This is a genomic window from Aliiruegeria haliotis (assembly GCF_003003255.1).
Lineage (GTDB): Bacteria > Pseudomonadota > Alphaproteobacteria > Rhodobacterales > Rhodobacteraceae > Tropicimonas > Tropicimonas haliotis.
The window spans coordinates 969,823-1,027,493 of the sequence record NZ_PVTD01000001.1 but is presented as its reverse complement, the minus strand read 5'-3'; the positions used below and the strand labels follow the sequence as shown (position 1 = coordinate 1,027,493).

Sequence of the window (57,671 nt, the reverse complement as noted above, 5' to 3'; positions counted from 1 at the left end):
CTGTCGCGCGGTGCCCGCATCGGTTTCCTCGGGGCGATGCCTTGAAATTGGGCGAATTCGAGGCACATCATCTCTCATGCTACGCGGTAGCTGAACAGGGACTGCTCACATCGGCGAGGACCAGCCGATTGGTCCAAAAGGACTGGAAGTCCCAGGTGCACAAGGGTCTGGGAGCTTGTAGCCAGTGCAAACAGGCGGTCCCGTGCGCGACTTCATCGCGCGAGGCGCCACAAAGCTGACGCCAGAGCGCCGCAAAAGAACCCGATTGCGTCAGGCACCCATGTACCCGCGTGCTCATTGTTCAAAGGACCCGTTTCGATGGCGATACTCCACGTCTATGAGAACCTGAGCCAGCCTGGTTGGGCCGATGGCAGCTTCACGTCCATTCAATCGGCGATTGATGCGAGCCAAGGTGGCGACCGGATCGTCGTTCACGCCGGGACCTACTCGGAAAACCTCGTGATCCGGAAGAACGACATCACCCTGGTCGCGGCGGACGGTCCGGCGAACACGGTCCTGAAACCCGCCGACAGGTCGCTCGATACCCTCGAGATCGCCGGTGCGGACAGGGTTTCGGTATCGGGGTTCAGAATCAAGGGCGGCAGCGATGATACGAAACAGGCGGTGCATGTTCACGGGAACGATGGCGGCAGGGACATGGCGACCGAAATCACGCTTGATGGCAATGTCATCGAGCGTGGCGCTGGCGACGGACTCAAACTGTCGAAGGTTGCCGACATCGTCGTGACCTCGAATACGATCCTCGGCGGGACGGGGAAGGAAAGCGGACTGGACATGGTCGGCGGGGTTCGGGTCGTGATTTCCGGCAACACATTCCAGGACATTGGCTATGTCGGTATCTCGCTCAAGGGTGGTTCCCGGGACGTGATCGTGGAGGGTAACATCCTCCAGGACATCGGTCATGTTGCAGTAGAGATCGGCGGTTATACCAACCTTCCCAACTATATACCCGGGTTTCTTGAAGCGGGATACACCTACGAGATCGCCAATGTTCTCGTTGCGGACAACCAGGTGTCGAATGCCGGAAACGCGGCCTTTCGGGTGATCGGCGGGCAGGGCGTGTCGTTTCAAGGGAACAGCGCGACAGGCACCAATGCGACCGTGAAGATCGACGATTCCGGCAAGTTCCACGATCTGTGGTTTTCCGATGACATTGCCTTCGAGGGCAACAGCTTTGCCGCCACACCCTGGCTGATCGACCGTTCCGCCCAGGCCGATGTCGGAGATGGCTCGGTCTATACCTTCCTGCCCTGGACCGATGGCGGCGGCGGCACCCCGCAGCCGGGGCCGGGTGCGATCATCGGGACAGCGGGGGGCGATGACATCCGCGGCACGGATGCGCCCGACCGGGTTTTTGCGGGAGAAGGTGACGACAGAGTGGAGGGCCGCGATGGTGACGATGCGCTGGCGGGCGAGGGCGGCAAGGACGAGATGGACGGCGGCCGGGGCAACGACCTGTTGTTTGGCGGCGATGGCGATGATCGGTTGTTCGGCGGGCAGGGTCACGACACCCTCGATGGTGGCGCCGGCGACGATCGCCTGAGAGGGAACGATGGCGAAGACGCCCTCGACGGAGGGGCCGGAGATGACCGTCTGGAGGGAGATCGCGGGGCGGATCATCTGTCCGGTCAGGACGGGGCGGACGAGTTGAAGGGGGGCGACGGGGCGGACCGGCTGGAAGGTGGCACCGGAGATGACCGCCTCAAGGGTGAAGCTGGCGCCGATGTACTGGTCGGAGGCACGGGCGACGACCAGCTCGAAGGTGGCGATGGCAATGACACATTGGCCGCCGGGTCGGGCGCCGGGACGAGCAAGGGCGGCGACGGTGCCGACACCTTCGTTTTCACCGCCGCGGATGGCAATGCCATGGTCGAACTCAAGGATTTCTCGGCGCGGGAAGGCGACCGGATCGCGATCATTGGATTTGGTCAGGATCTCGATACGTTCCGCGACCTCGATAGCAACCGCGATGGCCAGTTGGGCCGGCACGACACCGGTGTCGAGGTCAATGGTGACCGTATCATCATCGACCTTGCACGGATTGCCGGTGGGGCCGCGCCGGAGATCGAACTGCGCGGGGCGACCCTGACAGAAGAGCAGTTCGTCTTCGATATCTAGCGTGGCGCGGGGCGTCGCCGGTCAACGCCACTCAAGGCCGGCCCCGGTCCAGATAGCCTCGCCAGTGACCGGCTCTCCGTTCAACCGGACGTTCTGGAGCACCAATGTTCCCGGTTCGCCGGCAAGCAGTGCGCCACCTGCACTTGTGTCGATACTACCGCCGATCATGGTCGCGACCCGCGTCTCCGTGTCGTGACCCTTGCCGAACCGGATCGCCGCACTGTCGGGCAATGTGTGCAACACACAGTCGCGCATCGTCACCTGCCCGCCAAGCCAGATACAGGCAGCCGAGTTTTGCGGTCGGGGATGTGGGGCAGAGATATGGCAGAGCAGCAGTTCATTTGCGGGATTGTCCCGCCAGACCCGCACGCCGTATTTGCACCCGGCGACCGAGCATCGTTCGAACCGGATGCCATCGCATTTCATGTCGAACCCGGCATCGCCGAAATCCCGGGCATGACAATCGATGAAGGTGGCGTTGGAAGTCTCTTCCTCCAACACGACGCCATCGCCCTGCACATAGGTCGATCCGCGTTCCTCGACGTCCAACAGGTTCGCCGCGCGCCGCATGTGGACACCGTCAAAGACGAGGTTCTGTCCCTTGCCCACCGCGATCATTTGGCAGACCCGCGTGCCGCCGCCGTCGATACCGGCGGCGTCGAGGTCCAACCGCTCGAACCGTGCGTCCGACAGGTCATGGAAACGGCCAAATCCACGGATCAGGCCATAGCCGGAGCTGTCGCGAATTGTGAGATCGGTGAGGCGCGTACCCGGCTCGGTATCAAGAACGCGCCCGGCCATTCGAGCATGAAGGCCGGTGAAGCCAAGGGAATTGCCATCTCCGCTGAGCCGGAACATGCCTTGCGCGCCGGACCCTTCGTAGACCGGTCCGGAGACGTCGATGTAGGTGGGATCCTTCAGCACCATAAAGGGTTTGCCCGTCGGATCCGGCCGGGTCTGCGTCGGGAAGGGCTGACGGCGGCGGCGCAAAAGGGGGGGATGGCCACGGGGCGCGGGTTCGACGCCGTTGCTGTTTACCCGCTGACCGAACACCAGTTGGAACCGCCGATCTGCTGTTCCCGCGATCAGCGCCTCTGCCTGGGTATCGTCCCAGAACCAGGGCGAATCCCGGTTTGGCGGGAAACCGACAAGAACGCCATCGCTTGCCTGATCGAGTGCGGTTGCCAGTTGCGAAAGCGGTGCGGGATCGTCCCAGCTTGTCCCGCTGCCGCCTCCCTCCGGGCTCAGGTACAGGGTTTGCACCATGCCGGTTCAGGCCCCGCGGCTGGCAAGCTTGAGCCAGTCATCCCGGCTCCCGGTCCCGACGGAGACATAGACAGCCGGTTCGGAGGAATCGACCCATACCGAACCGAGCAGCGGGGGCGCAGCGTCAGGGGCCATATCCGAGACGTGACGGGCGACGAAATCACCGGGCCAGTCCGCCGCGGCAGCGGCCTGTGCATCCCCGTTCTGAGCGGCGATTTGCGCGAGCGCTTCGGACAGGCGGCTGAAATTCTCGTTCACCTTCTCGAACGCGGCGCGCAGGGTGTCACCGGTACCGTCATCCTGCTGCACGCCGACTGCAATACGTTCAAACAACTTTCACGTCCCCCACTTTCGAAATGACTTCTCCACTGTCGGCCCGCAGACGCGCAACAGGGCAGGACCCCATCGCGGATGTGGCCTGCCCTATGGCGGCTGCCGACACCATCGCTGCGCCACCGCTGCGCAGTACCGCGCGGCGTGTCATTCCCGGGGCGTGAAAACACGCGGCTCCGGCAAGGGCGGATGGGCGCCCGGCGATGTCGTCCTGTGCCTGAACCCGCTGCCGTTGTGTCATTGAACCATCAGGATGCTTCGAACCCGAGGCTATCGTAGATCCGACCTGTCTGCGTCGCAATACGCGCCCAGTTGAAGTCCGACAGCACGTCGGCCTCCGGCGTGGAATCCCAGGAATTCCGCAGAATCCGGGCAAGCGCTTCGTGGTCGCCGACCGGGAAGTAGTGCTCGCTCGACAAGCCGAGGTCGAGATTTGGCTGGATGTCGGAGACGAGGATGGGCGTGGACATCGCGGCTGCTTCCAGCGCTGCGATGGGCAAGCCTTCGTGATGCGAAGCCAGAACAAACAGGTTTGCCCGTGACAGTAGCGCGGCAACACCTTCGCGCGGGATGGCTCCGGTCAGGATCACATGGTCCTGCAATCCCTTCTCTGCGATCAGGTTGGCAATCTCTGCATCATGGGCGGAGCCGCTTTGTCCGCCGACAATCACCAGCCGCGCAGCTGGGCGGGCGATGGCATAGGCGCGGATCAGATCGGCAAAACCCTTTTCCGGAACCAGCCGCCCGACCGAAACCATGAACGGCGTACCGGACAGCCCGAACCGCGCCACCCAGTCCTCGGCCGACCGCTTGCTGGATCTAGCCTCGTCGAGAATGTGGTCCGCACCGTTGGGAACATAGTGAATCACACCCGCCTTTTGCGGGTACTCGCGCTTCAGCCGCTCGGCGAGTGATCTGGACACGGCGATGACCTGGTGGGCGGAGCCAATCCCGACCCGTTCTCCGGTCTTCAGAATGCCTTTAACGAAGCCGTTCCACTTTGCGCGGCGATAGTCGTCACCGTGGTGGGTCATCACGACCTTCATGCCAAGCGCCCGCGCCAACGGGGCAAGGAGTGCCGGGCCGACGGCGTGAATGTGAACGATCCGGCTTCCCTGCCGGAAGCGTGCGTCGAGGATCGCGAGGAAGGTGTTGGAGATCGTTTCCATGAACCGGTTGCTCATAGCGGGCAGCGGCAGCACCGAGAGGTTGGGCCGCAGCCTGTGGCGCAGATCGCCCATCGACGGCTTGCGCCCGATGACAAGGAAATCACGCGTCCGGTTCTGGTCGGCGACGCGAGGATAAAGGTACTCGCAATGGGTTTCGATCCCTCCGGACACATCGGGGATCCCGCGCAGGCCGATCACGGTCACGAAGGGCCGTCGGCCACGCCTGGAGTTGATCCCGGCCCTGGCCTTGGACCGTGACGGCGTCGCGACATCGGGTGTTGCCGCGGATGCGCCGGCCATGAAGGTTCCGGAAGCCTTGGCTGTCGGGGCGCTGCCAAAAAGGGCGCGCAGGATAGCATTAACCATTGTACATCTCCTCACGACCGGGGCGCCGCAAGCCGGACATCGATCCGACTGGCTGCGGTCCTGGCGCGTCAAATGCGGTTGCGCCGGAATATGTCATTCTGCAAATCGTCAACTTGCTACTCGGTTTGGTGCCGGCGGCGGACCGTAGGCCTGCGCGCCAGGCGGGGTTTCGTCATGCGTCCGAAGCCAGACGCGGAGTGTTGGGCGGGATCCGAGAGGGCACATCAGAACCTGTCGCCGATCCGATCCTTTCCGTCCGTTTACGCTGCCATTCGACCAATCATGTGACGGCAGCGTGGCATTTCCGTTCCCTGCTTCGGTGAGGCCGTCAGACCCGTGGCGAAGACAGCAGCACCCAGACCAACTTTGCCGAAATGAAATTCGGCCATGTATTCAACTTGAAACGCGCCTTTGTCAGGCATTGCGCCCCAATGGGGCGCGGCCCGTCGGTCTTGCAGGAAAGAGGTTTTTCCAAGGAATCAGTTTGTCCGGGGGCGAGCCTCCTTTCCAAGTCCCGGTTGGCAGAGCGGGAACGTTCCGTCGCGGTTGCGGAGTGTGGTCAGTAACCGTTTCCGCTCAGGAACTCCCGGCGCACGGTCTGCAACAAGATGCGGATATCTCCCGCGATTGTCGCAGTGCGCGCGTATTCAATGTCTTTGTCGATACGGCCCTTGGCGGACGCGTAGGTCAGCGTCTCGCCCCGGAAACCATGCACCTGCGCGAGGCCGGTGATGCCCGGAAGCATGGTGTGGCGATCCATGTAGCGGGGATCGAAATCCTCGTAGCGGACGCCAGCCGCGATCATGTTCGGCACATGGGGCCGCGGCCCGACCAGCGACATGGTGCCCTGAAGCACATTGATGAGCTGCGGCAGTTCGTCGAACGAGGTCTTGCGAAGGACCCGGCCCAGCGGCGTGATGCGCGGGTCGCCCCTGGTGGTTTGTTTGACACCCGAGGTATCGCCCTGATGGACGCGCATGGTCCGAAACTTGTAGATCGAGAACAGCTGTCCGTTGAGGCCATAGCGGTCCTGCCGAAAGAACACCGGTCCCCGGCTGGTTGCCTTGATGGCGATTGCGCAGGTGATCAGGAAGGGCGCCAGAAAAAACAGGCCGGAGATCGCACCGAAAAGGTCAATTGCGCGCTTGCAGAAACGGAACGCAAGCGGCCTGGAAGCCAGCCCGATGGGCTGCCGCACGTCGCTCCGACCGATCTTTCGGGCGCGCAGGGTCTGTTCAACGGCGTCCGGGCCATTCAGCCGAACCCGGTGCCCGACGGGGCGTCCCTGGGTCCGTCGCGACGGCTGGAAGGCCGAAATTGCAGACCGCGACCGCTGCGTGGGCCAGGCCAGCAGCCGGCGCAAAACGCCAGCGCCGGAATATCGCGCCGTTCCGGAATTTTCGACGAAGTATCCCTTCGACAGATCACTCATAATTCCCACTCACTATTCATGGCACACGACATGACGGAAAGATCCTACGCACCAGGGGCGCTCGTCCCGTGGTCCGTGCCGCGCTATTTTAATTCAACAAATCGAGACGCTTGGCTTTGCGTTTCTGCAATCAGGCTTATCTGCCAAGCACGTCAGTCTCCCGCCAGGTGGCTCTCAGTTCCTCCGAATGGTGTCGGCACGCCAGATGTCGACACGTCAATTTCTCGCTGCTCAAAAGCCTCTGGTCTGTAAACTTTATCACACTTGCTAGCGTTAACTACCAACAATCGTCAACGAATGTTAACGCTTCGACTGCAACAGTTCTGTGAACAGTCTGTTTCGTCATGGATTGAGAGGATTTTCGTCACAATTCTGCCGTATGATTATTTCATGGGCGGCCTTGGTCTGCAGCGGATCCGGACATTCATGGTCACAGGTCGCAGGCTTGACCGGAACCCAGCCGATTTGCTCAATTGCTCAAGGTCCCGGCACATGCTGTGGCGAAATCGACGCAAGCGCCACAGGCCGCGGTGCAATCCGTGCCATCAGTTGTAAACTCGACCGCAAGCAGGAATCATGTTGAGAAATGCATGCTCCGGACCGCAGGGGCGTTCATCGGTCGGGACCGCAAAGGCGCCCAAGAGTGAATTTCAGGAGACGAGGATTATGGTTGATTGCTTTTGTCGGACGGGACGCACGATTCCCATGGTGGGGTATGTCCTTGCGGCGATCTCCTTCGCTGTAGGTGCCGACGCGGCCGTCTCTCAGGGATGGACCCAGCCCGACGGTATCGAAGATGGCGTCGTTGCGGTGGAGGCGGTGGCACTGTCCCCGGTCGCGGGCATCTTCGGTGAAAGCGCCTCCGGGACGCTGGAAGTGCGGTGCGAAGACAACCTGACGCGGGTTTCACTGTCGTTCGAGGGCACTTTCCTCAGCGATGTCGGGGATTACAGCCTGGTCACCCTGCGCCTCGACGATACGGCCCCTTACGCCACGCGACTGGAGAAGGGCGACGACCATAGCACGCTGCGCTGGCCGGTCGGGCGGGAATCGATCACCTTTCTCACCAAGGCGATGCCCGCAAACGAACTTGGTGTCACCCTGACCGCATTTACCGATGATCGGCTGGAAACCACGTTTTCGCTGGCCGGGTTGTCGGAGGCGATCGCGCCGGTTCGGGCCGCTTGCCGCTGGTAACGCCTGCCGTGCCCGTGATCTGCTTTCACCTTAAAGGGTGCGATAGCTGTCCGGCGCGTATCCGAATTCCGTGAAATCCGCGCGATAGAAGTCATGGACCAGGTCAGCCGCGGCGTCCGATATGGTCGTGGCCTTTTTCCGGGACGGATTGGCATGGGGAATGTCGCGCGCAGGTGGTATCTTCGTGATCCGCTGCAGATCCTCCATCAAGGCATCGAGTTGATCTTCGAGCCGGAACCAGCGGGTTCCCGGAATCCGAAACGCGACCTGGGGGCGGATGTGGTTGGAGTAGACATACGGGTTACGCCTGTAGGTGCGCAGGGTGGACCGGAGCCAGAGCTCGAAGGAAGGAGCCGGGAACCAGCGGTAGGGGCGGTGCCTGTGCTGCATCCTGTAATTGTACTCGCTGAGGATGCGCGCATAGGGGTTCCGGGTGACGCAGAAGGAATAGTCGAAGAAATCCGCTGCAAACAAATCCTCGATCAGGGCGCCATGGAAATGCTGCGGCACGCAGGGCAGGCCCGCCGTGTTGAGCTTCATCCGAAAGCTCTCGGAGGAATGGGCTGCAAGCGCCTCTTCGATGGATGTGCCGCCAGCCTTGGGAATATGGAGGAAGAGGATGACCTTTCCATTGATGCGGAAGATGGGCATGAATCAGGGTTTCCTGCGATTGGGATGGTCGGTCATCTGCGGCGAAGACGCCCGGCGATTGCATTGAGGGACTTGCGCTCCTCGCCAAGGGCGGCGGGCCAGAGCAGGTTCAGCGCCGCATAGATGCACAGGGCGAGGAGGCATCCGGCGCCAAGCGTCGGCAAGGGCGCCAGCGCCATTTCGTCGGCGATTGAATGGAGAGCATAGAGCGGAACCGCATAGAGAATGCCAAGCGCTGCATGCCGGGCGAGGGCGTGCAGGCCGGTGCTGACAGGAAGATTAAACACGATGTTCAACATAATGATACCATTGGAGAAACACAGAACGACTGCAAGGGTCGTGCCGATCGCGACCCCGGCGAGTCCGAACCGTGCGCCGACGAGTGCCCCGATGGCGACGAGGCCGGCATAGATCCATTGGAGCAGCGCGGCGTGATAGACAGCGCCGGTGGCGCGCAGCACAGTGCCCGTGAACTTGTAGGCGGTGCGGAAATACAGGGCACTCACCATGATCTGGAAGGGCAGGACAGCGGCGCCCCACTGGTCGCCCATAAGGACAAGAATGACTTCCCGTGCATTGATCGACAGCAGGATGGCGGCCGGGATCTGTGTGATTGCGGTAAGGGCGAGGGTCTTGTTGTAGGCCCGGGCCACCCGCGGCCGGTCACTCTGCACAGAGGCGAGAACCGGGAAGAGGACCTTGTCCGCCATGTTCCCGACGATGTTCGCCGGCTGGGACAGCAGAAGGTAGGCGCGGGAGTACTGGCCAAGCGCGGCGGTTCCGAGCAGCCGGCCGACGATCATGTAGTCGACGTTCAGCGCCACGTAATTCCCGATCTGCGTCAACGTGGTGCCGAGGCCAAACCGCAACATGCCGCCGAGGACTTTTACATCAAATCCGGGTCGGATGCGAAAGCCGCCGATGGCGATGAACAGTAGCGATTGCAGGGCCGCCTGCGCCAGTTGACCGGCGACCAGCGCCCAGACGCCATACCCGAGGACGGCCAGAAGGATCGCGACGCCCGCATACCCGGCAAGATAGCTGACAACCGTGATCGCGGCGAGCGCGCGAAACCCCATCTCGCGCTGGATGAGTGCTTCGGAGACGAGCCCTGCTGCGCGCAAGGGGAAGAGCAGGGCAAAGACCTGCACAATCGGCGGCAGGCTTGGCATCGCGTACAGTCGACCCAGCGGTTCGGCGAGCACAAAGACGATGGCACCGACCACAACGCCGGAGAACAGCGTGGCGGTCATCCCGGTGCGGATATGACTTTGGGTCAGCGTCTCGACCTGGACAATCGAGGGCGCGATCCCGATCTTTCCGAAGACCTCGGCGAGGGCGACAATGGTCAGCGCGGCGGCGACCAGCCCGAATTCGGAGGGCGTCAGCAGGCGCGACAGGATCATCAGCACGACGATCTTGAGCACGGCCTGCACGCTGCCACCGCCAAACATCCAAAGGAAATGCCCGAGGGAAGACTGGGTCAACGCCGACGTCCTGGCGCTGTCGGGGGGCTGCGAATCGGTCATAGGGCAATCATCTCCGGCTACGCAGAACTTGTCCGATAGCCGGTCGACTGTGCAAAAACTGGATCAAATACCGGGCTCCTGAAACTTCAACTAGTACACTTTGGCATCACTATTCCGGCGAAAACCCAGAATATGCACAATAGTTTTGACGCAGGCTTGAGCGTGGGGACGACATAGGTAATGCAAGTGCCGTGGTCAAATCGTTGGGAACCCCGTTTCCCGGCAATGCTTGTAATGTCTGGTGTGCCTTCCCGCGCGCCTGTCCTGTGTGACTCGTAGAGGTCGAAAGGAAGTCATGGCCACGACCACATCGCCAGATCTCCTGTTGTATGTTCCCACGCTCGATGGCGGCGGGGCCGAGCGCGTGTTCGTGCGGCTGGCCAACCACTATGCTGCGCAGGGGCGGTCGATCGCGCTTGCTGTAAATCGTCCGGATGGTCCGATCGCCGATCTCGTCGATGACGGCGTGCGGGTGATCCCGGTCGGTGCGGACAATGCGCTTCGGGGGGTGCCCCGGCTTGTCGGACTTCTGAAACGGGAACAGCCGCGCGCCGTGATCTCCGGCCTGACGACGGCGAACCTCGCAATGTCGATGGCGGCTCGATACATGGAGGCCTCGTCGGGGAGCCGACCACGGTTGATGGTCTGCGAGCGCAACGAGTTCACGACGGCCTCCCGCCGGTTGTCGCCGGTAAGGCGGCAGGTGTTCAGGTCGCTCGTGCGCAGGCTCTATCCGCGGGCGGATGTGGTCTCCGGCAATGCCTCTGGCGTGGCGGAGGATCTTGCGCGGGTGACCGGTATGGCCCCGGCGGCGATCAAGGTCATCCCCAACCCCTCGCCGGAGGCCGAGGATATCGCGGCCGCCCGGACCGCCCCGCCTCCGCACCCATGGTTCGCGGAGGATGTGCCGGTTGCCCTCGCGATGGGGCGCCTCGTCGCGCAGAAGGACTACCCGACGATGTTGCGGGCGCTTGCGCGGTGTGAGGTCCCGCTGCGGCTGATCATTCTTGGCGATGGCGGGGACAGGGCGGCGCTGGAGGCCCTTGTGCGCGAGTTGGACCTTGCCGAGCGGGTCTGCTTCGCCGGATTTCAGTTGAACCGCTTCGAATACCTCGCGCATTGCGACCTTTTCGTGATGTCGTCCCTGACCGAGGGATTCCCGAATGCGCTGATCGAGGCAATCAGTTTCGGCGTTCCGAGCGTGAGCACCGATTGTGCCGGTGGTGGCCCGTCGGACATCCTTGCTGAGGAATTGCCGGAGGCGCTGGTGCCCGTTGGCGACGCCGACGCGATGGCGCAGGCGATGGCCCGCCAGGTGTCGTCCGCCGCCGATCCGGCGCGGATCGCAGCAATTGCCGAGCGGTATACACTGGACAGCATTGCCGACCGGTTCATGGAGGAGGCACTGCCATGACACCTCCCCGCAAGGACAACCGCTCGGTGACGCCGCCGCGGTGGAGTTGGCAGACCCATCGGGACCGCCAGGAGATCGCGCCGGCGCTGGGGAAGGGGCCGCGTGATACCTACTGGAGGGTTCCCGGCGCCCGGCGTGTCGACACCGGACAGGCCACGGCGCGGCGATTGTCGATTTGGGACGCGGTTTCGGTCGCCTTTGCCGTGGCCGGCCTGTTCTACTTCTCCGGCTCGCTGGTGGCGCCGCTGACGCCGGAAGGTGCCGCGTCGTCGACCGCGGTTCAACTGCTGGGCCTGGGATTCGGCTTCCTGTCGTTCCTGGGGCTGATCGTCCGTCCCGGTGCGGTCACCCGCGCCTTCACCAAAGCCTGGCCGGTCCTGATCCCCGTGGCCCTCGCGATGCTGTCGATGACATGGTCCATCGACATCGGCGTGTCCCTTCGACGCGTGCTGGCCCTGCTCTTTGCCACGCTCTTCGGCTTGTGGATCGTGGATCGCTTTCCGCTGCACATCGTCCTGCCTCTGATCGCGTGGAGCGCCGTCCTGATCGTCGTTGCCAATGTCGTTACATCGCTCGCATTGCCGTCGATGGGGGTTCACCCGGGGACGACCGTGCAGGGAGAGCCGAATCCACACGCGGGGGCATGGCGCGGCCTCTTCGATCACAAGAACGACTTTGGCCGCATGATGGCCTTGTGCGTTTCCATCCTGTGGGTGGCCACCGGACCCGGGCAAAGGTGGCGACGTGTTCGCTGGGGGGCATTGGCGCTTGGCTACCTCGGTGTGGCGGGCTCCAACTCGGCACAGGCGGCGCTGCTCGCGGTCGCGGTCCCGATATTCGGCCACATCCTGTTTCTCCTGCGCCCGTTGTCCCCGTCGAAACGCGCAATGGTCGTTCTCATGGCCGGTCCGGTGATGGTGACGGGCTGGGTGTTCTATCAATTCGTCTTTGTCTTCGTGCTGTCGCTTCTGGGAAAGGACCCGACGCTGACCGGGCGAACCGAGATCTGGATCGGTGTCCTGCGCGCGCTGCAGGGGAACATGGGCCTTGGCGGCGGCTTCGGCGCGGGTTGGGACCTCGTTGGGGAGCGGCTGTACATCCTCATGGGGATCCGGATTGGACACGCACACAACGGGTTCCTCGACCTGATGACGGATCTCGGCGTGGTGGGGCTTTGCGTCATGCTGACATTCTACGTCTACCTGACCGTCCTTAGCGTGCACACAAGTTTCGGGGATCGGTTTCAGGATCTCGGAAGGCTCGGTTTTGCCGTTGCAACCTTCGCGTTGGTCGGGAATGGGGCGGCGTCGTTTCTCCTGTTGCACAACTCGATCTACTGGGTGCTGCCGGTTGTCTGCGTGGCGGCGATGCGCAGGGACAATCGCCGGCCGACCGCTTCCAGACGGGCGCCACCACCACGACCCGTGAAGAACATTTTTGCTTCATAGTTAAGGATTATGTCGTTCGGGGCAGGGGTTCACCGCCCGAACCGTTCTGTATCGCAAGGAACAAGTATGAGTATGACCCAAGGTCTTGACCCCCTCAGCGTACCGGCTGAACCGTTTGCAGAACGGTCAGCGCGGGCTGATGCCGCGCGGCGGGTGACCTTCCTGATCAACTCCATGGAAGGCGGCGGGGCAGAGCGGGCGATGGCCAACCTGTTGTCGCACCTCAGGCAGCCGCTGTCCGGGTGGGATGTCGAACTGGTGCTGCTCGACGATCTGCCTGTGGTCCAGGACATCCCCGAATGGGTCGATGTCGTGACGCTGGACGGCCGTGGATCGATGTTCCGATCCGCACGCCAGCTCGCCCGGCATCTGCGCCGAAATCCGCCGTCGGTCTGCGTCAGCTACCTTGCCCGGTCAAACTGCCTGAACGTGCTTCTTTCGCCGGTGTCGTCGCACCGGGCCGTGATCTCGGAGCGGGTGCAGACGTCCAGTCATCTCGCGACGTCCCGCGTCGGCGCGCTCTATCGCGGCATCACCCGCCTGGCCTATCCACGGGCGGCGTCGGTCATCGCTGTGAGCGGAGGGGTCGCCGACGACCTTGTCGCCAACTTTGCCGTGCCACGGGACAAGACCGTCGTGATCGGAAATCCTATCGATGCCGCGGCCCTCGAAACGGCTGCGCAGGAGCCGCCGGCCACCGCATTGCCCGATCGCTTCATCCTGGCGGTGGGTCGGATGGTCGTGAACAAGAACTTCGAAATGCTGATCGAAGGCTACGACCGGGTGCGGCCGGAAGAAGACCTGGTCATCCTTGGCGAAGGCCCGGAACGCCCGAAGCTGGAGGCCATGGTGTCGGCGCGCGGGTTGCAGGGCAGGGTGCATATGCCGGGCTTTGTGAAGAACCCCTATCCGGTCATGGCCCGTGCCGCCTATCTCGTATCCTGCTCCAATGCGGAGGGGTTTCCGAACACGATTATCGAGGCGATGACATTGGGCTTGCCCGTGATCGCCACCGATTGCCCCTCCGGTCCCTTCGACGTGCTGCGCGGCGAAGGTGCCCGCGAAGGTGGGAAAAGGGGCAACGCCCGGGACGGACTTTTGATCCCGATGAATGATGTTGATGCTTTGGCGGATGGAATGATGCACTATTCTGTTGCAGTGCAGCGTGCGGATTATGCCGCGCGTGCGAAGGAACGCGCTCGCGATTTTGGTGTCGAGACCGTCGTGGAGGCATATTTGAACGTGATCGAGGCGGACCAGCCTGTGGTTTCACGCCCGGAAAGGGATAGCTCACAATGACTTGCAACCAGTTCTGGCAGAGATCGCTCATGTCCGCCCTCGGGGGGCTGGCCCCGGCGTTTGCCCTGACTGTGGCGTTGCTTGCGTCCGGCGCCACAACGGCGCAGGTGGCGGGTGGTCCCGAGGAAGCGCGCGGCTATCCTCTCGGCGCGGGCGACGTGCTGAGCATCTCGTTTCTCAACAACCCCGAACTCAGCTTCGATGTTCCGGTCGAGTTCACCGGCTACGCGTCCTTTCCTCTTGCCGGGCCGGTTCTGGTCGCAGGGCGCACCATCGATGAACTGCGCGCCGAACTGCCCGTCGTCCTGACCGGGGTGAAGCTGCGCGAGAGTGCGGGGAACGCAACGCATTGGCGTTCGGTCGAGGATGAGGAAATCCTGGTTTCGGTAAAGCACTATCGGCCCATCGTGGTTTCTGGCGATGTGCGTCGACCCGGCGAGGTGCCGTTCACTGTCGGGATGACTGTCCGGGAGGCGGTTTCCAAGTCATTGGGCGTGGGCAGTCTGTCGAGGCCCGATGGGCCGAGCACGATCGTGGACGACTTCAAGAACCGCGCGAATCTGGGCAATGCCATGGTGGAGCGCGCGGTTCAGCGTGCACTTCTTGACGGCCGGGCAGCGATTGCGGCAGAGGACATCGCCGTTCCGACGGGAGCAAACCTCCCGCGCGACCGGTTGGTGCAGCGGGCATCGGCACGGCTGGACGCCGCGATCGACCTTCTGGAGGAGCAGCAAGAACAGCGCGACCGGCAGGTTCTGGCTGCCCGGGAGGCGGTGATGGATGCGCTGGTCCGGGCCGAGGAGCTTGCCAGAGAGCAGGTCGTGGAATCGGAAAACGTCGCGCGGCTTGAGCGGTTGCTGACACGCAGCCTCGCCTATTCGGGATCGCTCGTGCAGGCGAAGCGAAACGACCTGAAGGCCGCCGAAATCGCCCGATCCGCGCGTGACGCTGTGGACGAAGCACGGTTTGCCTGGAGCGCGCTTCAGGGGACCCACCGGATCGAGACGCTTTCCCTCCGGCAGGAGTGGCTGGACCGGCTGGGAGAACTGGACGGCGAGATCGACGTCCTGTCGGCGGCCCTGTCCGAAGGGTCGGTGCAGGCCGCAACGATTACCCTCTACCGCAAGCTGCGGGACCAAACTCGTCAGGGAGCGGTGTCGATGGACGACCACCTCATGCCGGGTGACCTGATCGAAGTGGAGATTTCCCTTGTCGGTCAATAGGGACGAAATTCAACAGGACCATATTTTTAACATGTCATTGCACGACAATTGCGAACTTGAATCTGGAGCGATATGATGGACGTCAATCGAATTACACTTCAAGGCGGTCGCGTCCTGCCGGAAGCGTCAGAGCAAGCTCCGATGTTCGATTTCGGATCCGCGCTTCGCGTTCTGAAGCGCCGGTCCGGTGTCATCGTTTTCGTGACCTCCCTGTTTCTGGGGCTCGGGTTTCTTGCCGCCGCGCTCGGCGTTGACCGCTATACCGCAGGGTCGACCGTCCTTCTGGAGGCGCCGTCGCTCACGCCCTTCGGCGGCGATGATCTCTACAAGGCAACCAAGTTCGACAACGTTACCATCGAAAGCCAGATGCAAGTGATCCGCTCGCCGCTCTTGCTGTCGCAGGTGGTGGAAGACCTCAACCTCAGCGAGCGGGAGATTTTCTGGGAGCCGAGACGAGGGGCCGTGAAGCAGTGGATTCTGGACCGCAAGGACCAGGTGACGTCCTTCGCGGCGGAGACGCTGGGTCCGGAGTTGGCCGGACGGTTGGGTCTGGTCCCCGCCGAGGACCCCCTCTCGGATGCGGAGCTGTTCCAGGCCGCCGTGCGGAAACTGCGTGACGACATTGCGGTGACCCGAAACGGTGTCACCTCGGTGCTTGGGGTCAAGGCAACGGCCAACTCGGCGGAACTGGCCGCGGACATAGCCAACGCCGTGACCCAGACCTACGTTGTTCGGCGCTACGACATGCGGCGCGCGTCCGCCGAAGAAGCTTCGGGGTGGTTCGAGGCGCGGATGCAGGAGCTTGCCCAGCAGGCCGCGCAGGCAGAGGCCGAGTTGAGCGCCGTGGGCACCTCCGAGCCGGCGTCTGGCGGGCCCGCCAATACCGAAGAGGTTCGGCTGCAATTGCGCAATGCGATCACCGGGCGACTGAGTGCCCAGTCCCGCTTCGATCAGATCAACCTTGCCCTGCGCTCCAAGGTGCCGCTTGAAGTCCTGCCGCAGCGTCTTGCAACGGATTCGTTTGCCCCGCTCTACGATGCCTACACGGCCACTAACGACGTTGCCGAGCGGCAAGCGCTCAATGCAGAGGCGATGGGGTTGATGGTTGACCTGAGGGACGACGCCCGCGCCGCGCTCGACACTGCGCAAGCCCAGGAGGCCGATGCCCGTGCTGCGCTGTCCGCCGCCACCGGCATCGAACCGGATCAAAGCGACGGTGGCGAGGTTTCGCTGCTCGAAAGCGAGGCCCGGATCTATCGCCAGATGTATGAGACGTACACCACGACCTACTTGCGCACCAAGGAACTGCAGACATTTCCGACGGTTGATGCCTCCGTCATCGCCATGGCGGAGCCGCCCGAGGGCGCGACCGGCCCGGGTGGCATGAAGCTTCTGCTGGTGTCGGGATTGCTTGGGCTGACACTCGGAAGCGGCATTGCCTTCGCCCGCGAAGCGCGGGACCCGCGGTTGCGGACCCGCTCGGCGCTGTCGCGCTCGGTGGGTGCGCCGGTTCTGGGCCTGCTCCCGCCGCCCGAGAAGAATGTAACGCCGAATCTGGGCCCGGAGGTCTCGGTGGAGGCGCCACAGGTCGGGCGCGTCGAGCGTGCGCAGGGCGCGGTCGAGGGCACGGATGTTCTCTACCTCGTTCCCTCGCATCAGATGGCGGTTGATGCGCTTGAAAGCGAAATGTCGATCACGTTGACCAATCCCCTGTCGATCTATGCCGACACGATCCGTCGCGTGCGCGTCGCCTTCGACAATTACTTCGCCCCGAACATCGGCAAGCGGGGCTCGGTGATCGGGTTCATTTCGGAGGACCACGGCACGTCCCGCCCGACCGCTGCGATTAACTACGCAGAGATGGTGGCCGTCGGGGGACAGCGGACGTTGCTGATTGATTTCGACTGGCTGGAGGCCTATCTCAGCCACTCGATCACGCCGAATGCCAAGTTTGGCGTGCCCGACCTGATGTTCACGGCCGGCGACAATTTCTCGGAAGAACTGGCATTCTGGGTGGATGAACGGACGGGGCTGCATTTCGTTCCCAATCGGGCGATGAGCGATACCGACACCATCGGTCCGGCCGTGTTCGACTCCGGCCGGTTGATCAAGCTTGTCCATGAACTGTCGACGAAGTTCGATCTGATCGTGATCGACTTCCCGGCGCTGGGGAGTTCGGTCAACGCGGCCGCGCTTTCACCGGTTGTCGACGGGTTCGTCTGCACCGCGGATTGGGGCAAGTCGGACAAGAAAGCCTTGGCCAAGGCCATGGCGACATGCGGCGTACCGCAGGAAAAGGTCGTTGGTGCCATCATGAGCGGCGTCACGGAAGACGAGATCGCCCGCTATGAAGCGACCGGTTGATCGGGGGGACCTGTCGATGTTGCCTTCCGTCATCTTCGTTGGCCCGACCAAGTGCGGCACCACCTGGGTCGACAGCTATCTCCGCACGCGTTCGGATGTTGTCCTGCCGACCGACACCAAGGAAACCTTCTTCTTCGACAAGGTGTTCGAACGGGGCAAGGGCTGGTACGAGAAGCAATTCGCGGACCGCCCCGGTATCGCCGTCGAGGTCGCTCCTTCGCTGTTTCACAAGCCCCAGGCACGGTCGAATCTCGCACAGACGCTGCCGCAGGCCCGGATCGTGGTGATCTACCGCGATCCCCTTGATCGTGCCGTGTCACATTACTTCCACTATCGGAAAGAGGGCGCCCGGGCCATGCCGATCCGGGAGATGGCGGAGATCCACCCCGACATCGTCGATGCGGGCATGTTCCACAAGAACGCAATGGCGTGGGAGGAACTCTTCCCCGGCCAGGTCTCCTACTTGCGGTACTCTGATCTGCGGCAGGACGTGCGCGGTTTCTGTACACGCCTGTGCGCGACGATTGGCATTCCCGACACGGTTCCCCCCGATCAGGCGTTGTCGGATCGCAAGGTAAATGCCGCCTCAGTTCCGCGCTCCGCCGGTCTTGCGCGGATCACACGTCGCGGTGCCGAGTTCGCGCGCCGGGTCGGGGCGCATGGGCTCGTCAATCGTCTGCGGAGCACATCTTTGAAAGGTGCCGTTTTTTCGGGCGGTGAAGACGTTGAAGCTGAGCGCGAAGGCATTCGGGCAGAGGTTGGCGCACTGTCGGAGGCGCTGTGTCGTGACCGTATTGCTTTCGAGAAAATGCTCGATGAACATCTGTCCTTGCCTCGGGGGCGGCAGAACGACGGTAGTCAGATCGATGCGGACGTCATCGCCGACTCCCGGGGTGAAAACCCAAAAACGATCTGTTTCAAATGTGATGACAATGTGAGTGGCTAGTCGTGTTTCTGATGAGTAAATCGAATTTTTACATAAATACGTGGGTCTTACCCGCTGTTGTTGCGGCGGCGGGCACGTTGGTGTCTTCCAGTGCGGCGGTCGGTCGGATTTCTATCGCGAATTGGCGAAGTGACCGAAATCGCGTACAAATGTTGTTAAGGATTTTTAAAGGGCGCGATTCTGCGGTCGTGTCCTCTTTGTTTATGTCGGGAGCTCCCTGTGTTTGATCTCAATAGCCCGTTTCGTGGTGACAGCTCTTTGCCTGACCCGGTGATTACCAAGCCACGGGACAGCGATACTCTCTATTCTTATTACGATCCCGCCGGAGCGCTGATGGGCAGCGTGTTGATCCGGGAAGAAGGCGACACCACGATCTACAGGTTCTTTGACGGCAACGGCGTTCGGCTCGGGGCGGTGGAGGAGCGGGTCCAGCCGGGTCTGACCGACCTGAAGGTCTTTGACGCTGCCGGTGACCTGGTGTCGCGCGAGCGGACCACGTCGCGGGACGAGTATACACTCCATGAAACCTGGGATGAGACCGGGTTCACAGGTGCGCGAAAGACGATCCATACGGACACCACCGAGGGTGTCCAGATCTATGATGATGGCTGGAAGCTGATCTCCGCCCATCTGGAAGTCGACAATGGCACGGGCACGACGCAGGAGGCCGATTATGGGCCGGGCTGGTTCGTGGTCTGGCGCAAGACCGTCGAGGTCAAGGGCAACGTCACGACGACCACGATCGAGGAAAACGGCGCCGGCAATATCGTCAGTGGCGAGAAGGTGACAGTGAAGGAATCCTTCACCCTGATCGAGAGTTTCGGCCCGGGCTGGACCCTGACCGGTGCAAGGAAAATGATCCATACGGACACCACCCAGGGTGTTCAGATCTATGATGGTGACTGGATACTGATCTCCGCTCATCTGGAAGTCGACAACGGCGACGGCATGACCCAGGCGGCCGATTACGGGCCGGGCTGGTTCGTGGTCTGGCGCAAGACCGTCGAGGTCAAGGGCAACGTCACGACGACGACCATCGAGAGGAACGGTGCCGGCAATATCGCCAGCGGCAAGAAGGTGACCGAGAAGGCTGCCTTTACCCTGATCGAGACCTTCGGCCCCGGCTGGACCCTGACCGGTGCGGTGAAGAAGATCCACACCCCGACGAAAACCGGCAAGCAGATCTATGACGCGGAGTTCAACCTGCTCTCTGCATCCCTCGTCATTATCGAGGGCAACCGGCACGTGACCGAGGAGTACGGCAAGGACTGGGAACTCATATCGCGCCTGCGCGTGACCACGACGGAAAACAAGGTCTCGACGGAGTATCTCACCGGAAAGAATGCCGAATTGCAGTGGCGCACGCAGTATTACGGCGAAGGCCCCAAGGACGAGAACAAGTTCGTCGTTTTCAAGGGCGATGGTGATTTCGAAGGGACGTCCGTTCGCGATGTCATGCGCGGTGACAAGGGCGATGACATTTTTGTCGGCAAGGCGGGCGATGACGATCTGCGTGGTGGAGATGGCGACGACCGCCTTGAAGGTGGCAGGGGCGACGACCGGGCCGAAGGTGGCAAGGGGTCCGATACCCTGCTTGGCGGACTTGGCGATGATCGTCTTCGCGGTGGAAACGATGCCGACCTGATCCAGGGTGGTGACGGAGACGACAGGATCGAGGGCGGTCGCGGTGATGACACGCTTCTTGGTGGCGCCGGAAAAGATGACATCAAGGGCGGGTCGGGCGATGACACCATCGAAGGTGGTCTCGGTGCAGACAAGCTGTCCGGTGGCAATGGCGACGATACGATCCGTGGCGGCGATGGCAATGACGATATCGGCGGTGGTTCCGGCAGGGACTCGATCCGTGGCGGCGATGGCAATGACGAGATCGGCGGCGGCAACGGGGATGATGCGATCCGCGGCGGCGATGGCGATGACGACATCGACGGCGGTTCCGGCCACGACCTTCTGATCGGCGGCAGCGGGGCCGACAAGGTTCACGGCTCCAACGGCAAGGACCGCCTGATTGCAGGCGGTGACGGTGACACCTTGTCCGGTGGCAGCGGGGCGGACGTCTTTGTGTTCGGTTTCACCAGTGGCGGCTCCGGCGATGTTGTGACCGATTTTTCGAAAGGGTCCGACAAGATCGAATGGCACTCGCCTACGTCGTCCACCACCTTCACGGCGGGCTTCGTGCCGGGCCTCAGCGATCAGTTGTACATCGTCGAAAAGTCCGGCGACAGCATCGTGAAATTCGATGCGGATGGCGACGGTTCACCGGAGTATTCCTTCGTGATCGAAGGCGTGACCGGGCTTGATGCCGGAGACTTCATCTTCTGATCATCTTCCACGCGATGAGCGATCTATTTTCGGGTGCTGGCCGCACACGTCGGCTGGCCCGCGAGGACCTCGTCCGGCTGGCGGTCGCAACCTGTGCCCTGCGCGGAGCGGGCCGGGCAGCTAGCCCTTCCGCCTGCGTCGCCTGCGTGCCCCCGGCCCGGATTCGCCGCCTCCGGTATTGAAGCTGACCTGCGGCAAGGTCACGACCTTGGCGAGTTCGGGAAAGGGATCGGTTGCGTGGGGTAGGGCGTTGGCGGCGATGAAATGCTCCTGGAACCGCGGTTCGATGGCCGTCTCGACCTTGGTGAAGTCCCGAACCAGCCGTTCTATCCGCGCACGTGACGCCCGGTTGAGCAGCGCGATCCGGGCCCCGGTGCCGGCGGCATTGCCGGCGGAACTGACAGCATCAAGCGGCGCGTCGGGGATCATGCCGAGCACCATGGCATGGCGCGCGCTGATATGGGCGCCGAAGGCTCCGGCCAGCACAACCCGATCGACAGTATCGACACCGAACTCGTCCATGAGCAATCGCGCGCCGGCATAGAGCGCGGATTTGGCCAGTTGGATGGCTCGGATATCGCCCTGCGTGACGGTGATCCGGGGGCCGCCGTCGGCACTGCCATCGTGGATCAGGTAGGCATGTGTGCGTCCGTCGGGCTCGCATCGGGATGTGCCGGTCTGATCCGCGGACCCGATGAGGCCGGAGGGGTCCAGCAACCCGGCGCTGCGCATCTCGGCCACGGCCTCGATGATTCCCGATCCGCAGATACCGGTGACGCCGGTCACGGCTGTTGCGAGGTCGAAGCCCTCCTCGTCGGACCAGAGCTCGGACCCGATCACACGGAAGCGCGGTTCCTTGGTCGTGGGGTCGATCTCGATCCGTTCGATGGCGCCGGGGGCCGCCCGCTGGCCGGAACTGATCTGTGCCCCTTCGAACGCCGGTCCCGTGGGGGAGGAGCAGGCCAACACGCGTTCACGATTGCCCAGGAGGATCTCCGCATTGGTGCCGACATCGATGACAAGCGTCAGCGGCTCGGCCTCGTTCGGCGCTTCGGATAGCGCGACGGCGGCGCAATCGGCGCCAACATGACCGGCAATGCACGGCAGAATGTAAACCTGTGCCTGGGGATGCAGCGGCGCGAGGCCAAGGTCGCTTGCGGGCAGGGACAGGCTGTCGGAGGTTGCCAGCGCGAAGGGCGCCTGGCCCAGCTCCACCGGGTCCAGCCCCAGCAGCAGGTGATGCATCACAGGATTGCACACGAACACCGTTTCCACGATCCCCTGTGGGGCGATGCCGGCCTCCGACGCGATCTCTTCCGCCAGGTCGCAAAGCGCCTCCCGCACCGTGCGGGTCATCTCCGCATCGCCGCCGGGGTTCATCATCGCGTAGGACACGCGGCTCATGAGGTCTTCGCCAAAGCGGATCTGCGGGTTCATGATGCCGGAGGAGGCCAGAACCTCGCCCGTCGAGAGATCGCAGAGGTGCCCGGCGATGGTGGTGGAGCCAAGATCGACCGCGAGCCCATAGAGCGGGCCCTCGTGATAGCCGGGCCAGATGTCGATCAGCCGTGCCGGTCCCGTATGGGCCTGGTGAATGGCGACGGTCACCTGCCACTTTCCCTTCCGCAAGGTCGGCTGTAGCCGCGCGAGAACCGGCAAGGGGACGTCCACGGTTTCGATGCCCCAACTCTCGCGCAGCGCGTCCTGCAACCGTTGCAGATCGCCGGAGGGGTCGTGCATGTCCGGTTCGGCCACTTCCACGAGGTAGAGGCGCGTCGCCGGGTCCATCTCGATCGCGCGTTCGGTTGCGGCCTTGCGGACCACCTGGCGGTGCATCTGACTTTCGGGGGGGACGTCGATGACGACATCGGATTGAATCGTCGCCTGGCAGCCAAGCCGCCGCCCCGGCTTCAGCCCGCGCTTGTCGTCATAGCGTTGCTCCACCTTGTTCCAGTCGGAGAGCGCATTTTCCGCGACAGCGACGCCGTGTTTGGGGAATTCGCCGAAAGACGGTGTGATCTGGCACTTGGAGCAGATCCCGCGCCCGCCGCAAACCGAGTCCAGATCCACGCCCAACTGGCGCGCCGCCGTGAGCACCGGCGTTCCGACTGGAAAACGGCCGCGCTTTCCGGAGGGGGTGAAGATCACGAGAGGGTCGGTCATGGAATGTCCTGTTGTCGTCCGGACCCGGGAAGTAGCGAGTTTTCACCCGCTTGGCGAGGCCGAGGCAAGCACCTGCCGGCCCGGGTCGTTCGCGGCGGCGTGGGCGACGTAGCGCACGTCGGAAAAGCACCCGGTCGCGAAGGTGTAGAAGAAGCTCGCCGGTTCGTCCTGCGCGAAGGCGCCATGCACGGCCAGCCCCGGGATGAAGATCGCCGTTCCCGGCAACAGGTCGTAGGCAAGGTCATCCACCATCACCCGCACCCTGCCGAAAAGCCCGAAGTAGACCTCCGCCTGTTCGTGGCGATGCAGGTTCAGGCTGTCTCCGGCATTCAGGTAGGCAACCCCGCATGTCATGTGATCGGTGCAGGTCCGATCGGCCGTGAACAGCGTCCGCCATTTCACACTGCCGAAGGTCGGATCCTGGAACTGTTCGAGCGGAAGCTCGGGCGTGTGGACAACAACCGTGGAGGTTTGCCGAATCCCTGACATGGGCCTGTTCCTGTTCGCGTGGTCCTTCCTGTGCCGGAGAAGATGAGGGCGCGCGGGGCATCTGTACGTCCCCGCAGCGTCACGACGTGGCCTGTTCGCGTCACCCGCGCCTGCGACGGCGCCCCCCACGACCGCCGCCGCCACCGGCTGCCGGCGCCTTGTTGAGGCGGATCCAGTTGCCGCCGGACGGATCGTGATCCAGCAGGAAGTCGGCGGCCCGGATCGAAAGAACCTCGTCCGAGGCGACACCGACCTTCGGCGAAAGACCGAGCAGCGGCGCGAGCTTGGCGACGTCTATCCCCTCGGGCACCATGACGCCCAGATCGGCGAGCCTTGCAAGACGCTCCTTCACAAGGTCCTCGGCAGGCGCCATGCCAAGCAGCGGTGCCAGCGCGCCAAGATCGACGTCCTCGGCCGCGGTCACGCCAAGCGCCTTCAGCGCGTCGAGCCGTTCGCTGACGTTCTTTCTCGTCCGCGGCATGGCAACCGGGTTCATGATCGCAGAGGTCATGCCGGCCGCCGAGGCCATCGCCAGAAAGGCGTTATTGATGCCGTGGCGGTTCGGCAGGCCGAAGGAGATGTTGGAGGCACCGCAGGTCGTGTTTACCCCCAACTCCTCGCGCAGGCGCCGTACGAGGGCGAAGACCTGAAGCCCGGCAGTGCCCATCGCGCCGACCGGCATGACCAGCGGATCAACCACGATGTCGTGGGCGGGGATGCCAAAATCGGCGGCCCGCTCGACGATCTTCTTGGCGACCGCGAAGCGCACGTCGGGGTCTTCGGAGATCCCTGTGTCGTCGTTCGAGATTGCCACCACGGGCACATCGTATTTCTTCACCAGCGGAAGGATCGCTTCGAGCCGCTCTTCCTCGCCGGTGACGGAGTTCAGCAGCGGACGGCCCTCGACCTCTTCAAGGCCGGCTTCCAGCGCGGCCGGAACGGAACTGTCAATGCAGATCGGGGTGTCGGTCAGCGACATCACCTTCTGCAACACCTGCCGCATCAACGGCGGTTCGGTCTCGTTCGGGTTTGGGTTGGAGTTGTAGACCACGCCCGCGTTCACATCGAGAACCTGTGCTCCGCAGGCGACCTGCTCCATCGTGTCCTTTTCGACGGTCGAGAAATCGCCGGCCTCCAGTTCGGCTGCCAGCTTCTTGCGGCCGGTCGGGTTGATCCGCTCCCCGATGACGCAGAACGGTTCGTCAAAGCCGATTGTCACTGTTTTTGTTTTGCTCTCGACAACGGTGCGCGTCATGCGGCCATCCCTCTCAATTGATCTATTTGTTCCGTCAGCGCCGGGTCGGCGAAGTCGGAAAGTGTGGCGGCCGCTCCGGCGGCGCGCAGTTTCTCGTCGTTCAGCATCGAGCGCAGCCCGATGGTTTTCAGTCCTGCCGCAACGGCCGAGCGAATGCCTGGCGGGCTGTCCTCGAAGGCAAGTGAGGCGGATGCATCGGCGTCGAGCCGGCGCAGCCCTTCGAGGTAGGGCGCGGGGTCCGGCTTGCCGCGGGCACATTCATCTCCGATCACAAGTGCCTGAAAACGATCTGAAATCCCAAGTGCATCCAGCACGGCCTCGGCATTGTCGCGCGGCGCGTTGGTGACCACACCGAGCCCCCAGCCCATCTTGTCGGCAAGGTCCAGAAGCGCCATGGTGCCGGGAACCTGCGGATAGCCTGCTCCAAGCCGCTTGCGGTACTCGGCTTCCTTCAGGTCGCCCCAGGCTTGCGCATCCTCGCCCGGGCACAGATCGGCGAAAATGTCCTTGTTCAGCCGCCCATGCAGCTTGTCCCGGTAATATGCGAAGTCGATATCGACACCGCGCGGGGCGAACAGGTCGGCAAAGACCTGCGCGTGCAGCGCGTCGGAGTCGATCAGTGTTCCGTCCAGATCGAACAGCAATGCGGTTTTCATGTATGCTCTCAGCCAGTTGCGGCGGCGGCCTGACCTGCGGCCCCGCCATGTTCGGCCGTCCAGCCGGCCGTGGCCTTGATACCGCCGAGCGGGAAGAAGTGCACCCGCGAGATGTTGAATTCCGGGTTTGCAGCCTTGTGGAGGGCGAGCTCGCTCAGGATTTCGGTTGGCTCGAAAGGCATGACCAGCTTGGTCACATCCCGCGCACGACGCTGGAGCACCCGCAGCGAGGGACCGACACCGCAGGCAACGGCGAACTTGATCATGGTCTGCAACTTCGCCGGACCGGCAATGCCGATATGGATCGGCAGGGTGATGCCGGCCTCCCGAAGCGTGTCGGCCCAGGCGATCACCGGCGCGGATTCGAAGGCAAACTGCGTGGCAATCGCCATGCTGGCATCCGTGTTCCTGGAAAACTCCTGCTTCCAGCGAAGAGCGTCCATCACGATCTTGGTGCCGCCGTCGGGGTCGATGTCGCGATTGCCTTCCGGATGGCCGGCGACGTGCAGGTGGGTGAAGCCTGCCGCATCGAAGAGGCCGGTCTCCAACAGCGCCATCGAAGAGTCGAAATCGCCGCGCGGCGCATCGACACCGCCTGCCAGCACCAGCGCCTGCTTGACGTCGGCCTCGCCCTGGTACCGTGCAATCCAGTCGGCAAGGGTGGCCTTGTCCTTGATGATCCGCGCCGGAAAATGCGGCATCACCGGGAAGCCCTCCGACGTCAGCCGCCGTGCGGTCGCGACCATGTCGTCGATCGGTGTGCCGTCGATATGGGCGATGTAGACGCGGGTGCCGGCGGGAAGGAGAGTGCGGAAATCGTCGACCTTCGCGGCCGTCCGCGGCATGACCTCGATCGAGAAGCCCTCCAGGAAGGATTGCAGTGCGGCGGTGCTGTCGATGCGGGTTTCCCGCTTTCGGAACGGTAGCAGGGCCATGGCGGCCTCCCATATGCGTGCCGTGGTCAATCCCATCCGGCGTTGGCGATCAGGCTTTTCAGGCGGTCGGTGTCGTATTCTGCATCAAGGCGCGCGGCTTCCGATGCGGCGACCTCGGCCGGGTCGCCGTCGACAGGGTAGGGCGCGGCCTTGCGCCATTCGGACAGGTAGGCATCCGAATCCCGGGCGCCGGTGGCCATGGCGCAGCGGTCGATGGCCTGCTCGAACCGTTCGGGCAGCGGGGCCTTCGATCCGCGGCGGCCCTTGCCGACGATGACCTGGGCCGGGATGTCGCGCCAGTAGACAAGGGTGACGTCGGGCATGTGACTCGTGTGTCCTCTGCAGATCTCTTCTTTCCCCTTTACGCGGCGCAAGGCCGCAAGAAGGGGCGAAATTCGACATCGCAGGATTCACCTGCGACCAACCGCCGGCAGGAAACGCCAACGCAAATCAGGGATAGCGGCGCAACAGGGGACAGGCCAGACGTAGCCGCCGTCGAATCCTGCATGATGATCATGAGTCCCATGCGCGCTGCGGGGTTGCGCGATGGCCGGGCGGGGGCTACCCTGACACCAACTTGAAATGGAGGGCGTGAGATGGCGCCCAAGCGTCCCATCGGTGCGGGCGCGTTCCCCAAGGCGGTTGTAACCCCCGCGCCCAAACCTGTGGATCCCGTGGCGACCTACGCTGCGCTGGATCTCGGTACGAACAGTTGCCGCATGCTGGTGGCCCAGCCGAAAGGGTCGCAGTTTCATGTGGTCGACAGCTTCTCCAAGTCGGTGCAGCTCGGCACCGGGTTGGAGGCGAGTGGCCGGTTGTCGCGTTCCTCCATGGCGCGAACCGTGCAGGCCATGAAAATCTGCAAGTCCAAGTTCCAGAAGCACAAGGTTCAGCGCATGCGGCTGGTGGCCACCGAGGCCTGCCGCAGGGCCCGCAATGCCCGCGACTTCATCCGGCTTGTGCGGCGAGAGACGGGGCTGCGGCTCGACATCATCCAGCCGGAGGAGGAAGCGCGCCTGGCGGTGGTATCCTGTGCCCCGCTGGTGTCGGTGAAGACCGAGCAGTTGCTTGTCGTGGATATCGGTGGTGGCTCGACGGAGTTGGTATGGATCGACCTGTCCCGGGTGCCCGGGCCAGAACGTCCGCGTGCGATCATGCGACTGCACAAGGGGTTCACGCATGGCGACAACCCGTTCCCGACCGCGAAAGTGGTCGACTGGATCTCGGTCCCGCTGGGTGTTGCCACGCTGAAGGATCATTTCCGGGACGTCGACGACGATTCCGCCCGTTTCGCGCTCATGAGCTGGTATTTCGAGGAGCAGCTTGCGGCGTTTTCCCCGTATTCCCATGAACAGGCGCGCGAAGGGTTCCAGATCATCGGTACGTCCGGTACGGTCACCACGGTCGCGGCAAGTCACCTCGGGCTGCGCCGATATGATCGGACCAAGGTGGATGGCCTGCGTATGACCTCCGATCAGATCGATACGGTGATCTCGAATTACCTGAAACTTGGCGAGGCCGGCCGGCGCGCCGATCCGCGTATCGGCCGGGACCGGCAATCCCTGATCATGTCCGGTTCGGCAATTCTGCAGGCGCTGATGCGGGTCTGGCCGACCGATCGGTTGTCGGTTGCGGATCGCGGGCTGCGTGAAGGGCTGCTTTACGCGCAGATGTCTTCCGACGGGGTTCTGGAAGACGGGCCATTCTGAACGGGTCCTCTGGCGGCGGATAAATGGCGGCCAATGGCACGATGGGTCCTTGCAATCCTAGTCTGTCTGGAAATATCCCCGCCACAGGCATGAAATCTGGTGTCGCGGACGCATGGGGCGCGAAATGGCAAAAAAGACAAGCGGACGCGGGCAAAGGGACCTTCGGGTCAAGGTGAAGTCGGCGCGCGGACGCAAGCTGAGCTCGACGCTTTGGCTGGAACGTCAACTCAACGACCCCTACGTCGCGCGCGCAAAGCGCGAAGGGTACCGCGGCCGCGCGGCGTTCAAGATCCTCGAACTGGATGACAAGTATCGGTTTCTGGTGCCGGGGGCGCGCGTGGTCGACCTCGGCTGTGCGCCGGGAGGCTGGTGCCAGGTCGCGGTCACACGGGTCAATGCGCTGGGGGAGAAGTCCGGCAAGGCCGTTGGAACGGTGCTTGGCGTCGACCTGCAGGAGGTTGAGCCGATCGCCGGAGCCGAGTTGCATGTTCTGGATTTCCTCGAGGATGGTGCCGACGACAAGGTGAAGGCCTGGCTGGGCGGCGAGGCGGATGTGGTCATGTCGGACATGGCAGCGGCGTCCTCCGGCCACAAGCAGACCGATCACCTCCGGATCATCGCATTGTGCGAAGCCGCGGCGGAGCTTGCCTTCGACGTGTTGTCTCCCGGTGGCACATTCGTTGCAAAGGTTCTGGCGGGCGGGGCGGAGGGTAGCCTGCAGGCCTTGCTGAAGCAGCGTTTCCAAAAAGTCGTGAACGTGAAACCCCCGGCGAGCCGGTCGAACTCCTCGGAGAAGTTCGTCGTCGCCACAGGATTCAGGGGCAGGGCTGACGACGCGGCGGACGGCTAGCGCAGGACGAAAGCGATTGCTGCCCAGAATGCCACAATTCCCCCGGGGCCGGAGTGACCGAAGACGACAGTCGCCAGCGCCAACGCTGACAGTATTCCGCCGATGAGCAACGCCTGATCCGCGGGATGGAGCGCGGTGATGCGCGCCTCGACCTCCTCCTCTGTCAGGCCGACGACCAGCCCACAGAGCAGGAACAAGGCCGCCCCGCGACAGGAGCACGCGATGTGGCGAGGAATGTTCGACAGCGGCAGCAATGGCAACTCCAGCGAGAATCGGTTGACTTTCAGCAGTTTGAACTTGTCCGGGTTGCGATCGCGTTAACGATTTGTTCCCGCCGTGTTCTCGTGGAGCCCCCCGCCAACGGTTCGGACATATCGCGGTATCCGCCGGTGAGACCTGAACCCGTGTTTTCGATCCTCCGCAGATCGTTTGGAGGAGGATCCGCCATGTCACGGTGTATCCCGTCTCTTGATTTCAGTTGCTGGCCTGTCTTCGATGTCTGCGCTTGTGCAAGGTGGCGGGGCCAGATTCATCCGCCAGTGCCGGTTGCATCCGGCGTGCTCGACCCGCACCGGGTATCTTGCGCGCTGAATGGATGTCAGAACAACGGCCATTCGACTCTTGGGATTTTCGTGTCAAGACATTGCTTTGGTGCACTTTGACGATATGAAGGATCATGCCCGCAGCAGCTGCGGGACGTTGCAACCTGAGGATCGCCCATGCTGCCCTGTTTCCGCACCGTAAAACCCTTCCTCGTCGCAACGGTCCTGGCGGCCGGCGCGGTATCGGCATCGGCGCAGGACGGTGCGCCAACGGTCAAGGTCTCGGTGGCGGCAGCCTACACGGAGGACCTGATCGACGAGGTGAGCTTCATCGGCCGGGGCGAAGCGATCGACAAGGTGGATATCGTAGCCAGGGTCAATGGTTTCCTGCAAGATGTGATGGTCGGGGACGGGCAGGCGGTCGCGGAAGGTGACCTTCTGTTCCGGATCGAACCGGATGCCTATCAGGCGACGCTGGAGGCGCGAAAGGCGGATCTCGCCCGGGCCGAGGCGAGCCTCGAGCTGGCCGGCATTGAGCTGACACGGAAGCAGGAACTGGTGAACCGGCAAGCGTCGCCCCAGAGCGAGGCTGATGTCGCGCGCGCCAACGAGAAGGTGGCAGAGGCGGAGGTGCAAGCCGCTCAGGCCGCCATCCGGGCCGCCGAGCTTGATGTCAGCTACACCGAGATCAGCGCGCCATTCCCCGGCAGGATCGGTGCCGTGGAACGCAGCGTCGGCGATATCGTCGGCCCGAACACGCCAGCGCTTGTCACGCTGGTACGTGAGCAACCGATGGAGGTGGTATTCTCGCTCTCCGAGAAGCAGTACGTGGCACTGCTTGAACAGATTGGCACCCACGCGACAGACGAGGCGTTCCATGAGAGAACGCCGGACGTCTTCGTGACCCTGCCCAATGGCAACCGCCTCGAGGAGGCAGGCCGCGTCGTTTTCATCGACAACCGGATCGACCCGACGACCGGCACAATTGCCCTGCGGGCGCGGTTCGAAAACGAGGGCCGGTTCATCCTCGACGGCTCCTTCATCGATGTCACCATTCAGGCGATGGAACCGTCGCAGAAGCTGCTGATCCCGTTGGCGGCGGTGCAGCGCGACCAGCGCGGCGACTTCGCTCTGATCGTCAAACCAGACCAGTTGGTCGAGCAGCGCTACATCACACTCGGGCGGCAACACGAAACATCGGTTGTCGTGGCAGACGGCATGCAGGAAGGCGAAATGGTCATCGTCGAGGGGTTGCAAAGGGTGCGACCGGGGGTGAGCGTCGAGTCCGTGCTGGCCGGGTCTCCTGCTGAGGGCAGCGCACCGGCCGAAGACGGCCAGTCCGACACCAGCGCCACGGAGTGATGCCATGATTTCCACGGTCTTCATCCGTCGCCCCAAGACGGCGATCGTCATCTCCACCGTGCTGACGATCATGGGCCTGATTGCCTATGCCGTTCTGCCGGTGGAGCAGTTCCCGGACATCACGCCCCCGGTTGTGAACGTGTCGGCCAGCTACACCGGTGCCAATGCGGAAACGGTGGAGAACACCGTGGCGGCTCCGATCGAGGCGCAGGTAAACGGCGTCGATGACATGATTTACATGTCGTCGGATTCCACCGATACCGGGTCCTACTCGCTTTCAGTGACATTCGAGGTCGGGACCGATCCGGACATCGCGTCCGTGAACGTTCAGAACCGGGTGGCGCAGGCCACGGCGCAACTGCCGTCGGAGGTGACGGCCACCGGCGTCGTTACCCAGAAGGCGTCGACAAACATGCTCCTCACGGCAGTGCTCTACTCGCCAGAGGGCACGTATGACGAGGTTTTCCTGTCCAACTATGCCTCGATCAATCTCAAGGACGCGCTGGCGCGGATCAAGGGCGTGGGCAAGGCGGATGTGCTCACGAACTTCCAATACGCGATGCGGATGTGGATGGATCCGAACAACATGGCCTCGCTCGGCGTGACGCCGGGAGATCTTATTGCAGCGATCCGCGAGCAGAACCTTGAGGTCTCGGCAGGGCAGCTTGGCACGCCTCCGGCACCGGACAGCCAGCAGTTCCAGTATACGATCAAGTCCAAGGGTCGTCTGACCAGCGTCACCGAGTTCGAGAATATCGTCGTGCGCACCGGCGATGCGGGCTCCATCGTCCGGATCAAGGATGTGGCGGAGGTCGAACTCGGGGCGAACTACTACAACGCGTCCGGCCGGTTCGACGGGCTGCCGGCGACCGTGCTCGCCATCTATCAGGCGCCGGGGGAAAACGCGCTCGCGGTGGCAGAACTGGTGGAGGCCGAGCTTGAGCGGCTGTCGCGGGTCTTTCCCGACGATATCCAGTACGCGGTGCCCTTCAAATCTACCGACTTCGTGCAGCAATCCTTGAACGATGTCGTATCGACCCTGATCCTGACCTTCATCCTCGTGATGGCTGTCGTGTTCATCTTCCTCGGGAGCTGGCGCGCCACGGTGATCCCCATGGTGGCCATTCCGGTGTCACTCATCGGGACGTTCGCCTTCCTGCTGGCGTTTGACATGACCCTCAATACAGTGTCGCTGTTCGCCCTCGTGCTGGCCATCGGTATCGTCGTGGACGACGCCATCGTGGTGGTCGAGAACGTGGAACGGATCATCGCCGACGAGGGGCTTTCGCCGCCGGAAGCGACCGCCAAGGCGATGGGCCAGATCACCGGACCGATCATCGCGACCACGCTGGTGTTGCTGGCGGTCTTCGTCCCGGTGACCTTCATGCCGGGCATCACCGGGCGCCTTTATTCGCAGTTCGCAGTGACGATCTCGGTTGCCGTCGTGATCTCCTCGATCAATGCCCTGACGCTTTCGCCCGCGCTCTGCGCCATCGTGCTGAAGGCGCGCGAAGGCGGGCCGAAGGGCATATTCGCGCTGTTCGAACGTGGCATCGGCGGTATGCGGAATGGCTACCACGCCATCGTGAAACGCTTTGTGCGGGTGGCATTGCTCGCGATCGTGGCGATCGTGGCGGTGATCATGGCAACGGGCAGCCTGTTCGTCGCAACGCCGAAGGGCTTCCTGCCACTGGAGGACAACGGCTACCTTTTCGTCGACATACAGCTGCCGGATGCAGCCTCGCTGGCGCGGACGGAAACGGTGGCCGACCGGGTCAACGCGCAGCTCGAAGACGTCCCCGGCGTCGTCAATACGGTGCTTGTCAACGGGTTCAGCATGCTCAGCGGCTCCGGGTCCAACGGTGCCATGATCATCGTGAACCTCGACCCCTGGGATGACCGCAAGGCGCCGGGGCTCAGCGCAAATGCCATTCTGGCGAAGGTCATGGCCATCGCGAACCAGGAGGCCGCGGCCTCCATCCTCGCCTTCAACCCACCGCCGATCTCCGGCCTCGGCATGTCCGCAGGCGTCGAGATGAAGGTGCAGCAGACCGGTGGCGGCACCGCGCAAGACCTCTCGGCCGCGCTCGGTGGCCTTGTCTACGCGGCCAACCAACGCGATGAGATCGCACAGGCCTACACGACCTTCCGGGCGAACGTGCCCCAGGTCTTCGTCGATCTCGACCGGGAAAAGGCAAAGACGTTGGATGTGCCGATCTCCGAGGTCTTCCAGACTCTTCAGGCCTATCTCGGCTCTTACTACGTGAACGATTTCAACCTGTTCGGACGTGTCTACAAGGTGATGATCCAGGCCGACGGGGATTATCGTTCGCAAGTCGAGGATATCTCCCGGCTGTATGCGCGATCCAGCACCGGAGAGATGGTCCCGCTGGGCACCTTGGTCGACGTGGAGAACATCCTCGGCCCGGTGCTGCTCAACCGCTACAACATGTTCCGGTCTGCAACGGTCACGGCAGTGCCCGGGCCCGGGTTGTCCACCGGCGACGCGATCCGGGTGATGGAAGAAACCGCCGAGGAGGCGCTGCCGCCGGGGTTCAGCTATGAATGGACGGGCACCGCGCAGCAGCAGCAGGCCTCGGCCGGACTCGTCCAGGTGATCCTCGTGATGGCTGTCCTGTTCGGCTACCTGTTCCTCGTCGGGCAATATGAAAGCTGGACCATGCCGGTGGCGATCCTGCTTTCGGTCTCGGTGGCGCTCTTCGGGGCGGTGGTGGCCGTGGCCGTGACTGGCAACGACATCAATCTCTATACGCAGATCGGGATGATCATGCTTGTCGGACTCGGGGCCAAGAACGCGATCCTGATCGTCGAGTTTGCCATGGAACGAAGAGCGGCGGGCATGAGTATCCGGGAGGCCGCCGCCGAAGCCGCGTTCCAGCGGTTCCGGGCGGTCATGATGACGGCACTGAGCTTCCTGCTCGGCGTGGTACCCCTGCTGACCGCCAGCGGTGCCGGCGCTGCCAGCCAACGTGCCATCGGGATCGCGGTCTTCGGCGGCATGTTCGCGGCAACCGTGATTGGCGTCGTGTTGGTACCGGTCCTCTACGTGGTGCTCCAGAACCTGCGCGAATGGGTCAAGGGCCTCCTTGGGGGCTCAGGGAAAGGCCCGTCTCCGGTCCCGGTGGAGGCAGATCCGGAATAGACCCGCTGCGAAAGGGCCGCGACGACCCGCTGGCCAAATCCCGCAGGCGGTCGTCAGTGGGTTGGTCGCATCCGATGGGTAGACCTATCCACTGCAGCCGCGTAGCACGAGCGGGCAGGCAGGCAGATGCGATGGCCGGATCCAACCACGGAAGGTAGGCGGCACACCCGACTGCAAGGTGAACCACATCTGCAGTTTCTGCCGGCCGCTTGCCAGTCCAGTGCTGCCAGTCACGCGAGCCACTGCATTCGCAGCCCTGCGACCTCCGTGTGGCCGATCCTTTCCGCGAAAAGACGCGCATACCCGGACAGGTCATGCCTTCACGTCGATCCGGAGCGCCGCGCGCCGCGCAAGCGGCGCGCCATCGCCAACGGTATGAGCCGCCGCCGCGCCCGCGTCAGCGGGTCCGGCGGAGTCGCAGTACCGGCGGCAGTCCCCCGCCGCTAGCCCATCCGTTCGGAGCGGTAGCTGTCGGGCGAGGCCGGAAACACTACGGTTTTTCCTCCATTCAGAAATACCCGGCGGTGGATATGCGCATGGACCGCCCGGCTGAGCACGAGGCTCTCCACGTCACGTCCCAGCGTCACGTAGTCGGCAGGCGATTGCGCGTGGGTCAGCCGCACGACGTCCTGCTCGATGATCGGCCCCTCGTCGAGGTCCGCCGTCACGTAGTGCGAGGTTGCGCCGATGAATTTCACACCGCGCGCATAGGCCTGTTTGTAGGGGTTCGCACCCTTGAACGATGGCAGAAAGGAGTGATGGATGTTGATGATCCGTCCCGACATCGTCCGACACATCGTATCGGACAGCACCTGCATATACCGCGCCAGCACAATCAACTCGGCGCCGGTCTCCTCCACGATGGCCATCTGCCGGGCCTCGGCGGCGGATTTGGTCTCCTTCGTCACCTTGAGGTAGTGGAAGGGAATGTCATGGTTCACCACGACCTTCTGGTACTCCATGTGATTGGAAATCACCCCCACGATATCGATCGGCAATGCGCCGATCCGCCAGCGGTAGAGCAGGTCGTTCAGGCAATGCCCGAACCGGGAGACCATGATGATGACCTTCATCCTGGCGTCGCTGTCATGAAACCTGTGGGCCATGCAGAACCGTCCCGCGACAGGTTCGAAACCGGCCTCCAGGCAGTCGAGCGTGGCGCCGGTCTCGCTCTCGAACGCGACGCGCATGAAGAAATTGCCGGTCTCGATGTCGTCGAACTGGTGAGCGTCGGTGATGTTGCATCCAGCACCGGCAAGAAAGCCGGAAACGGCAGCGACAATCCCGCGGCGGGACGGGCAGGTCGCGGTCAGGGCGTAGTTTGGCATCGGGCGATCCTCGGCGTGGCGTGTGTCCCCCGAACCTGCCGCGACGCAGCAATGGCGGAAAGCCCGATCCGGGCCCGGCGGGCGCCAATTGCGACTCCCGGTGTTCCGGTTGCATCCAGAGTTTTCCGATTGGCGTCGAAACCGCCGCCGTCAGGGAAGCTGGGCCTGAAGCGAAAGCAGCCCGGGATCGTCGGGGAGTTGAGCCAGCGCCTCCGCTAGGGCGGCACGAGCACCGTCTTCGTTGCCCGTCGCCGCCTCCAGCCGCACGATCATCACCCAGGCCTGCGCCATCTGCGGGTCGATCCGAACGGCCTCCCGGAAGGACGCGAGTGCGGAGGCGATGTTGCGGGTCGTCAGCCCGATCCCGCCCAGAACGATGTGGGTTTCCGGGAAATCGGCGGTCACCGCCAGCGAGCTCTGCCACTCCGACGTCGCCGCCGACAACGGACGCTGGTATTGCTCGGGCAGGCGGGCGATCGGCGCCGACAGCATTTCCCGTGCGGCCGCGATCCGGACAAGCCGTGTCGGGTCCTCAAGCAGAGGCAACAGTCGCGGCACCATTTCCGTGGCTGGCGCAGCCCGCTGCAAGGCAAGCGCATAGGCGCGCACCATCGGATCGGCATCCTCCAGCGCCGGGACTACGGCATCGGCCACCTCGGCGGATTGATACGGCTGAAGCAGTTCCATCGCCGTCGCCCGCACGATCCCCGGCATTGTCTCTGCCATCGCGATCTCCAGCAGGTTGGCGGAGACATCGACCTGGCCCTGATTGGCCGCGTGGAAGGTCGTGGCAAAATGCGGGCCGCGGTATTCGGACTCCGGGAAACGTTTCTCAAGCTCGGCCTGCGCCCAGTAGGGACCCTCGGTCGCGTGACAATCGGTGCAGGCATTCGGTGAGCCGGTCGCGATCGTCAGGTCTGGGCGCGGCACCCGGAAGGAATGGTCCCGCCGACCGTCGATTCCCATGTAGTCGCGTTCGATCATGTGGCAGGCCTTGCACTGGGCACCCTCGGAGCCGGACTCGTGGAAATGGTGTTCCGGCGTGTCATAATCGGCGATCTTCAGGCTCGGGAAATCGGGGTTTCCGGCAGGGGAGTGGCAGGTCAGACAGACGCCGTTGCCTTCGAGGTGGTGTTTGGCCGCGTGCACGTCGTGGCAGTCGGAACAGACCACGCCCTTCTGGTACATCGTTGATTGCAGGAAGGACCCGTAGACATAGACCTCGTCGAGGATCTGTCCGTCGGGGTGATAATGCGGCGACCGCAGCGGCGAGAGGCGATAGGCATCGTGAAACGGCGTCCCCGGAACGGGTGAGCCGCCCAAAAACGGACCGCGACGGGCGTGGCAGGCGGCGCATTGCTGGATCTCGGTCTCCGCGTCGCCCGGGGCGTAGTCGATGGTGAAGCCAAAGTCCGACAGCCCGTCCCATGGCCAGTCGTCGGGCTGGCTCTCGGTCTCCGCCCAGGCGAGGTGCGCGGCCCCGGGCCCGTGGCAGGCCTCGCAGCCGACACCGATCTCGCTCATGGTACTGGAATACTGCCGATTGCGCGGATCGTAGTTGCGCTCGTAGTTGGTTGCGTGGCACTCCGCGCAACGGTTGTTCCAGGTCTTGTAGGGACCGGTCCAGTGGAACGCATCGCTCGCCGGAAGGTGCTGATCGGGGTACATGTGGTACCATGTCTGCTCCACCGTGTCCCAGGGCACGTCGAAGCTCTGATATCGCCCCGGTTCGGTTTCCACGAAATACTGCTGCAACGGCTCGATTCCGATCACGCCGGCAACCGGCCATTTCGTGATCTGCCCGTCCGGCCCGTCACTTTCGATATAGTAGGTGCCGTCCTCTTCGGTGAAGCGACTGGTCAATCCACGATGGGTAAACGACGTGTTGTCGAAGTCCGCGACGATGTTCGCGCCGGTCGGCTCTGTCCAAGCGAGGTCGTGGTGCGAGCCGGTCCAATCCTCGTACTCCGCCGTATGGCAGTCGATACAGGCGTCGGTGCCGACATAGGCGGGTGGGTCCTTGGCCTCCTGCGAGAACGCGGCGTCGGTCATGCCGGTCGCGGCAATCAGAAGTATCGTCAAGAAATGCGTGGGCGCCATCGAGGTGTTCCGTAAATGGTTGCTGGACCGCAGCTTAGTGGCGATGGCGGGTCCCGGCCAGTGCGGTTTTCGCGCCTTGCCGACAAGTTTCGGATTGCCGGGCCGTTGTCGCCGCCGGGCAGACAAGAAAGTGCTCCACTTGCTTCTGTCTTGTCCGGGCATCCTGTGCGCGGCCTGTTCGGCAGGGCGCACGCCAATGGCTGGCGTCTGGGGGGAAGAGGTTTTCTTTTGGAAGAGGTATGCTACGTTGAAAACGTAGTTGGCCGCCGAGCCTGTAAATCGGAGAAACCCATGTTTATCAAGTCATTGACAACCGCCGCGTTCCTGCTCTCCTCCGGTGTTGTACTTGCGGACCCGCTGCCGTCCTGGAACGCAGGGCAGAGCAAGTCGGCGGTGATCGATTTCGTCAACGCTGTGACCGACCCTGCTTCGGACAGCTACGTGACGCCGGCCGACCGGATTGCGGTTTTCGACAACGATGGAACGCTCTGGGCAGAGCAACCAGTCTATTTCCAGATCGCCTTTGCCGTCGATCAGGTTGCGAAGCGTGCGGAGGCTGATCCCGCGATCCTGACCTCCGACGCGCTCAAGGCAGCAGCCGAAGGTGATGTCGAGGGCATTCTCGCCTCCGGCAAGGAAGGATTGCTCGAGGTCCTGGCCACGGCGCATGCCGGTATGAGCGTGTCCGAGTTCAAACAAAACGTCGCCGACTGGCTCGACGAGGCCCGCCATCCGACGACCGGACGCCGCTATGACGAGATGATCTACCAGCCGATGCTGGAATTGCTGAGCTACCTGCGCGACGAAGGCTTCGCCACGTACATCGTCTCCGGTGGCGGTATCGATTTCATCCGCGTGTTCTCGGAGGACGCCTACGGGATCGACGTCAATCAGGTCGTGGGCTCGTCGCTGGTCAGCGAATACGTCGTCGGCGACGCCGGCCCCGCGCTGATGAAGATGCCAGACCTGTTCTTCAATGACGACAAGGCTGGCAAACCGGTGGCGATCAACCACCACATCGGCAAGCGGCCCATCCTCGCCGGCGGCAATTCCGACGGCGATTTCGAGATGCTGGAATGGACCACGTCCGGCGAGGGACCCGGGCTGGCGCTCTATGTGCATCACACGGATGCGGAGCGGGAATGGGCCTATGACCGGGAGGGGCATATCGGCGTGTTGAACCGCGGTCTGGACGAGGGGCCGGATCGGGGCTGGGTCTTCGCGGACATGGCGACGGACTGGTCCACGATCTTTCCCGCAACGGTAGAGTAATTCCCGAGGGTTTGGGCATGAGCACAGTTGAACAGATCATCGCTCTTCAGGAGCGGATGGGACAGTCGATCATTGGTCAGAAAGACGTGATCGAACGCCTTGTCATCGGGCTCCTGGCCAATGGCAACCTGCTGATCGAGGGCTTGCCCGGGCTGGCAAAGACCCGGGCGGTCAAGGCGATGTCGAAGAACCTCGAGGCGGATTTCTCCCGCATCCAGTTCACGCCCGATCTCCTGCCGTCGGATGTGACCGGAACGGAAGTCTACCACCAGACCGCCGATGGCGCCGAGTTCCGGTTCGAGGCCGGCCCGATCTTTGCCAATATCGTGCTGGCGGACGAGATCAACCGGGCGCCGGCCAAGGTCCAGGCCGCATTGCTGGAGGCGATGGAGGAGCGGCAGGTCACGGTCGCCGGCACCACCCACAAGATGCCGCCGCTGTTCATCGTGATGGCGACCCAGAACCCGATCGAACAGGAGGGGACCTATCCGCTGCCAGAGGCGCAGATGGATCGCTTCCTGATGCATGTTCAGGTGCTCTATCCGCCGGTCGAGGACGAGGTGGAGGTGATCCGGCTGGTGCGAGGCGAGGAACAGGGCGCCCTTTCGGGGGCGGAGGGCGACACGCCACCCGTGATCCCGCAGCAGGCCGTTTTCGACGCCCGGGCCGAGATTTCGCGGCTGCACGTGGCCGATGCAATGGACCGCTACATGGCCGATCTCGTGCAGGCGACACGGACGCCGGAGGCGCTTTCGGAGGATCTGGCACGCTGGATCGAAATCGGTTCTTCGCCGCGAGGCAGCCTTGCGCTGGACAAATGCGCCCGGGCGCATGCTTGGCTGAAGGGACGCGACTATGTGGACCCGGCGGACGTGCGCGCGATCGTCCACGACGTCTTCCGCCACCGAATTGCGCTCTCCTACGAGGCACAGGGCGACGCGGTTTCCATAGACAGGGTGATCGACGAGATCGTCTCGCTGGTCGCCTTGCCCTGAGGTCGCGCCCATGGTCGCGAAGGGCACATCCGATCCGCGGATCCACGTCGATCTTGCGCATCTGCGCCGTCTTGCGGGCGGCGCGCGCAATATCTCGTTTCTCCCGCGCCAACCCGCCCGCTCGGCGTTGAACGGGCGCCATGCCTCGCGGCTGCGGGGCAGGGGGCTGAATTTCGAGGAGTTGCGCAACTACCAGGTCGGTGACGATCCCCGCACCATCGACTGGAAAGTGACCGCGCGCACCGGGGAGCCGTATGTCCGGGTCTACACCGAAGAACGGGACCGCCCTGCGCTGCTGTTGGTCGATCAGCGGATGACCATGTTCTACGGGACGCAAATGAATATGAAATCCGTGACGGCGGCCGAGGCCGCCGCCCTTGCCGCCTTCCGCATCCGCGCGCAAGGCGACCGGGTGGGCGGGATCGTCTTCACCGATGACCATATTGCCGAGTTGCGGCCAAAGGCCAGCAATGCCGCGCTGAACCGATTGCTCTCCGTGATCGCGGGCGCCAACAGCGCACTCAATGCCGAGCGCACCGTTGCCCGCACCTTGTCCCTCAACGATCCGCTGGAGGCCGCCGCGCGGATCGCGACAACGGGGATGCTCATCCTCGTCTTCAGCGATTTCGCGGAAACCGACGACCGGACGGAGCGGCTGATCCGGCAGCTTTCACTGCACAACGACGTGATCCTTTTTCCGATCACCGACCCGACGGGTCTGAAACTGCCCGACGATTTTCGCATCGTGGCCTCCGACGGGGATCTTCAGGTGGAACTGGACGGGCGGGAGACCGCGACGACCAGATCGGTGCAGGAGATCGTGAGTGCACGCCTTGGGCGGGCCATCGGATGGACGCGGAAATATGGCATCCCGGTTCTGCCACTGACCTGCGACAGGGAAACGCTTCCGCAAATCATGGACCTGATGGGCGTGAGGGGCGCGCGCTGATGGCCGATCCAGCCACCCTTCCGGACACCGAGGGGCTCGACCTCGTGGCGTTGCTGGACCTGCTCAAGCCCATCCCCGAGCCGGAGCCTATCTCCATGTGGCCCGCGACGGATGCCTGGATCTGGCTCGGGCTTGCGGTGCTGGGGTTGCTTGGCTGGGGCGCGCACATTCTCTGGCGCCGCTGGCAGGCGAATGCCTACCGGCGTGCGGCCCTTGCTGAACTGGAGGCCGCGGGCGAGGATCCTGCCGCCATCGCGGCCGTGCTGCGCCGGACTGCCCTTGCGGCCTTTCCCCGGGCCGAAGTCGCGAGCCTTGTCGGGCCTGACTGGCTGGCGTTCCTTGATGCGACGTCTTCGGGCGGGTTCTCCACGGAGCTTGGTACCTTGCTGACCCGTGCGCCCTACAGCCCCCAGCCGGGATCTCCGGATCTTGCCCGTCTCGCGCGGGGGTGGGTGCGTGGGCACAGGCGGGAGGATCGGACATGACGCTCGCGCTGGCCTTCCCCTGGGCGCTCCTGCTGCTGCCCCTGCCGCTGCTGGTCTGGCGTTTTGCGCCGCCGCACCGGCACCGGAGCACGGCAATCCGCGTTCCCTTTTTTCGACAGATCACGGAAGCCGCCGGGCTGGAACCCCGCGACGGTTCGGTGGTGCTGCGGCGTCGACGGATCCAGGTGATTGCAGCGGCACTGTGCTGGTGCCTGCTGGTTCTGGGCCTCGCCCGGCCAGAGCTTCTCGGGCAGAAGCAGGTTGTGGAAAAGGCCGCGCGGGACCTCGCGCTGGCCGTGGACATCTCCGGCTCGATGGATGCGCGCGACATGCCGGACGCAACCGGCGAGCGGCAACAGCGGCTTCAGGTGGTCAAGGACGTCGTCGGTGACTTCATCGAGGAACGCGACGGCGACAGGGTGGCGCTCATTGTCTTTGGAACCCGCGCCTTCGTTCAGACGCCCTTCACCGAAGACCTCGAGTCCGTGCGCGACCTGCTCGACAGCACGACGGTGGGCATGGCCGGGGTGGATACGGCCATCGGGGATGCGATCGGGCTTGCCATTCGCACCTTCGAAACCTCGGAGGTCGATCAGCGTCTCCTGGTGCTGTTGTCCGACGGTGCGGATACATCAAGCAGCATGAGCCCGGTCAACGCGGCCGAGATCGCTGCCCAACGCGGCGTGACGATCCACACGATCGGCGTTGGCGACCCGAAGGCCGATGGGGCCGACAAGGTGGATCTGCGCGCGCTGGAAGATATCGCAGCCCGGGCCGGAGGCGCGTTCTACTATGCCAGCGATGGCGAAGGCCTTCAGAAGATCTATGACGAGATCGAGCGCCTCAACCCGCGCATCACCGAGAGTGTGAGTTTTCAGCCAAAGCAGCCGATGCACAAGCTGCCCTTCGGGCTGGCGGTCCTGATCGGGTTGCTGACCACCTGGTGGCTGCACCTGAGTTCGCGGAGGGTCGCGTGATGGATGCGGTCCTCGATGCCCTCGGCGCACTGCACCTGCTGCGACCCTGGTGGCTGCTGGCTGTACCGCTCATCGGCCTGTTGTGGTGGCGGGTCCGAAAGCGGACCGATGCGGGCGAAACTGCACCGGACGGGATCGCGCCACATTTGGCAGAGGCGTTGACAGTGGGGGACGGCGATGCCCGCCGGGTCGAGGTGATCGACCTTGTCTGTCTGGCGCTGCTCCTGCTTGCGCTCGCGGCTTCGGGGTCGACCTGGAGCCGGGTGCCGAACCCCCTGCTGGCGCAGACGGCCCCGCTGGTTGTCGCTCTGGAGGTCAGCCCCTCGATGGAGGCGCCGGACCTGCCGCCCTATCGGCTGGAGCGGGCGAAGTTCAAGATCCTCGACCTCGTGGACCGTCGTGCGGGCGCGCGAACGGCTCTGATCGCCTACGGCAGCACCGCCCATCGCGTTGCCCCGTTGACCGAGGATCCGAATATCCTGCGGGCCATGCTCGAAGCCCTTTCGACGGAGGTCATGCCGGGCGAGGGTGACAATGCCACTGCCGCGCTGGAACTGGCGCGCGCGGAATTAGCGAAATCCGAGACCCCGGGCGCGATCCTCTTCGTGCTCGACGAGTTGAATGCGGCCGACGCCGCGGCTTTTGCCCCGCAGGGTGAGGGCGATGCGCCGGTGATCTTCCTCGTGGCGGCGCCCGCCGGCAGTCCCACCGGCGCGCTCGACCAGGTTGCGGGTGCAGAGGTCATTCAGCTGAGCGCCGACGATTCCGACATCGACCGGATCGAGGCCGCCGCTGCTTCCGCCTATCGCGCGGCCCTACTGGGCGACGAACGGCTCGACTGGGACGACCGTGGCTGGATGCTGGGCTGGCTGGCAATGCCGCTGGTTCTGATCTGGTTCCGGCGCGGATGGAGCGTGCGATGGGCGCTCGCGTTTGCGCTGGCGGCGGGACTGCACCCCAGCGCCGCGCGGGCGGATGTGATCGACTGGTTCTTCACGCCGGATCAGCAGGGCATGATGGCCTATCGCGGCAAGGACTTCCGCGCAGCGGGCGAGGTCTTTCTGGATCCGATGTGGCGTGCGCTGTCGATGTTCCGGGCAGGGCAATACCCGGAAGCGGCGGATGTGTATTCGCGGCTCGACACCGCCGCGGCGGCCTTCGGCGAAGGCATGGCCCGGACCCGAAACCGCGAATACCGGCCGGCGATTGCCGCCTATGAACGGGCGCTGGAACTTCAGCCCGATTTTCCGGAGGCCGCCTGGAACCTCGAAGTGACGAAGGCGATCCTCGACTATGTGGAGGCAACACGAGAGGCGGGCGACACCGGCGAGCAGGGCGGTATCGGTGCGGACGACGTCGTCTTCGACAACGAGGCCGCGCGTGGCGAGGAAACCGTGAAGGAGTATTCCGAGAAGGATGACGTGCCAGCCTTCACGACGGCGGATCAATGGATGCGATCGGTTGATACCGATATGGGGGATTTCCTGCGAACACGGTTTCTGCAGGAAAGCGCTGGAGGCTCCGAATGAGACAGCTGGCGATTGCCCTCATGCTTCTGGTAGGCCTTGGCGGGCCGGTATCGGCGCAGGACGGCACGACCTCTGAGCAGGCAGATGCCCCGGCGTATATTGTTCGGACCACGGTCGAGCCGGAGACCGTGGCTGTCGGTCAGCCGGTGGTGCTGCGTGTGACGGTGCTTGTGCCGACCTGGATGCCGCAACCGCCGGTTTTTCCTTCGATGGAGGCTCCGAACGTGATTGTGCGGTTGCCGGAGCGTGGCTCCGGCCCTGTCAGCGAAAACGTTGAGGGAGAGACATGGTCCGGCGTGTCCCGCGCTTACCGGCTCTACCCGATGGTGCCGGGCGTGGTTTCGCTGCCCACGCAGGTGATCGGGCTGACCTATGCCGATCCGGAGACGACCCAGCCCATCGAGGTGGATGCGCCGGTCGACGCCGTTTCTTTCACGGCCAGTGTGCCGGACGGGGCCGAAGGACTTGATCCCATGATCCTCGCCAGCGGTTTGACGCTGGAACAGACCCTTGAAGGCGGGGAGGGCGTTCTTGCGCCGGGGGATGCGGTCACCCGCACCATCGTGGCCCGGATCGAGGGCACGTCGCCGCTCTTCCTGCCGCCGATGATCCCCGTGCTCCAGGCCGATCCGGTACAGGCCTATCCGAAGGAACCGGCGGTGTCCGAGAGCGAGGACCGCGGCGAACTCTCTGGCCAGCGACAGGAAAGCGTGACCTATGTCGCGCAATATGGTGGCACCGTCGATCTGCCCGAGGTGGCGCTGGAATGGTTCAACGTAGCGGCGGGAAAGCTGGAGACAGCGACAGTGCCCGGGATCACCCTTGAGGTCGACGGTCCCGCTCCGAAGGCAGAACCGAGGCTCACCTCGCGGCAACTCGCTGTTCTCATCGGTGCCTTGTGTGTTCTTTGCGGGATCATCTGGGCGCTCTGGCGATACGTTCTGCCTCCGATCCGCTCGTGGCAGCGTCGGCGGCAGGCCGCGTGGTTGGCCAGCGAGGCGCACGCTGCCGAAATGGTCCAATCGGCCCTCCGTGCCAGGGATCTCCCGAAAACCCATGATGCCATCGCCCGTTGGAAGGTCGTCAGCGGGGCGGCAAGTGTCGATCGGCTGGAGGCGCCACTTGCCGGGATCGGCCGCGCGCGGTACGGCACAACGGAAACGTTGGAGGATTGGGGCGCACTTGACCGGGCTTTTGACGAGTTGCGCGCGGCGGTGCTGGAGACGGATTCTCCGGAAGTTTTGCCGCCACTGAACCCCATGCCTTCAACGCGCTGAGATTCGGGACCAGAGGCAGGAGACCCCCATGAGCGATGTGCACGGCGATATCCCTCCGATCCGCGAGGGCGAGAAACTGCTCGATTTCGACCCAGCGGAGTCTGGCGACGCCACGCTCGCCTTTATCGGGACAATCCGCACACCCTGGCGCCGCGGCGACTGCCCCAAGAACATCGGCAAAGCGCGCGAAGCTGGGCAGGGTGCGCGGATCGACCTTGCAAAGGGATATGCGGACGGTCTGACCGGGCTGCGGGTAGGCCAGCCTGTGATGCTGCTCTACTGGATGAACCAGGCGCGGCGCGACCTGATCCAGCAAATGCCCCGCCATGTGCAGGCGCCGCGCGGGACCTTCGCGCTGCGCTCCCCAAACCGTCCGAACCCGGTGGCCATGTCGGCCGTGACGATCACGTCCCTCGATCCGGCAGCCGGAATGATCGGGATCGACGCCATCGACTGCTTCGACATGACTCCGCTCATCGACATGAAGCCATGGTTGCCGAGTGTCGACACGCCGGCAGGGACCGAGCTTGTGACAGCACTCGCGTAGCTTTTGCTGATTCGGGTCTGTGCCGGGCAGATTCGGTCCGCGGTTCCGGACAATTTTCCGGGAATCTTCCGGATTGGTGCAGGATTGAGAACCGGAGTCGCGCCACATTTCTGCCATTTTCGGACAAGCGGTTAACGCGGGCCTGCGGAGACAGGCACCGCAGATTGTCCACGAAATCGAAACGAATTCGTCGGCGCTATCGATCTACCGATGGTCGCGCAATTTTCCCATTGTTAGCAATCGTTGATCCTCTGGAAAATTAACCCAGCGTAACTCTCTGCGCCGAAAGGTTCTCAAGTGGAAACAATGACCTGAGGGTATTTCGCAATCGTCGTTAACAAATCGGGCGCGATTGAGCGCTTCTGCCATGTCACCGCCCTTTTTCGAACAATTTTCGCTTCCTTGGATCGGTTTCGGCGCGGTATACCTGTTCTTGCCCAACTGGGGGGCGATGTCTGTGGGCCACGGGGGCGGCCGCACACAATGCCGTAACGCTGTTTGTTATGGATGAAGATATGGTGCGGCGCTCGTGCGAGTACGAGTGCGTTGGGTACGTTGCAACCCGCCGTCGAAACCGAAAGGTTTCGACGGACGCGGGTGCATGACGACCACCTTGTGGTCACCTCTTCTTCCCTCAGCTTCTGGCAAGGCGCGTGTGCGAGCCGCTTGGTGGTCGCGTCATTGCTCCTCGTGATCGAAACCGCTGCAGGGGATGCCGCCACATGGCAACCACAAGGACGACAGGATCCACGCTCACCGGCGCACGCCGGGGCTGGTCTCGTCTGCGGGCAATAGGTGCTGGGCAAGTGTTTTGTGAAACTAGTCCCGGGTCGGTTATGCCGCGGCCCCGCGGCGGACCCATTAGGAGGCGGCGATGATCAACGTACTTTTGACATTCGACGAGCTGGCAACAGGAGATGTCGTCACCGATCAATACCAGTCCAAGGGCGTGACGATTTCCTCCGGATCATCGGGAAAGCCGGTCATGGTGTTCGATACCGCCAATCCGACCGGCGGCGACGATGATCTGGCCACCGACAACCTCTGCAACGTGTTGATCATTTCCGAGGACGGCGACAGCTCCGATCCGGACGACAATTCCGGGGGTGGGAGCTTCCTCTTTGAATTCGACGAACCGTCGGACGTAAAAAGCCTTGATGTGCTGGATATCGAGGAGGCCGGCAAAGTCCTGTGCTACGACGCCGATGGCAATCTGCTCGGCGAGGTAGCGGTTCCCGTGACCGGCGACAATGGCCAGGCCTCGGTCGATATCGGCATCGAGGGGGTCTGCTCAATGGAGGTCGTGCTGTGCGGCTCCGGAGCCATTGATAACCTGTGCTACGACATCGATCTCGATGATCCCTGCGAGCCTTGCGACGACGACGGCGACGAGGGCTGTGGCCCTGACGGCTATGTTCAGGGCACCGACGACAACGACGTGATCGACATTGCCTATGCCGGCGACCCGCAGGGCGACCGGATCGACAACAACGATGCCATCCTGCCCGGCGAGGGTCCGCAGGACGATATCGTCCTTGCCGGCGCCGGTGACGACACCGTGTTGGGCGGAGAAGGCGACGACACGATCTACGGCGACAGCAATTTCGGCGAGAACAGCGCGGTCGAAATCACGCTGGTCTACGGCTACACGGTCTCTTACCCGAACGGCATTTTCGCCTATACGATCGATCCCGAAACCGGCGAGATCGGCAACCTTGAGGTGCTGACGGAGAGCATCTTCGATGTGCAGCCGCCCCATTCGTGGGACTACGACGTCGAACCCGGCTGCATCGTCGGGGTCGGGATCATCAGCCCGGACGGCACCTTCGTGTCGTCGGGCTATGGCGACAATGTCGATCTGAACTCCGATGGCGTGGAGCATACGAAGCTCTGGGAAATCGATCCCGACACCGGCGCGGTGACGGTCGCTTTCGAGGACATGTTCAACCAGGGGGATCAGGACTTCAACGACGTCCTGATCAAGGTGGACCTCGGCGAATCCGGCGCGCGGTTCGACAATGCCCATGTCGACTACGGCTCTACGCCGCCGATTGACGACAGCGCCGTAGGCGATGACACGCTCGACGGTGGTGCCGGTGACGACACGATCTTCGGTGAGGGGGGCGACGACACGATCACCGGCGGCGACGGCTCAGATACGGTGTATGGCGGGTCCGGCGATGACGTGATCGACACCTCCGGCAGCGCGCCCTGGACCGATCTGGACTTCCCCGGCTACGGCGTGCTTCCGGCCGTGCCGGGCGATGTCGATCCAAACAACGACAAGGACGTGGTCTATGCCGGTTCCGGTGACGACGTGGTTTCGACCGGCGACGATGCCGACTTTGTGGATGGCGGTGAAGGCGACGACATCATCGACGCCGGGATCGACGCGGACACCGTCCTCGGTGGCGATGGCGACGACACGATCATTGGTGGCGAAGGCTCCGACGAGATCAGTGGCGGCAAGGGCGACGACCTGATCTATGGTGGTCTGGGTCCGAACCCCGATCTCGATCCGCTGAACATCCCCGACGATGGCTCCAACCCGCTCGGCCCGGATCCGGTGCAGAACAACGGCATGGATGTCATCCACGGCGGTGACGGTGACGACGAGATCTACGGTCAGGACGACGACGACACGATCTACGGCGATGGCGGGGACGACCTGATCGATGGTGGGATCGACGAGGATACGCTCTACGGTGGCGACGGCGAAGATGTGCTGCTCGGGCGTCAAGGCGATGACACGCTCGATGGTGGGGCCGATACGGACCTGATCGCCGGCGGCGCGGGCGACGACACGATCGACGGCGGAACCGGCCGCGACCTGATCGGCGGCGGCAGCGGCGACGACAGCATCGACGGTGGCGCTGACGGCGACATCATCTTTGGCGGCGAAGGTGACGACATGATCGCTGGCGGTGAAGGCGACGACGTCATCGTTGGTGGCGAAGGAGGCGATCACCAGGACGGCGGCGATGGCGAGGACCTATTTGTCGATGTCGATTCCGGGGATCATGTGGACGGCGGCGACGGCCATGACACCATGGTTCTGTCCGGTCCCGCGATCATCGAATTCGACGACGCGACCAAGACATCCGGCACGGTGAACTTCCTCGATTTCGCCAGCGACGAGCCGGTCAGCCAGGCGACGTTCGAGAATGTCGAGGAAATCACCTACGTCATTCCGGAGCCCGATCCGGTTCCGCCTGCGCCAAGCCCGCGCAGCGTTCAGGATGTCCAGGATCCACCGATCGTTCCGACTCCCGGCGTGGTCGACGGCACCAATGGCGACGACGCCATGGACGGTACTTTCGTCGATGTAGACGGCGACCAGATCGATGACGGATCGTCACTGCCGGGGCTCGGTGGAAATGACGATGTTGTGCTCGGCTACGAGGGGCGGGACACGATCCAGTCCGGCATCGGCAACGACTTTGTCTTTGGTGGAGCCGGGGACGATACGATCGAAGGCGGCTCCGGGAACGACTTGCTGGTCGGCGAGGAGGGCAACGATGCGATCATCGGCGAGGACGGCGATGACGAACTTCGCGGCGAACTGGGCGACGACAGGCTTGATGGCGGTATCGGCGATGACACGATTGTCGGCGGGCTCGGCAACGACACCCTGATTGGCGGTGCCGGCAATGACGTGATCGCTGGCGGTGATGCCGACGCGCCCGATGACATCAACACCGACCCGGGCGATGACATCATCGAAGCCGGGGAGGGCAGTGACGTTGTCTTTGGCGATGCCGGAAACGATCAGATCGACCTGGGGAGTGATGACGATATCGACGTCGCGTTCGGTGGAGCCGATCAGGACACCTTCACCGGTGTCGGGCCGGCCAGTACGCCGAACCCCTTCGGCATCACCGGCGACATCATCCGCGGCGGTGAGTCGGGCAACGATTTCGATACGATCGACCTGTCGGGATACGGCGGACCGCTGAAGGTCAACTGGACCGGCGACGACCCCAGCACGGAATCCGGCACGATCACCTTCTTCGATGCGCCGGGTGGAAACGTCATCGGGGAGGCCGAGTTCTCGGAAATCGAGAGCATCATTCCGTGCTTCACGCCGGGAACCCGCATCGCGACGCCGCGCGGCGAGAAGCCGGTGGAGGAGTTGTGTGTTGGCGACAAGATCATAACCCGCGACAACGGGATTCAGGAGATCCGCTGGTACGGCCAGAAGAACCTCGATCACGGCAAGCTGGCGCAGGTTCCGCACCTGCAACCCGTCCTGATCAAGGCCGGTTCGTTGGGCGACGGTCTGCCGGAGCGGGACATGATGGTGTCACCGAACCACCGCATGCTGGTCGCCAACGACCGAACCTCGCTCTATTTCGAGGAGCATGAGGTCCTGGTCGCGGCCAAGCACCTTGTGGATCACAAGTCCATCCTGCGCCTGAACGCGCTGAATACGACCTACATCCACTTCATGTTCGACCAGCACGAGGTCGTTCTGGCCGACGGCGCCTGGACGGAGAGTTTCCAGCCCGGCGACTACACGCTGAACGGTATCGGCAATGCGCAGCGACTGGAGATCCTGGAGATCTTCCCGGAGCTGAACACCCGCGAGGGGCTCGGGAACTACGTTGCCGCCCGTCGCACGCTCAAGAGCCACGAGGCGGTGTTGCTGGCGCAATAGGAATGCAGCCCGGGTGGGGGCACCCGGTGGGGGGGCGAAAGGGGGAGCGGACGCGCTCCCCCTTTTTTTGTGAAGCCGGAAACGGATGCGGCGGTGACCGGATTTTTCATTTTTTTGTCAATGAGTCCGGTGGGCTACACTTCGTTGGTTCTGAATCGAAGGGTGCCAAATATGACTCACCCTGTGGATAAATGCAGCCAGATCCGGCCCTGCGATGCCAACCCGGAATCCGACCCGCTAAGGTCGACCTACACGGCCCGAGAACAGAGGCTGACGAGGCAGGCATGGCAGCAGAATTCACCCCGACCGCAGCGCGGCCGGCAGATGGCACGGCTCCGCAAGGTCCCTGTGTGACCCTTCCGGTCGGAGTGTTCATCGATACCGACAAGGGCCGGATTCCGGTCGAACGGCTCCGTCCGGGGGACAGGATGCACCTCGCCGGGCAGGGCGCCATGGCTGCCGTGCACTGGCTCTCCATCGGTCCGCGTGGACAGGGCGGGCGACTCGTACGGGTCATGCTTGGGACCGGCGACCGGAGGCACGCGCCCGCGGGGATCGTGCAGGCTGGCCGGGTGTCACCCGAGGATGGTCGCCTCTACCTTAACCCAACACCGCCGAAGCAGGCCGGGGCCCGTCGGTTCCACTGATACGCCTGCTTGGCGCACAGGGGGCGGGCGTCCTGCTCGCCGTCCGTCCCCGGCGTGCCGGTGCTCTTATGGCGGCTGCCTTGCAACGCCACCCGTACAGATCTCAGCCGCGCATTCTTGCGCCGTCCCCGTCGAACAGCGGTTGTGAGTAGAGTGTTGCCGGGCGCATGTCGCCCAGGATCTCGATCTCGACCCTGAGGCCGTCCTCGATCCTTTCTGTCGGCACGAATCCGATTGCGATGGATTTATTGGCATAGTGGGAAAACCCGCCGGACGTGCAGAAGCCGACCACCTCTCCGTCGAGCCAGATCGGCTCGTAGGCCACCACGTCGGCGTTGATGGCCTCGACGAGGAAGGTGCACAGGCGCCGCTTCGGCCCGGAGGCCCGCTCGGCCTCTGCCGCCGCGCGGCCGATGAAATCGTCCGGCTTCTTCCAGGAAATGAAGCGATCCAACCCGGTTTCAGCCGCTGTGTAGTCGGGGGAGAACTCGCGCAGCCATGAGCCAAACCCCTTGTCCAGCCGCAGCGACATCATTGCCCGCATCCCGAAGGGCCGCAGGCCAAGGTCGCTGCCGGCCACTGTCAGGCGATGCCACAGGTGGCGCTGGCTCTCCGGCGCGGTGAAGATCTCGTAGCCTAGGTCCCCGGTGTAGGAGACACGCTGCACGATGCAATCCGCCATTCCGATCGTCATGCGTTTCACATCCATGAAGCGGAATGCCTCTGCCGAAACATCCGTTCGTGTGACACGGCTCAGCAGCTCCCGCGCGTTCGGCCCGGCGATCTGAAATCCCGTGCGGCGGTCGGAGACATTGCGGATTCGCACCCCGCTCTGGCTTTCCAGATGCTGTTCGAACCAGCGCAGGTGATAGTCTTGGCTGCCATAGGAAGCGGTGAGCTGGAAATCGCCCTCCGCAAGGCAGGACACGGTGAAATCGCCGACAAGACGACCGGATGGCTCCAGCATCGGTGTCAGCGACAGCCGCCCGGGCGTTGGAATACGCCCCGCCATGATCCGGTTCAGCCAGGCGCGGGCATTCGGCCCGGTCACCCGGAACTTGCCGAAGTTTTGGGTCTCGTTGATGCCCACCGCCTCGCGGACGGCCATGACCTCCTGCCGGACGGCTTCCCAGGCGTTGGAACGTCGGAAGGTCGGTGTTTCGTAGGGCGCATCCCCGGGCAGGGCAAAGTAGTTGACCACCTCAAGCCCGTATTGCTGACCGAAGACCGCGTTCATGCCCTTGAAGATGTCGTACATCTGCGTCGTGCGGAAGGGGCGCGCGGCAGGGAGTTCCTCGTTCGGGAAACTGACGGAAAACCGGTTCTGGTAATTCTCGATCACCTTGGGAACGGTGTAGCCCGGCGTCGTCCACTTGCCGTAGCGGGCAACGTCGAGCGCGAAGGTGTTCTGGTCCGGCTGGCCGTCGATCATCCATTGCGCGAGGGTCAGCCCGACGCCGCCACCCTGGCTGAATCCGGCCATCACCGCGCAGGCGGACCAGTAGTTGCGCAACCCCGGCACCGGGCCGACCAATGGATTGCCATCTGGTGCGAAAGTGAAGGGTCCGTGGATCACCGATTTCACACCGGCGCGCTCCAGAACCGGAAAGCGGCGGTAGGCGAAGGCGATGCTGTCCTCGATCTTTTCGAACTGGTCGTTCAGCAACTCGTGGCCGAAATCCCAGGGTGTGCCATCGACCGACCAGGCCTCGCATGGCTGTTCGTAGAACCCGATGCAGAGCCCGCGCCCTTCCTGCCGAAGATAGCTTTCGCCGCCCGGATCAATAACGTGCGGGAACTCCTTGTCCCGGTTGTAAATTTCCGGGATGTCGTCGGTCACGATATACTGGTGCGCCATGGGCAGAAGTGGCAGGTAGACCCCCGCCATCGCCCCGATCTCCCGCGCCCAGAGACCGCCGGCATTGACCACGTGTTCGGCGTGGATCGTGCCCTTGTCCGTGACAACGTCCCAACTGCCATCGGGGCGGGGATTGGTCTCTCGGACCATGCAATGGGTTTCGATCGCGGCGCCCGCCATGCGGGCGGCCCGGGCGTAGGCATGCGTGGTGCCCGAAGGGTCGAGGTGCCCGTCGAGCGGGTCGTAGAGGCCGCCGACGATGCCCTCGATGTTCACCAACTCGGCGCGGTCCCGGATCTCGGTCGGGCTCAGGATCTCGGTGTGCAATCCCATGTAGCGGTGCTTTGCCCGTTCCGCCTTCAGCATGTCGAACCGTTCCTGGGTATCCGCGAGCGTGATGCCGCCGACATGGTGCAGGCCGCAGGACATGCCTGTGATCTCTTCCAACTCCTTGTAAAGCCCGATGGTATAGCCCTGAAGCGCTGCCATGTTGGTGTCGCCGTTGAGGGTGTGAAAGCCGCCCGCGGCGTGCCAGGTGGATCCGCTTGTCAGCTCCGAACGCTCCAGCAGGAGCACGTCTGACCAGCCGAGCTTGGTCAGGTGGTAGAGGACGGAACAACCAACGACGCCGCCACCGATGATACAGACCTGGGTTGTTGATTTCATGGGGGCCTCCGGACCTTTTCCCCAACCCTCTGGCGCGGGCACATGCCGGGCATGGTCAAAGGCGACCTTCCATGTCGGAAACAGGCGTCGGGTGGCGGGAGGCCGGCTCGCGGCCCAGCCGACCTTCGACGCGGGCTGGGCGGCTCACTCGTCGGATTTCACGAGGTAAAGGCGCGGCCGCTCTCCATCCGCCACGCGGGGCGGGCGGGCGTCCTTCGCGGGCGGTGTATAGCCCGTCGCATGTTCCGCGAATCCTGGGATGGAGGTGGGGGGCTTCGCGGCAGGGGGCGGTGGTGGCGGCAGATCCCAGCCCTCGCCATCGCCCCGGACCGTGTTCGGCGTGGTCAGCAGCGGCTTGATCTCCCGATCGACGACGTCGAAGCGTCGCGGCGTGCGCCCGACCGGGCCGAGCGTGGCAAGGCACCCGAGGATACGGCTGACCTCTCCCATATCGCTTTTCAGCGGGAGCAGGAGCATCTGTGCCTCCAGCGGAGGTTTACCGATCCCGCGGTCGCCTTTCAGCCGGAATCGGGCAATGGCGGGCTCCGTGAACACGAGGTCCAGCGCCTCGCCCACGTGCTGGCGGGCATCGGGCAAGAAGAAGGACGTGAGCGGCATGCCCCGCACCTCCATGCCCAGCAACTGGTTCAGGTGCATCCCGGCAAGCCGAAAGCGCGCCACCGTCGGGGCAAGGCGCTCCAGAACGAAGGCGTAGCGGAGGTTGGTGCCGATCTGGCGCGGCTGGATGTCCGCGCGCGACGGCACCAGCCGATTGCCGCGAAGCGACCGCCAGTAGGTCTCAAGCTCGGTCATGATCGGGAACTCGCGCGGCGCACCGGCGGTCCCGCACATGGAGATCACCTTGTTCTTGTCCATGAAGCCATCGTCGGTCATCGTCCGATCCTCGCGACAGCGGCGCTCGTCGTTTTTGGCGCCGACCCCTGTGGGTGTTCATTGATCAAGGGTCAGTTAACCCAAGACATCACAATGATTACCCAAGTGTTAACAAGTTGAGATCGTGTTCGCACTGACCAAATGAACAAATGGTTAATGAGTTCAGTGATCTAGCGTTGTACGCCGACCTTTCTCAGTTCCCGACGAACATCTGGTGGTCTTCGCATCGTGGAGGAAAACCAAGCAGTTTTCCGGGGAACCATTCCAAGTCTGACCGACATAGTCGTCCACTCTCTTGGGCTGCCCAACCGCTCTCAATATCAACAGGACGGAGAGCTCGAAGGGTTCGGCGTCTCAGTGACCACGAAAGGCACGAAGCCGTTCTCTGTGCAGTGTCAAAGCGCAATGAAAGGCCGCAAAACCCGAAAAAGGTTCGGTCGACATGGGGACGTCAACTCCCGAAAGGTACGGGATCACGCCAAGGAGACGCTGGCGAAGGTTCCCCTCGGCGCCATCCTCCCCGTCGATCACACCATGACGTTCGCCGACCGGTACGTCGCATATCAAGAGCAACACCTGACACGTAGAACAGCGAGCCCGCAGCGGGCGGATGCCAACGTCTGGAAGAACCGCATACCAAACAAGGTCCAGGCAATGGCGGCAGAGAACACACACGCCGTCAGTCCTTTATCATTCTGGAGAAGTTCGAGAAGTAGGCTCAGTGTGCCCTTGCCAAGCCGATCGACAGCTTGCGAAGAGGAATGCTCCATTTTGGCCAGTGTATGGCTAGGTCAGCCAAGGCGCATTCCAAGGAGCCCCGAAGCTCGAATAGCCTTCGTCGCGAGACCGCGTTCTGACAAAAAGGGAGGTGTTCCGGATCTGGAACTGCCGGCATTTTTATCCTTCCGGTCTGGTGGGATAGTCTGCTAGCTGCTTGTTGAGGTCGAAGATGACACGATCGATCTACCCGCCAATCGCAAAATGGCCGACGCTTCAACTCCGACAAGGCTCTCTCCCAGACTCGGTTGATCTCGGCAACGGCTCATCGTCGTCAAGTGTGCCCGAGCAACGGCGAGGATGGTCGTACCCAACGTTCGCTTTGTTCCAGACCACGGGTCACCCGGTGGACAGTCCGATAGCTCCCAAATCCATCGACGAGGTTCGCTCCCTTGGCGATGCTGCCGTTCGGCATATCCGGCATCTCGCATGCACAGCGTACTTCTGACGATCCCGCCGGACGCTATTGCTTGCACATGGGCAGATGGCGCCCAACGGTTCTCGGAACCACTCTGATCGCCCTCTGTTGTTGGCTGAAAGGCCGCGAGATGCGGCCAAACTGTTTGGCGCAACTGGGTCGCTATGCTTGGCCGAGGTCAAGGGAGAGCGAAACAGCCTATCCTTCTGGCGTGTACCAAATCGGCGAAGAGTAGGCGCGTTCCTGATGAATGAGCTGGGCTTCCGGCGGCAGCTCGATCCCGAACCTGATCTTGTCATAAACGACCCAGCGTGGCGTCGGGATTTCGAGGACACGCACGTAGTAGAAGGCGCGTTCGCTGGGATCGAAATCCGGATCGGTCCAGGCCGTCAGCAGTTCCGAGGCGCCGATCGAGTTTTTCCAGCTGGCGGTTTCGAGATCCACCGTATTGCCAACATCCGGTAGCTTGCCATTTTCGTCAGGCTCGCGATCGCCGGACCAGGCAACGTCATAGACCTTTTCATGCAACTCGCCTTCTGCATCCATCCAGCCCTTCACGACTTGGACCCGATCCAGATTGGCGCCGATCGGGTCGCGCAGCGCCGCGATCAGGAAGCTGGGTGCCACATCGCCCTCGCGTGGTCGCAGATCACCGCCCATAGGGACGCCCTTGGTATATCCGGCCTCAGCGGGGGATCGGGTGAATGTATCTTCTTCGGTGAAGCTCCAGCCCCCGAAGAAGCGCAGCCCGATCCGGGGACCGGTCGTCGCATAGGTCTCGCGGCGCTTGAAGGCGTCGAAGATCGAGGCGCGGGTGTTCTCCTCCGCCCAGACTGCCGTGTATCCGGAGGCAACCATCAAGTGGCCGGGAATTTCCCCCAGGTCGCTTTTGATGAACGGGTGCTCGATGCGCGTGGGCGACGGTTCTACGCTGACCGATTTGTTAAAGAAGTTCTCCTCTTCGGCCGTGGTCAGACCCGTATGACTGTCGGTGGCCCCGCCCATGCCGAACTTATACGGATTCGTTCCGAATTTCGCCTCAAGAGCAAGTCCCTGCTTCAGCGCTTCGCGCGCATACTCGCCTTTCAGCATGTCTTCCGTTTTCAGTTCGGTAAGGTCGAGGTTGCCCACATCCCAGTTTTCGTAATCGGCGAATTCGTCATCTGGGCTCAGGAACGGGTGGGCCTCTCCGTCCCCCTTGATCTGGGTGACCTCGTAGTGTGGCTCCCACTTGGCGCGTTTCTCGACATAGTCCTGATCAACCGTTCCGCCGTGGTAGGTCCCTTCGGTAGGAAACAGCCAGCCATTGGACAGGTTTCCGTTATGTGAGAACGCAACGGCTCGTCCACCGGTCTTTTCCTGGTAGGTCTCCAGCCAATCGTAGAGATCCAGCGGATTCGTGCTGCCCATCGGAGGTTGCGTAACAGGAGGCACCATTTGCAGCGCCCGAACCCCGCCATCGCGCAACATGACATTGCGGTGCAGGTTGAAGCCCTTCGGCACCGAGGTCCATTCGAAACCGATAAATGCAGTGAACCGACCGGGATCGTTGTGAGCGTCGGCCGCGTTCACGATCTTTTCCCAAGTGAAGGCAAACGCATCGGCACCCGGACTGTAAGCGTCGACGATTGCCTCGGGCAGGGTCATTTGGGAGAAGTTGGTAATCAGGTCAAACGCGGATTTCCCTGCGGCTTCACCACCTGCGTTATACCCTTCATACCATTCCAGGCCTTTTGGATCGGCAAGGATCTCGGGCTTGCCTGCCTGCAAGTCTGGTGCAAATCCCATCAAGTCGGTGTGGTCGGTCAGGACCATCCAGTCCAAAGGACGGCTGAGCCGCACGGGTTGCCCGGTCGAGGAAGTTATCTGTTCGCCCTTGGCAAAGCGCCAGGCATCGTCTGGTCCAAGGATATTGCCGAAGGCGCCGGCATCCAGAGACAAGCCTGTATGCAAGTGCGTTTCGCCCCAAAGTGGTTTTTCAGGATAACTGCGATTTGCATATGGCGAGAAAGGCTTGTCGGGGAATGTGCCCTCTGCGGCCTCCTCTGACGGAAC

At 63.2% G+C, this 57,671-nt stretch carries 42 protein-coding genes (1 of these 42 running past the window's edge); 23 read left to right on the top strand and 19 right to left on the bottom strand.

The window, feature by feature from the left end; genetic code table 11:
- Positions 1-318: 318 nt before the first annotated feature.
- Positions 319-2,139: a right-handed parallel beta-helix repeat-containing protein gene (locus CLV78_RS04610; RefSeq protein ID WP_106203553.1), complete on the top strand. Its 1,821-nt coding sequence runs from the start codon at positions 319-321 to the stop codon at positions 2,137-2,139.
- A gap of 21 nt (positions 2,140-2,160) precedes the next feature.
- Here CLV78_RS04610 and CLV78_RS04605 read toward each other — a convergent pair whose 3' ends face one another.
- The 5 genes from CLV78_RS04605 to CLV78_RS04590 form a co-directional block, all read right to left on the bottom strand.
- Positions 2,161-3,405 (bottom strand): hypothetical protein, encoded by a 1,245-nt coding sequence (locus tag CLV78_RS04605; protein WP_106203552.1) that lies wholly within the window; start codon positions 3,403-3,405, stop codon positions 2,161-2,163.
- A gap of 6 nt (positions 3,406-3,411) precedes the next feature.
- Entirely contained in the window at positions 3,412-3,738 is a 327-nt protein-coding gene (locus CLV78_RS04600; RefSeq protein WP_106203551.1) for a hypothetical protein, read from the bottom strand.
- Positions 3,731-3,979 (bottom strand): hypothetical protein, encoded by a 249-nt coding sequence (locus CLV78_RS23600; RefSeq protein WP_146136632.1) that lies wholly within the window; start codon positions 3,977-3,979, stop codon positions 3,731-3,733. Before CLV78_RS23600 ends, CLV78_RS04600 begins: the two co-directional genes overlap by 8 nt.
- Positions 3,980-3,986: 7 nt before the next feature.
- A complete protein-coding gene (locus tag CLV78_RS04595) occupies positions 3,987-5,273 on the bottom strand; it encodes a glycosyltransferase family 4 protein (RefSeq protein WP_106203550.1) in 1,287 nt (428 codons plus the stop codon).
- 559 nt (positions 5,274-5,832) lie between these two features.
- A complete protein-coding gene (locus tag CLV78_RS04590) occupies positions 5,833-6,705 on the bottom strand; it encodes a sugar transferase (protein WP_106203549.1) in 873 nt (290 codons plus the stop codon).
- 666 nt (positions 6,706-7,371) lie between these two features.
- On the opposite strand from CLV78_RS04590, the gene CLV78_RS04585 reads away from it, so the two are divergent.
- Positions 7,372-7,902, top strand: a complete 531-nt coding sequence (locus tag CLV78_RS04585) for a type VI secretion system-associated protein TagO (protein WP_158263420.1) — start codon at positions 7,372-7,374, stop codon at positions 7,900-7,902.
- A gap of 30 nt (positions 7,903-7,932) precedes the next feature.
- Here CLV78_RS04585 and CLV78_RS04580 read toward each other — a convergent pair whose 3' ends face one another.
- Together CLV78_RS04580 and CLV78_RS04575 are read right to left on the bottom strand one after the other, a co-directional pair.
- Positions 7,933-8,553, bottom strand: a complete 621-nt coding sequence (locus CLV78_RS04580; RefSeq protein ID WP_106203547.1) for a sulfotransferase family 2 domain-containing protein — start codon at positions 8,551-8,553, stop codon at positions 7,933-7,935.
- 32 nt (positions 8,554-8,585) lie between these two features.
- Complete coding sequence (locus tag CLV78_RS04575) at positions 8,586-10,040, bottom strand: lipopolysaccharide biosynthesis protein (RefSeq protein WP_211300936.1); 1,455 nt, start codon at positions 10,038-10,040, stop codon at positions 8,586-8,588.
- 337 nt (positions 10,041-10,377) lie between these two features.
- On the opposite strand from CLV78_RS04575, the gene CLV78_RS04570 reads away from it, so the two are divergent.
- From CLV78_RS04570 to CLV78_RS04540, 7 genes are all read left to right on the top strand, one after another.
- Complete coding sequence (locus tag CLV78_RS04570; RefSeq protein ID WP_106203545.1) at positions 10,378-11,496, top strand: glycosyltransferase; 1,119 nt, start codon at positions 10,378-10,380, stop codon at positions 11,494-11,496.
- The gene (locus CLV78_RS04565) at positions 11,493-12,944 is read left to right on the top strand and encodes an O-antigen ligase family protein (RefSeq protein WP_106203544.1); all 1,452 of its coding nucleotides are present in this window, start codon (positions 11,493-11,495) and stop codon (positions 12,942-12,944) included. Before CLV78_RS04570 ends, CLV78_RS04565 begins: the two co-directional genes overlap by 4 nt.
- Before the next feature lie 66 nt (positions 12,945-13,010).
- Positions 13,011-14,243, top strand: coding sequence for a glycosyltransferase (locus tag CLV78_RS04560; protein ID WP_211300935.1), 1,233 nt, complete (start codon positions 13,011-13,013; stop codon positions 14,241-14,243).
- Between the two features lie 29 nt (positions 14,244-14,272).
- Positions 14,273-15,466, top strand: coding sequence for a polysaccharide biosynthesis/export family protein (locus tag CLV78_RS04555; RefSeq protein WP_158263418.1), 1,194 nt, complete (start codon positions 14,273-14,275; stop codon positions 15,464-15,466).
- A gap of 75 nt (positions 15,467-15,541) precedes the next feature.
- A complete protein-coding gene (locus CLV78_RS04550) occupies positions 15,542-17,830 on the top strand; it encodes a hypothetical protein (RefSeq protein ID WP_158263417.1) in 2,289 nt (762 codons plus the stop codon).
- Complete coding sequence (locus CLV78_RS04545) at positions 17,814-18,776, top strand: sulfotransferase (RefSeq protein ID WP_106203540.1); 963 nt, start codon at positions 17,814-17,816, stop codon at positions 18,774-18,776. The genes CLV78_RS04550 and CLV78_RS04545 overlap by 17 nt, the downstream gene beginning before the upstream one ends.
- A 219-nt stretch (positions 18,777-18,995) precedes the next feature.
- A complete protein-coding gene (locus tag CLV78_RS04540; RefSeq protein WP_146136631.1) occupies positions 18,996-21,116 on the top strand; it encodes a calcium-binding protein in 2,121 nt (706 codons plus the stop codon).
- A 120-nt stretch (positions 21,117-21,236) separates the two neighbouring features.
- Here CLV78_RS04540 and CLV78_RS04535 read toward each other — a convergent pair whose 3' ends face one another.
- From CLV78_RS04535 to CLV78_RS04510, 6 genes are all read right to left on the bottom strand, one after another.
- On the bottom strand, positions 21,237-23,279 hold the full coding sequence (locus CLV78_RS04535) for an ASKHA domain-containing protein (protein ID WP_106203538.1): 2,043 nt from the start codon (positions 23,277-23,279) through the stop codon (positions 21,237-21,239).
- A 42-nt stretch (positions 23,280-23,321) separates the two neighbouring features.
- A complete protein-coding gene (locus tag CLV78_RS04530) occupies positions 23,322-23,768 on the bottom strand; it encodes a cupin domain-containing protein (protein ID WP_106203537.1) in 447 nt (148 codons plus the stop codon).
- A 100-nt stretch (positions 23,769-23,868) separates the two neighbouring features.
- Positions 23,869-25,023 (bottom strand): dihydropteroate synthase, encoded by a 1,155-nt coding sequence (locus tag CLV78_RS04525; protein WP_106203536.1) that lies wholly within the window; start codon positions 25,021-25,023, stop codon positions 23,869-23,871.
- Positions 25,020-25,679: an HAD family hydrolase gene (locus tag CLV78_RS04520; RefSeq protein ID WP_106203535.1), complete on the bottom strand. Its 660-nt coding sequence runs from the start codon at positions 25,677-25,679 to the stop codon at positions 25,020-25,022. The genes CLV78_RS04525 and CLV78_RS04520 overlap by 4 nt, the downstream gene beginning before the upstream one ends.
- Positions 25,680-25,687: 8 nt before the next feature.
- Positions 25,688-26,614 (bottom strand): methylenetetrahydrofolate reductase, encoded by a 927-nt coding sequence (locus CLV78_RS04515; RefSeq protein WP_106203534.1) that lies wholly within the window; start codon positions 26,612-26,614, stop codon positions 25,688-25,690.
- 26 nt (positions 26,615-26,640) lie between these two features.
- Complete coding sequence (locus CLV78_RS04510) at positions 26,641-26,937, bottom strand: virulence factor (RefSeq protein WP_106203533.1); 297 nt, start codon at positions 26,935-26,937, stop codon at positions 26,641-26,643.
- A 273-nt stretch (positions 26,938-27,210) separates the two neighbouring features.
- Between CLV78_RS04510 and CLV78_RS04505 the strand changes: the two genes are divergently transcribed.
- On the top strand, positions 27,211-28,323 hold the full coding sequence (locus tag CLV78_RS04505; RefSeq protein ID WP_106203532.1) for a Ppx/GppA phosphatase family protein: 1,113 nt from the start codon (positions 27,211-27,213) through the stop codon (positions 28,321-28,323).
- A 124-nt stretch (positions 28,324-28,447) separates the two neighbouring features.
- A complete protein-coding gene (locus CLV78_RS04500; RefSeq protein WP_106203771.1) occupies positions 28,448-29,173 on the top strand; it encodes an RlmE family RNA methyltransferase in 726 nt (241 codons plus the stop codon).
- On the opposite strand, the gene CLV78_RS04495 is transcribed toward CLV78_RS04500, so the two are convergent.
- Positions 29,170-29,370, bottom strand: coding sequence for a hypothetical protein (locus CLV78_RS04495; RefSeq protein WP_146136630.1), 201 nt, complete (start codon positions 29,368-29,370; stop codon positions 29,170-29,172). The genes CLV78_RS04500 and CLV78_RS04495 overlap by 4 nt on opposite strands.
- A gap of 522 nt (positions 29,371-29,892) precedes the next feature.
- Between CLV78_RS04495 and CLV78_RS04490 the strand changes: the two genes are divergently transcribed.
- Positions 29,893-31,077, top strand: coding sequence for an efflux RND transporter periplasmic adaptor subunit (locus tag CLV78_RS04490; RefSeq protein ID WP_106203530.1), 1,185 nt, complete (start codon positions 29,893-29,895; stop codon positions 31,075-31,077).
- A 4-nt stretch (positions 31,078-31,081) separates the two neighbouring features.
- Complete coding sequence (locus CLV78_RS04485) at positions 31,082-34,240, top strand: efflux RND transporter permease subunit (protein WP_106203529.1); 3,159 nt, start codon at positions 31,082-31,084, stop codon at positions 34,238-34,240.
- Positions 34,241-34,683: 443 nt separating this feature from the next.
- Here CLV78_RS04485 and purU read toward each other — a convergent pair whose 3' ends face one another.
- Together purU and CLV78_RS04475 are read right to left on the bottom strand one after the other, a co-directional pair.
- The gene (gene purU, locus CLV78_RS04480) at positions 34,684-35,568 is read right to left on the bottom strand and encodes a formyltetrahydrofolate deformylase (RefSeq protein ID WP_106203528.1); all 885 of its coding nucleotides are present in this window, start codon (positions 35,566-35,568) and stop codon (positions 34,684-34,686) included.
- A gap of 150 nt (positions 35,569-35,718) precedes the next feature.
- Complete coding sequence (locus CLV78_RS04475) at positions 35,719-37,668, bottom strand: tetratricopeptide repeat protein (RefSeq protein WP_106203527.1); 1,950 nt, start codon at positions 37,666-37,668, stop codon at positions 35,719-35,721.
- Positions 37,669-37,959: 291 nt separating this feature from the next.
- Between CLV78_RS04475 and CLV78_RS04470 the strand changes: the two genes are divergently transcribed.
- From CLV78_RS04470 to CLV78_RS04425, 10 genes are all read left to right on the top strand, one after another.
- Positions 37,960-38,940 (top strand): HAD family hydrolase, encoded by a 981-nt coding sequence (locus CLV78_RS04470; RefSeq protein WP_106203526.1) that lies wholly within the window; start codon positions 37,960-37,962, stop codon positions 38,938-38,940.
- Positions 38,940-39,935 carry an AAA family ATPase gene (locus CLV78_RS04465; RefSeq protein ID WP_281261131.1) on the top strand — a complete coding sequence of 332 codons (996 nt, stop codon included), beginning with the start codon at positions 38,940-38,942 and terminating at the stop codon, positions 39,933-39,935. Before CLV78_RS04470 ends, CLV78_RS04465 begins: the two co-directional genes overlap by 1 nt.
- A 10-nt stretch (positions 39,936-39,945) precedes the next feature.
- On the top strand, positions 39,946-40,884 hold the full coding sequence (locus CLV78_RS04460; protein ID WP_106203524.1) for a DUF58 domain-containing protein: 939 nt from the start codon (positions 39,946-39,948) through the stop codon (positions 40,882-40,884).
- The gene (locus CLV78_RS04455; protein WP_106203523.1) at positions 40,884-41,369 is read left to right on the top strand and encodes a DUF4381 domain-containing protein; all 486 of its coding nucleotides are present in this window, start codon (positions 40,884-40,886) and stop codon (positions 41,367-41,369) included. The genes CLV78_RS04460 and CLV78_RS04455 overlap by 1 nt, the downstream gene beginning before the upstream one ends.
- Entirely contained in the window at positions 41,366-42,346 is a 981-nt protein-coding gene (locus tag CLV78_RS04450) for a VWA domain-containing protein (protein WP_106203522.1), read from the top strand. Before CLV78_RS04455 ends, CLV78_RS04450 begins: the two co-directional genes overlap by 4 nt.
- Complete coding sequence (locus tag CLV78_RS04445; RefSeq protein ID WP_106203521.1) at positions 42,346-43,875, top strand: VWA domain-containing protein; 1,530 nt, start codon at positions 42,346-42,348, stop codon at positions 43,873-43,875. The genes CLV78_RS04450 and CLV78_RS04445 overlap by 1 nt, the downstream gene beginning before the upstream one ends.
- Positions 43,872-45,152, top strand: coding sequence for a BatD family protein (locus CLV78_RS04440; protein WP_106203520.1), 1,281 nt, complete (start codon positions 43,872-43,874; stop codon positions 45,150-45,152). The genes CLV78_RS04445 and CLV78_RS04440 overlap by 4 nt, the downstream gene beginning before the upstream one ends.
- 28 nt (positions 45,153-45,180) lie before the next feature.
- Entirely contained in the window at positions 45,181-45,699 is a 519-nt protein-coding gene (locus tag CLV78_RS04435; protein WP_106203519.1) for a TrmO family methyltransferase domain-containing protein, read from the top strand.
- An 874-nt stretch (positions 45,700-46,573) separates the two neighbouring features.
- Positions 46,574-50,356, top strand: a complete 3,783-nt coding sequence (locus tag CLV78_RS04430; RefSeq protein ID WP_106203518.1) for a Hint domain-containing protein — start codon at positions 46,574-46,576, stop codon at positions 50,354-50,356.
- Positions 50,357-50,640: 284 nt separating this feature from the next.
- On the top strand, positions 50,641-51,003 hold the full coding sequence (locus tag CLV78_RS04425) for a hypothetical protein (RefSeq protein WP_106203517.1): 363 nt from the start codon (positions 50,641-50,643) through the stop codon (positions 51,001-51,003).
- 103 nt (positions 51,004-51,106) lie between these two features.
- On the opposite strand, the gene CLV78_RS04420 is transcribed toward CLV78_RS04425, so the two are convergent.
- The 3 genes from CLV78_RS04420 to CLV78_RS04410 all read right to left on the bottom strand — a co-directional run.
- Positions 51,107-53,527, bottom strand: a complete 2,421-nt coding sequence (locus CLV78_RS04420) for a GcvT family protein (protein WP_106203516.1) — start codon at positions 53,525-53,527, stop codon at positions 51,107-51,109.
- Between the two features lie 144 nt (positions 53,528-53,671).
- Positions 53,672-54,421: a PAS domain-containing protein gene (locus tag CLV78_RS04415; RefSeq protein WP_106203515.1), complete on the bottom strand. Its 750-nt coding sequence runs from the start codon at positions 54,419-54,421 to the stop codon at positions 53,672-53,674.
- A gap of 1,393 nt (positions 54,422-55,814) precedes the next feature.
- A protein-coding gene (locus CLV78_RS04410) for a DUF3604 domain-containing protein (protein ID WP_245924828.1) crosses the window boundary here: on the bottom strand, positions 55,815-57,671 show its 3' portion. Its footprint extends 87 nt past the window's final position; 1,857 of the gene's 1,944 nt are visible here — the last part of the coding sequence; its start codon lies off the right edge, out of view; it ends in the stop codon at positions 55,815-55,817.

Excerpts from the sequence above, each read along its gene's own strand:
- CLV78_RS04550 (WP_158263417.1), top strand. The coding sequence starts at position 15,542 with ATGGACGTCAATCGAATTACACTTCAAGGCGGTCGCGTCCTGCCGGAA.
- CLV78_RS04555 (WP_158263418.1), top strand. The coding sequence starts at position 14,273 with ATGTCCGCCCTCGGGGGGCTGGCCCCGGCGTTTGCCCTGACTGTGGCG.
- CLV78_RS04450 (WP_106203522.1), top strand. The coding sequence starts at position 41,366 with ATGACGCTCGCGCTGGCCTTCCCCTGGGCGCTCCTGCTGCTGCCCCTG.
- CLV78_RS04505 (WP_106203532.1), top strand. The coding sequence starts at position 27,211 with ATGGCGCCCAAGCGTCCCATCGGTGCGGGCGCGTTCCCCAAGGCGGTT.
- CLV78_RS04420 (WP_106203516.1), bottom strand. The coding sequence starts at position 53,527 with ATGAAATCAACAACCCAGGTCTGTATCATCGGTGGCGGCGTCGTTGGT.
- CLV78_RS04525 (WP_106203536.1), bottom strand. The coding sequence starts at position 25,023 with ATGACGCGCACCGTTGTCGAGAGCAAAACAAAAACAGTGACAATCGGC.
- CLV78_RS04430 (WP_106203518.1), top strand. The coding sequence starts at position 46,574 with ATGATCAACGTACTTTTGACATTCGACGAGCTGGCAACAGGAGATGTC.
- CLV78_RS04500 (WP_106203771.1), top strand. The coding sequence starts at position 28,448 with ATGGCAAAAAAGACAAGCGGACGCGGGCAAAGGGACCTTCGGGTCAAG.
- CLV78_RS04535 (WP_106203538.1), bottom strand. The coding sequence starts at position 23,279 with ATGACCGACCCTCTCGTGATCTTCACCCCCTCCGGAAAGCGCGGCCGT.
- purU (WP_106203528.1), bottom strand. The coding sequence starts at position 35,568 with ATGCCAAACTACGCCCTGACCGCGACCTGCCCGTCCCGCCGCGGGATT.
- CLV78_RS04580 (WP_106203547.1), bottom strand. The coding sequence starts at position 8,553 with ATGCCCATCTTCCGCATCAATGGAAAGGTCATCCTCTTCCTCCATATT.
- CLV78_RS04485 (WP_106203529.1), top strand. The coding sequence starts at position 31,082 with ATGATTTCCACGGTCTTCATCCGTCGCCCCAAGACGGCGATCGTCATC.
- CLV78_RS04570 (WP_106203545.1), top strand. The coding sequence starts at position 10,378 with ATGGCCACGACCACATCGCCAGATCTCCTGTTGTATGTTCCCACGCTC.
- CLV78_RS04520 (WP_106203535.1), bottom strand. The coding sequence starts at position 25,679 with ATGAAAACCGCATTGCTGTTCGATCTGGACGGAACACTGATCGACTCC.
- CLV78_RS04490 (WP_106203530.1), top strand. The coding sequence starts at position 29,893 with ATGCTGCCCTGTTTCCGCACCGTAAAACCCTTCCTCGTCGCAACGGTC.
- CLV78_RS04605 (WP_106203552.1), bottom strand. The coding sequence starts at position 3,405 with ATGGTGCAAACCCTGTACCTGAGCCCGGAGGGAGGCGGCAGCGGGACA.
- CLV78_RS04445 (WP_106203521.1), top strand. The coding sequence starts at position 42,346 with ATGGATGCGGTCCTCGATGCCCTCGGCGCACTGCACCTGCTGCGACCC.
- CLV78_RS04560 (WP_211300935.1), top strand. The coding sequence starts at position 13,011 with ATGAGTATGACCCAAGGTCTTGACCCCCTCAGCGTACCGGCTGAACCG.
- CLV78_RS04610 (WP_106203553.1), top strand. The coding sequence starts at position 319 with ATGGCGATACTCCACGTCTATGAGAACCTGAGCCAGCCTGGTTGGGCC.
- CLV78_RS04585 (WP_158263420.1), top strand. The coding sequence starts at position 7,372 with ATGGTTGATTGCTTTTGTCGGACGGGACGCACGATTCCCATGGTGGGG.
- CLV78_RS23600 (WP_146136632.1), bottom strand. The coding sequence starts at position 3,979 with ATGACACAACGGCAGCGGGTTCAGGCACAGGACGACATCGCCGGGCGC.
- CLV78_RS04425 (WP_106203517.1), top strand. The coding sequence starts at position 50,641 with ATGGCAGCAGAATTCACCCCGACCGCAGCGCGGCCGGCAGATGGCACG.
- CLV78_RS04460 (WP_106203524.1), top strand. The coding sequence starts at position 39,946 with ATGGTCGCGAAGGGCACATCCGATCCGCGGATCCACGTCGATCTTGCG.
- CLV78_RS04590 (WP_106203549.1), bottom strand. The coding sequence starts at position 6,705 with ATGAGTGATCTGTCGAAGGGATACTTCGTCGAAAATTCCGGAACGGCG.
- CLV78_RS04415 (WP_106203515.1), bottom strand. The coding sequence starts at position 54,421 with ATGACCGACGATGGCTTCATGGACAAGAACAAGGTGATCTCCATGTGC.
- CLV78_RS04470 (WP_106203526.1), top strand. The coding sequence starts at position 37,960 with ATGTTTATCAAGTCATTGACAACCGCCGCGTTCCTGCTCTCCTCCGGT.
- CLV78_RS04515 (WP_106203534.1), bottom strand. The coding sequence starts at position 26,614 with ATGGCCCTGCTACCGTTCCGAAAGCGGGAAACCCGCATCGACAGCACC.
- CLV78_RS04440 (WP_106203520.1), top strand. The coding sequence starts at position 43,872 with ATGAGACAGCTGGCGATTGCCCTCATGCTTCTGGTAGGCCTTGGCGGG.
- CLV78_RS04455 (WP_106203523.1), top strand. The coding sequence starts at position 40,884 with ATGGCCGATCCAGCCACCCTTCCGGACACCGAGGGGCTCGACCTCGTG.
- CLV78_RS04565 (WP_106203544.1), top strand. The coding sequence starts at position 11,493 with ATGACACCTCCCCGCAAGGACAACCGCTCGGTGACGCCGCCGCGGTGG.
- CLV78_RS04545 (WP_106203540.1), top strand. The coding sequence starts at position 17,814 with ATGAAGCGACCGGTTGATCGGGGGGACCTGTCGATGTTGCCTTCCGTC.
- CLV78_RS04595 (WP_106203550.1), bottom strand. The coding sequence starts at position 5,273 with ATGGTTAATGCTATCCTGCGCGCCCTTTTTGGCAGCGCCCCGACAGCC.
- CLV78_RS04475 (WP_106203527.1), bottom strand. The coding sequence starts at position 37,668 with ATGGCGCCCACGCATTTCTTGACGATACTTCTGATTGCCGCGACCGGC.
- CLV78_RS04435 (WP_106203519.1), top strand. The coding sequence starts at position 45,181 with ATGAGCGATGTGCACGGCGATATCCCTCCGATCCGCGAGGGCGAGAAA.
- CLV78_RS04530 (WP_106203537.1), bottom strand. The coding sequence starts at position 23,768 with ATGTCAGGGATTCGGCAAACCTCCACGGTTGTTGTCCACACGCCCGAG.
- CLV78_RS04510 (WP_106203533.1), bottom strand. The coding sequence starts at position 26,937 with ATGCCCGACGTCACCCTTGTCTACTGGCGCGACATCCCGGCCCAGGTC.